Source organism: Pseudomonas fluorescens (assembly GCF_902497625.1).
GTDB lineage: Bacteria > Pseudomonadota > Gammaproteobacteria > Pseudomonadales > Pseudomonadaceae > Aquipseudomonas > Aquipseudomonas fluorescens_BQ.
In genome coordinates this window covers 35,113-80,817 of the sequence record NZ_CABVGX010000028.1, presented here as the reverse complement: position 1 = coordinate 80,817, position 45,705 = coordinate 35,113, and the positions used below count along the sequence as shown (strand labels likewise).

The window sequence follows — 45,705 nt, the reverse complement described above, 5'->3', positions numbered from 1 at the left end:
CTGCGTCCAGCGAGTCAGCGGACTGTCCGCCCCGGAGAACTGCTTCTCGAAACTGGCCAGTGTGCCGCCGATCAGGCCGAGCACACCTTGTTCCGGTGTCGGTTGAGCTTGCGCTGTGGCGTCACGCAGTTTTTTCAGGTCGGTCAGTAACTGGGTGCGTTGCTGATCGTTCTCCAGCGATTTGATCACTTCGTCCAGAGATTGCCCCAGGGGTTGCTCGGCTTGCGGTTGGGTCTTGGCGCCGCCGTTGAGCAGGCCGGGCAAACCGACCGCTTGGGCAGGCGCTATTGGTAGCAGCGTCAGCAGGCAGAGAAAGAGAAAATACGGGAGGGCGGGAAAACGAGCGAACACTGGACGGTCAACCTCGGGGTAAGCGGATCGAACGAGTGTACGAGCCCGTCAAAATCAATGCGAGCCGGGCGGCGATTATTCGTTGAGTTTGGCGAGGATCTTGAACACCACGGTGCCGAGGATGGTGAGCATGCCGATCCACATCGCGAAGATCCCGGCGTTCTTGTCGCGGAAGTTGTAACCGATCGCCAGCAGGATCATCCCGGTGAGGATCGGGATCAGCATGGCGTTGAAGGATTGCGGCGAGATCATGGGCGACTGCCTTGTCGGAGGGGGTGTTGGAAGTCTAGGTGGGTTTTGCCGGGCTTGGGTGATACGGGTTGAAAATGCGTCAAGAGTGAAGCGCAATATCCGTGGCAGGAAGCTCCTGTGGTGAAGGGGCTTTTTGTGGTGAGGGGGCTTCAGTGGTGAGGGGGCTTCAGTGGCCAGTAGGCTTCCGTGGTGAGTGGGCTTCCGTGGTGAGTCGGCTTTTGTGGTGAGGGGGCTTGCCCCCGTTGGGCTGCGCAGCAGCCCCAAAATAACCGTGAAGCTTCAGGCAGTTCGCATTTACTCGCTTGGCGACTGCTGCGCAGCCCAACGGGGGCAAGCCCCCTCACCACAGAAGCCCTCTGACCAAAGGACCCACACCACACAAACCCACAAACCCACAAACCCACAAACCACACAAACCCACAGACCACACAATCCACCGAGCACAGAAGCCCCCTGAGCACAGAAGCCCTGTGACTAAAAAAGCCCCCTCACCACACAAACCCACTAACTACAAAAGCCCTCTGACTACACACAAGCCCCCACCACAGATGTTTTTATCCACCTACAAATCAGCGGCTGTTTCAGGGAAGTTCCTGGCAGGCGTAAAACGCGCTCAGCACTTTGACCAGGTGCGCAAGGTCGTGGCTGCCGCAGAGTTCGCGGATCGAGTGCATGGCGAATGTCGGCAGGCCGATATCCACCGTGCGTACTCCCAGGTGGCTGGCGGTGATCGGGCCGATGGTCGAGCCGCAACCCATGTCGCTGCGCACCACGAAGCTTTGTACCGGGACTTCTTCGGCCATGCACAGGTGGCGGAAGAAGCCGGCGGTTTCGCTGTTGGTGGCGTAGCGCTGGTTGCTGTTGACCTTGATTACCGGGCCGGCGTTGAGTTTCGGGCCGTGGTTGGCGTCGTGCTTGTCGGCATAGTTGGGGTGCACGCCGTGGGCGTTGTCGGCCGAAACCAGCAGAGATTTCTGAATGGTCCGTACGAATTCGTCACCTTCGGGCAGCAGGCGCCGCAGGGTTTGTTCCAGCATCGGCCCGTCTGCGCCGCATGCCGAGCAGGAGCCAACTTCTTCGTGGTCATTGCAGACCAGCACGCAGGTTTCCTCGGTGTCTGCGGTGAGCAAGGCTTGCAGGCCGGCGTAGCACGACAGCAGGTTGTCCAGACGCGCGCCGGCAATGAAGTCGCCATTGAGCCCAATCACCGCCGCGCTTTGCGTGTCGTAGAAACTCAACTCGTAATCGAGCACTACGTCGGCGTTCAGGCCATGCTCCAGCGTGAGCTGATTGGTGAGCACGGCGCGGAAGTCCACGCGCTCGTCACCGGCAAATTGCGCGAGGATCGGTGGCAACTCAGTCTGGGCGTTAATCGCCCAGCCCATGTTGGCTTCGCGGTTGAGGTGAATGGCCAGGTTGGGGATGGTCGCAATCGGCGCCTTGAAGTCGATCAGCTGGCTCTCGACCTTGCCGTCGCGGCGGAAGGTCACGCGACCGGCCAGGGACAGGTCACGGTCGAACCACGGAGCCAACAGCGCACCGCCATAAACTTCAACTCCCAGTTGCCAGAAGCCCTGACGTTGCAATTCTGGCTGGGGTTTGACTCGCAGGCAAGGGCTGTCGGTGTGCGCGCCCACCAGGCGAATGCCGCCGTGAAGTGGCGAGTGGCGGCCCATTTTGATGGCGACGATGGAAGAGTCGTTGCGGGTGACGTAGTAACGGCCGTTGGCCTCGGTGGTCCAGGGCTCGCGTTCGTCGAGCCGCTGATAACCCGCCGCTTCCAGACGCTGGACGAGGCTGGCGGTGGCATGAAACGGGGTAGGGGAGGCCCGGAGAAAATCAATCAGGCCTTGGTTCAACTCTTCGCGCATAAGTAGCTCCAGACAGCAATGGCGCCAGTTTAACGTATTGGTCAGAGAATTGGCGGGTGGCCTGCTGGAGCGGATGTCGTCGGGAATGAATCTGCCGGAGACCCACTGTGGGAGCGGGCTTGCTTGCGAGAGCGGTTTATCAGTCAGCATCGACGGGGGCTGACACAACGCCTTCGCGAGCAAGCCCGCTCCCACAGGTTGTGCAGGGTGTTTAGAACGGTGCAGGGCACTCGAAGCGCAGGCGCTCGCCGGTCTGCGGATGCGTGAAGCTCAGCATGCTCGCGTGCAGACATAAACGCGGCCAGGCTGCCAGCGCCTGTTCGTGGGCATAGAGCCCGTCGCCCAGCAATGGATGACCGATGGACAGCATGTGCACGCGCAGTTGATGGGAGCGGCCCGTGATCGGCGTCAGCTCGACACGGCACCAGTCTGCGCAACGCTCCAGAACACGCCAGAACGTCAGGGCGTTCTTGCCAAATTCATGATCCACCACGTGACGAGGTTTGGTCGGCGGATCGTAGCGCAAGGGCAGATCAATGCTGCCACTGTCCAGTTCCGGCTGCCCCCAGCACAGTGCGGTGTAGGCCTTTTCTGTTTCCCTGTCATGAAATTGCCGAGACAGTTCCCGGTGAGTGTCCGGATCACGGGCCAGCAGAATGATGCCGGACGTCTCCCAGTCGAGGCGATGGACAATTCGCGCTTCCGGGTAGCCGTTTTCCTGCAGGCGGGTAATCAGACAGTCCTTGTTGTCCTCGGCGCGGCCGGGGACGGAAAGCAGCAAAGTCGGTTTGTTCACCACCAGAACGGCGGCGTCCTGATGGATGATGCTGATGTTGGACAGCGGCATTAAACAGCCTCGTTACAAACGCCAACGGCGGCGCAGGGCACACCGATATCCATGTAGGAGCTGCCGCAGGCTGCGATCTTTTGACGTTGCTTATAAAAACAAGATCAAAAGATTGCAGCCTGCGGCAGCTCCTACACAGGAGGTGCGAACCTGAGCCGCCGTGGCTCCCATCGGATCGATCAGCGATCCGGCAGGGTGATATTGAGTTCCAGAATCGAGCAGCTGCCCTGGTTTTCCAGAGCGACGTGCACGTCATCGGACCCGATGTTGACGTACTTGCGGATCACTTCAACCAGTTCCTTCTGCAAGGCTGGCAAGTAGTCCGGCGTACTGCGTTGGCCGCGTTCATGCGCCACGATGATCTGTAGACGCTCTTTCGCTACCGAGGCGGTACTTGGCTTCTTGTTAGCACGAAAGAAGTCAAAAATATTCATTACCGGCCTCCAAACAGACGCTCAAAGAAACCTTTCTTGGTGACATCGAGGAATCGATGCTCCACGGTTTTGCCCAACAGACGATCAACTGCATCGCTGTACGCCTGGCCGGCGTCACTCTGGTCGTCGAGAATCACCGGCACGCCCGAGTTGGAAGCCTTGAGCACGGCTTGCGACTCTGGAATCACGCCCAGCAGGGTCACGGCGAGGATTTCTTTTACGTCTTCAACGCCGAGCATCTCGCCATCGCTGACGCGTTGCGGGTTGTAGCGGGTCAGCAGCAGGTGTTCCTTGATCGGGTCTTCGCCGTTCTCGGCGCGGCGCGATTTGCTGGCCAGCAGGCCGAGCATGCGATCCGAGTCACGTACCGAGGACACTTCCGGGTTGGTCACGACGATCGCTTCATCAGCGAAATACATGGCCAGGTGAGCACCTTTCTCGATGCCGGCCGGGGAGTCGCAGACCACGAATTCAAAGTCTTCCTTGAGTGCCATCAGCACTTTTTCCACGCCTTCGACGGTCAACGCGTCTTTGTCGCGGGTCTGGCTGGCGGCCAGTACGTAGAGGTTTTCCAAACGCTTGTCTTTGATCAGCGCCTGTTGCAGGTTGGCTTCGCCATTGACCACGTTGACGAAGTCATACACCACGCGACGCTCGCAACCCATGATCAGGTCGAGGTTACGCAAACCGACGTCAAAGTCGACGATGACTGTTTTGTGACCACGCAGTGCGAGGCCGGTGCCGATAGCAGCGCTGGTGGTGGTCTTACCCACACCACCCTTGCCGGATGTAACCACGAGAATCTTGGCCAAGGTGTTTCACCCCTAAGGAAAAAGGACATTTAGCCCCTGAAAAACATCTCTATAAAAAACTGATGCAGTCGGACAGCCTTGGCTGGAATCCGGTCTTGAACGGCGCTTACCTCGGGTAAACACTGCTGATGGCCTTTTTCCTACTTCGTTTGAGCCGTTTTCGCTACGTTTTAGAGATGCTTGGAAAATGCGGCAGTATCCGTTAAAGACGAATGATGTTCAACACATCGCCCGACAGGCTGACCTGCACGCCCGCACCCCATAAAGGGTCGCGTCGCAAGTCCTCCGAAACCTTGTAGTGGCCTGCGATGGAGACCAGTTCAGCGCTCATTTGCTGACAGAAAATCCTGGCCTTCTTGTCGCCTTTGACGCCGGCCAGTACACGACCGCGCATCGGGCCGTATACATGGATGTTGCCATCGGCGAGAAGTTCCGCACCTGGACTGACCGACGAAATGATCACCAGATCGCTGCCCTGGGCATAAATTTGCTGGCCGCCGCGTACAGGGGAGGTGATGACTCTGGTTGGTTTGATCATCGGCTCAGGGGGCTTTTCCGGTTTTTTCGCCACCGCGCCTTCCAGCGGATCGAGCGCGCGTTCGCGGGCGCCCGACGGCGGCAGTACGGGCAAATCGACGGCGATGGCGGCAGCGATGTCCTCGATACGACTGGCGCGGATTGCCAGCGTGCGCAAGCCATGCTGGCGGCAGACGCGCATCAGCCCGGGCAGATCGACGGCGCCTTCGCTGGCAGGAAGCTTGTCCAGTGCCAGGACCAGCGGCGCGTTGCTGAAGAAACCCGGTGCCTGAGCGACCTTGGCGGCGAGTTGCCGATCGAGGCTGGCAAGGTTGTTCCGGGCCAGTTCAAGCACCGTAATGGCCAGCATGCTGCCCTTCAACTGGAACACGGGATCCTGGTCTTGCAGTTCGGTTTGGCTCATGGTCGGCATACAACGGCTTGTCACTAAAAGTGCCGAGACTTATAACGAGAACGCACGCGAGCCGCAACCCGGTTCGAACGATGTAGAATGCGCGGCCATCGTCTTTCCGGAACCCTTAATGGATCGCCCGCGTTTTCGAAAATCCTTTCTGATGCCACGTTTCTGGCCATTGTGGTGCGGCTTGGGGCTGTTATGGCTGATCGTTCAGTTGCCGTATCCGGCGTTGCTGTTTATCGGACGTGCGCTCGGCGCCGTGATGTATCGCGCAGCGGGCGACCGACGGCGCATCGCCAAGCGCAATCTGGAGCTGTGTTTTCCCGAAAAATCCGCAGCCGAGCGCAAGCGCCTGCTCAAGGAAAACTTCGCCTCCACCGGCATTGCGTTTTTTGAAATGGCCATGAGCTGGTGGTGGTCGCCTGAGCGTCTGGCAAAACTGGCCCATGTCGAAGGGCTCGAGCATCTGCAAAAGGCCCAACGCGAAGGCAAAGGCGTGATTCTAATGGCGGTGCATTTCACCACGCTGGAAATCGGCGCGGCGTTGCTCGGCCAGCAGCACACCATCGACGGGATGTACCGCGAGCATAAAAACCCGCTGTTCGACTACATCCAGCGCAGCGGCCGCGAGCGGCACAACCTCGACTCGCTGGCGGTGGAGCGTGAAGACGTGCGCGGCATGCTCAAACTGCTGCGTTCCGGGCGGGCGATCTGGTATGCACCGGATCAGGATTACGGTGCCAAGCAAAGCATCTTCGTCCCGCTGTTCGGCATTCAGGCGGCCACTGTCACGGCCACCAGCAAGTTTGCGCGGCTCGGCAAGGCGCTGGTGGTGCCGTTCACCCAGGAGCGGCTGGCGGACGGCAGCGGTTATCGGCTGACAATTCATCCGCCGCTGGAAGGTTTCCCCGGCGAAACCGAAGAGGCCGATTGCCTGCGGATCAATCAGTGGGTCGAAGGCGTGTTGCGTGAATGCCCGGAGCAGTACCTGTGGGCGCATCGGCGCTTTAAAAGCCGTCCGCCGGGCGAACCGAAGCTGTACGCCAAACGCGGTTGAATCTTCGTTCCCCTGTGGGAGCGAGCCTGCTCGCGAAAAACCTGAGAGCGCTGTGGGGTGTCAGGCTGCCAGCTCTATCGTTGACGACCTTCGTCGGAACGCCGCCCGGATCAGACTCGCTCCCACAAGGGAGGCGGTTGGCAATGAAATCCCATCAAGCACCAAGGAGCGTTGTGCATGATTCCAGGTGAACCGGTCACAGGTTTGATTCTCTCTGGCGGCGGGGCTCGGGCGGCCTATCAGGTGGGTGTGCTCGCGGCCATTGCGGAATTGTTGCCGGAGGGGGCCAACAATCCGTTCCCGGTGATCGTCGGCACTTCGGCCGGGGCGATCAACGCGGTCAGCCTGGCCAGTGGCGCACTGGATTTTCGCGCCGCGATCGAACGGCTGACCGCTTTCTGGCAAGGCTTTCGCAGTCATCTGGTGCTGCGCAGCGATTGGCCCGGTGTGGTCCATCAGGCCAGTCGTTTTGTCAGCCGCAGCTTGCTGGGTATCGGGCCGCAAGTCCCGGTCGCCCTGCTCAACAGCTCGCCGCTGCGCGGGTTGCTCGAAGAAAAGCTCAACCTCGACGGCGTCAGCGAGGCCATCGCGCAGAAGCAGTTGCAGGCGGTGGCGGTGACGGCATTTGGCTATGAATCCGGTCAGGCGGTGACGTTCTATCAGGGTGGCGGTACCATTGACGCCTGGTTGCGCCATCGCCGTATCGGCGTTCCTACGCAACTGACAGTCGATCACTTGCTCGCCAGCTCGGCCATTCCGCTTTTGTTCGAGCCCGTTAAAATCGGCGAAGAATATTTCGGCGACGGCGCGGTTCGGCAATCGGCGCCTATCAGCCCGGCGCTGCATCTGGGCGCCAGCCGTGTGCTGGTGGTAGGTGTCAGTGGCAATCCGCGCGGCCTCGATCCGCAGCAGCCACTGCAACGCGCTTACACCGGTCAGCAGCCCTCGCTGGCGCAGATCGGCGCGCATATGCTCAACAGCACGTTCATTGACAGCCTTGAGAGTGACATTGAGTTGCTGCAGCGCCTGAATCAGTTCAGTCATCTACTACCCGACGGCACGCCCACCCGAGCGCTGGGTGTGGCGCCGGTTGAAGTGCTGGTGATTTCGCCGAGTCAGCCCATTGATGAGATTGCAGCGCGGCATCGGCAGGAATTGCCGGCGGCGTTACGCCTGTTTCTGCGCGGTCCGGGGGCGACCAAGACGAGCGGGGCGGGGGTATTGAGTTATTTGCTGTTCGAGGCGGGTTATTGCAGTGAATTGATCGATCTGGGGCGGCGTGATGCGCTGGCCAAGCGCGAGGAGTTGCGGCGGTTTTTGGGGATATCATAAAAGCGAAAGATCGCAGCCTTCGGCAGCTCCTACAGGTGTAGGCGTTCTGGTGTAGGAGCTGGCGAAGCCTGCGATCTTTTGATTTAAATCAGAAGTGAACCTTCACCAAAAAGCTCGTCACGTTCTGATTGGTCTTGAATGCACGGCTGTCTTCAATCCCGTACTTGTCCGACCAATAGTCGTACTCCACACCCACATACAACTGCTTCTCGCCGAAATTCAGCGCTTTGCCCAGGTCGTATTTAACCTGCGGGTTGAAGTGCAGGTTGGCGTGGTAGTCGCCTTTGGAATTGGAGTCGTTATCCACGACCCAGTCCATGAAACCATCGATCAGGATGGTCGAGTCGCCGACCGGAATGCTGTAAGCCCAAACCGGAGTGATTTGCCAGACGTTGTCACCTGCACGCGAACCGTCGGTGTGGCGCTGGTAGAAGTTCACCTGGAAGTAATCGAAGCCGGGTATCGCCAGGTCGAAACCAGGACCGATCAGGTAGGACTCGGTGTCACCTTCACCAAACTCGTAAGTCATCGCCAGCAGCACGTCAGTGACCGGGCCGAATGCGATCTTCTGATCGAGGACCTTGCCCAGGGAGATGCGTGGACTGAACTCGCCGTAGTAGGTGTTCGGGCCCACGTTGAAATCATCTTCGCCGTTGTAAAAGATCTTGTCGACGAAGAGGAAGTTGTCCCCGTATTTCCAGCCATCGGCGTGTTCGAAAGTCACGGTTTGCTGAATGCGCGGGTTGACCTGGAAGTCTTTGCCATACAGGTAGGTCAGACTGTTGTCCTGCCATTGCAGCAAGTCAGCTGCCATGGCCTGGCCCGCGGCCAGCAACGATCCGGCCAGCATCAGGCTAGTGCACGTACGTTTCATTCAATTGCTCCCAAAAAGTAGGTGTTTCACGTTATTTTTTAAGATCGGCGCTCTGGTGTGGCGCCTTTTGCTCAAGCGGTAAAAATCGTCCAATCGGTCAGCTTCAGTGCTGTTGGCAAGCACTGCACCAAGGCTTTCAAAACGCAAAAAAACTCCCGCTCGACGGCTCGCGAGCAATCGATTGAGAGGTGTGTCGGCGTGCCTTGGAACCGTCCAGAGCCGGGATAAGTTGGCTTTCTGGTCAGGAATTAAATCCGGGCTTTTTTTTAAAGCGGATTCGGGCGGCGGCGGAGAATACTGACTCCTTGGCCAGGTCTCAAGTGCTCCGCAACGGCACACCGACGACAGGTCTGGGGCACGGTTGCGGATCATTTAGAAATGCACCTTCAGCAGCAGGCTGGCGGTGTTTTGATTGGTGTCCAGATTTGAACTGTTGTCGATGCCGTACTTGTTTTTCCAGTAACTGTATTCGGCCCCGACATAAACCTGTTTCTGACCCCAGCCCACGGCCTTGCCGAGATCGTATTTGATCTGTGGATTGATGTGCAGGTTGGCGTGATAAGTGCCGCGACTGTTCTGATCGTTGTCGACGACCCAATCCAGATAACCGTCGATCAACAAGTCCGACTTGCCCAGAGGAATGCTGTAAGACCAGGCGGGGGTAATTTGCCAGACGCCATCGCCGGGGCGTGGGCCGTCGGTCTGGCGGCGGTAGAAGTTAAGGGTGAAATAGTTGAAGCCCGGTATGGCGAGGTCAAAACCGGGGCCGATCAGATAGGCCTCGCTGTCGCCTTCGCCGTACTCGTAAGTCATGGCCAACAGCACATCCTTGATTGGGCCGTATTCGAAGCGACGGTCGAAGATCTTGCCAAACGAAAGGCGCGGGCTGAATTCGCCATAGAAGGCGCTGGGCCCTTTGTTACGATCTTCCGCGCCGTTGTAGAAGATCTTGTCGACAAACAGAAAGTTATCGCCGTACTTCCATTTGTCAGCGTGCTCGAAGGTAACCGTCTGCTGGATTGACGGATTTATCGCGAAATTCTTGCCATACAAGTAGCTCAGGCTGTTGCTTTGCCATAACAGCAAATCACCGGCCATGGCCTGGCTGGCGACAACCAGGCCAGCGCCCAACAGCAGGTTCTTTTGAGTCCGAATCATCTGTTGCTCCCTCTTGTTTTTATTGTTTGAGGCACAGGCAGCCACCGACCCTGTGGGAGCGGGCTTGCTCGCGAAAGCGGTGTGTCAGTCAACGTGGATGTTGAAGCTGATGGCCTCTTCGCGAGCAAGCCCGCTCCCACAGGGGGAGGCGGTGTTTTGTGTTAATGCGGGTGAGCGTGGCAGTCGTTGATGGCGGCGCGTTCCTTGCCGCCGAAGATGTTGAACAGCACGTTTAAAGCCAGTGCGCTCAACGTCGCCATTGCAATGCCGCTGTGAGTGATCGGGCTCATCCAAAGCGGCAGGTGCGCGAAAAATTCCGGACGCACCACCGGGATCAGTCCCATGCCGATGCTCACCGCCACCAGCAACTGGTTACGGCGGTCACCGATATCGGCTTCCTGCAGAATCTTGATCCCGGTCGCAGCGACCATGCCGAACATGGCGATGGCGGCGCCGCCCAGTACGGCCGGTGGAATCGAGGCGACCAGGAACGCTGCTTTGGGCAACAGGCTCAACACAATCAACAACCCGCCAGCTACGATGGTCACCGAGCGGCAGCGCACGCCGGTCATTTGCACCAGGCCGATGTTCTGCGCGAACGAAGAGTGCGTGAAGGTGTTGAAGAAACCGGCAAAGAACGAGGCGCCGGCATCGCACAACAAGCCCCGACGCAGCATGCGCGGGCAAACTTCCTGACCGGTGATCTTGCCCAGCGCGAGAAACATGCCGGTGGACTCGACGAAGATGATGACCACCACCAGGCACATGGACAGAATCGGTGCCAGTTCAAACTTGGGCATACCGAAATGCAACGGGGTCACGAATTGCAGCCATGGCGCTTGAGCCATGCCGCTGAGGTCGACCATGCCAATCACGCCGCAGATCATGTAGCCCAGGCACATGCCGATCAGCACGGAAATGTTGACCCACAAACCGCGCATGAAGCGGTGCACCAGCAGAATCGTCGCCAGCACGACAGCGGCGATGGTCAGGTAGATCGGCGAGCCGAATTGCTCTGCGTCGGCACCGCCGCCAGCCCAGTTCACGGCAACGGGGAAGAGCGATAAACCGATCGAGGTGATGACCGTGCCGGTCACCAGGGGCGGGAAAAAGCGTACAACTTTGGACATGAACGGCGCGATGAGCATGCCGAAGAACCCGGCGGCAATGGTCGCGCCGAAGATCCCTTGCAGACCGATGCCGGGCATGCCGGCCATAGCCACCATGCTGCCGACGGCGGCAAAACTGGCGCCCATCATCACCGGCATGCGAATGCCCATCGGGCCGATGCCCAGCGACTGGACGATGGTGGCGATGCCGGCGACCAGCAGGTCGGCGTTGATCAGGAAGGCGATTTCTTCACGACTCAGGCCAGCGGCCTGTCCGATGATCAGCGGCACCGCGATGGCACCGCCGTACATCAGCAGAACATGCTGCAAACCGACCAGGATCAGTTGCAAAAGGGGCAAACGCTGAATGGCGGGTGCGTCGGGGATGCGCGCTTCGGGTAGCTCGGACATGCAACACCTCGGATCTTTTTTATTCTTGTGATTTACAGCTGCAGTGCTGCTGGCAGCTGTTTTTTGAATCAGGTGGACCGCAGCGCGGCCATTCGCGAGCAGGCTCGCTCCCACATTGGCAATGCAAAACCTGTGGGAGCGAGCCTGCTCGCGAAGATTTCAGCGGTTAGTTGGTCTGAGCCCCCTGCACGATCCACGCGCCGATCAGGTCGCGCTCCTGCTGGGTCATCTGCGTGATGTTGCCCAGCGGCATGATCTGGCTGGCAACAGCCTGAGCCTGAATGCGCGGGGCGTTCTGGCGGATCTGTTCCGGCGTGTCGAACATCACACCGCCCGGGGCCGCACTGAACAGCGGACTGGTCGGTTTGGCCGAATGGCAGACTGTGCAGCGTTCCTGGATCACGTTATGCACCTTGTCGAAGCCGGGGCCAGCATTGGATGCCTGAGCCGGTGCGGCCGTTTCGGGCGCAGTTGCCGGAGCCGCTTCAGCCGGTTTCTTGCCACCACCAAGGGCCGTTTCCGGCAACGGTTGATACTCGATCGCGCCCGGTGCCTTCGCAACTTCCGGCGCAGTCGACATCGGCTTCGGACCCGACACATAGGCCAGGCAAATCATGCCTACCGCTGCCACTGGCAGGGTCCAGGCGTATTTGTGGCTGTCGTGACGGGTGTTGAAGTAATGGCGCACCAACACCGCCAGCACCGCGATCCCGGCCAGGATCAGCCAGTTGTACTGGCTGCCGTAAGTGCTCGGGAAGTGGTTGCTGATCATGATGAACAGCACCGGCATGGTGAAGTAGTTGTTGTGCCGTGAACGCAGCAGACCTTTGGCCGGCAGTGCCGGATCGGGCGTGCGGTTCTCGGCAATTGCAGCGACCAGTGCGCGTTGCGCCGGCATGATGATGCGGAACACGTTGCCGACCATGATGGTGCCGATGATCGCGCCGACGTGCAGGTACGCACCACGACCGCTGAACACTTTGCTGAAGCCGTAAGCCGCTGCAATGATCAGCACGAACAGGATCAGGCCGAGCAGGGCCGGGCGTTTGCCAAGGGCCGAGTCGCACAGGAAGGAGTAAACGAACCAACCCACGAACAACGAAGCAATGCCCAGCGCGACCCCTTCAGGACCGGTCAGGCTGCTGCCGGGTGCCAGCAGGTACAGCGTTGGATTGGAGTAGAACACCACGCAGAGCAGCGCGACGCCCGACATCCAGGTGAAGTAGGCTTCCCATTTGAACCAGTGCAGGTTATCCGGCATGGATGGGGGAGCCAGCTTGTATTTTTCCAGGTGGTAGATACCGCCGCCATGGATCGCCCATAAATCACCGGCCAGACCACTTTTCGGGTTGACCCGATTGAGGTTGTTTTCCAGCCAGACGAAATAGAACGACGCACCGATCCAGGCCACGCCAGTAATCATGTGAACCCAGCGCACGCTCAGGTTCAGCCATTCCAACAGATGTGCTTCCACAGTCTTTACCTCTCGCCTGTCACTCTGTCGTCGAGTGATCAGACCTTCTCTTATTGGTGGGGGGCGAGGATCAAACGCTCATCCTCTTTGAAAAAATGCTCATCGCAGTTATTGCTTGTGCCACTGCGATCAACCACCAGGAAGTCATCCCGCTTTTCGATCGTCAGCACCGGGTGGTGCCAGACGCCGCGATGGTAATTAATGCCCTGCCTGCCGTTACTCACGAAGGCGCGGACCAAGCCTGATACAGGTTCATCGCCAAGTGGCGCGACCACGATCAGAAAGGGGTTGCCGAGCAGCGGAATGAAAGCCTGGCTGCCCAGCGGATGACGCTCCAGCATGCAGACGGTCAACGGCATGTCCTGCGCGTCGGCGCGGAAAATACTGATGATCGCGTTATCTTCTGGCGTGGCGGTTTGCACCGTCGCCAGTTTATGAAAGCGCATGGTCGAACCGTTGTTGATCATGAAGTGATCGCTGCCGTCGGTTTCGATCACGTCACCGAAAGGGGCGAAGGCTTCTTTGGTCAGCGGTTCAATCTGTAATGTGCGCATGCTGTTCTTCTTATCTTCAAATGTATGTTCGATTCACTGCGTTCCCTGTAGGAGCTGGCGAAGCCTGCGATCTTTTGAGTTTGCTTCTTAAGAACAAAAGATCGCCGCCTGCGGCAGCTCCTACAGGCTCAGCATTACTTCGCGACCTTGCCCAAAACGCGCAGGCGGCTCACACCGCCGTCCGGGAACACGTTCAGGCGGATGTGGGTGATCGGGCCCAAGGCCTTGATCTGCTCGGCGAAGGTGTGCTCGGCGTGCATTTCCAGCTTTTGCGCCGGCAACAATTCACGCCAGAACAGCGACTGGGTTTCGATCTGGCTGTCGGTACCGCCCTTCACGAACGCGCCCTGGATTGAGCAGGTGTCCGGGTAGTTGCCCTTGAAGTGCAGGGTATCGACGACGATCTTCTCGATCTCGCCCGGATGACCCAGCGCAACAATCACCCAGTCATTGCCTGGGGTGCGACGACGTGCGGTTTCCCAGCCGTCGCCCATGTTGATGCCACGGCCCGGGTTGAGGATATTGCTCATGCGGCCGAAGTGTTCGTCGGAGCAGGCGAGGGCGCGGCCACCGTTGAGGGCTGCAGCCAGGTCAACCTGCTCGTTGTCGCCGACAGCGGACCAGTCGCGGAACGGAATGCCGTACACACGCAGGCGAGCCACGCCGCCATCCGGATAGATGTTGAAGCGCAAGTGGCTGAACGCCTGGTCGTTGTTGATTTCATGGTAGTGATGATTGTTGCCTTGCAGCTCGACGGCTGACAGGACTTCAGTCCACTGAGTCTTTTCGTCCGGTTCGCCCGATGCCAGGAAGCAGGCTTCCAGCGAAGCGGACGGCGGGAAGTTGCCGGTGAAGAATGAAGTGTCGATGTCCACGCCTTTGATCGAGCCGGGTACGCCCAGACGGATCACGGCGCTGTCGTAACCTTCGAAACGCTTGCGGCGCGACTCCCAGCCGTCCATCCACTTGCCGTTGTCATCGAACACGCCCTCCTTCCACACGGCCGGGGTCGGCTGAAACAGACGGTTGGCGTCTGCGAACCAGTCATCGGTGACCGAGATGATTTTGGTGCCCAGACGGGCGTCGGCCAGGTTGACGAACTTCTCGAAAGGTACGGCGTAAGCTTTCATTCTTCTTGTCTGCCTTTAATAAGTTGGCTTGGGATGCTTGCAAGGCGCTGGGCGACGAATGCGTTCAGTGTCGCCCCGGCCAGGCTCGCTATAGGGTCAGTAATCGGAACAGGGCGATCTTGTTGATCTCCGCCAGCGCGCATTTGAATTCGGTGTCGACCGAATTGTGAATGCGCGTTTCGAACGCCGCGAGGATCTGATGCCGGTTGCTGCCTTTTACCGCCATGATGAAGGGAAACTTGAACTTGGCTTTGTAGGCGTCGTTCAGCTCGGTGAAGCGAGAAAACTCTTCGGCCGTGCATTGGTGAATACCGGCGCCAGCCTGTTCATTGGTGCTGGCCTCGGTCAACTGGCCCTGGACGGCAGCTTTGCCGGCCAGGTCCGGGTGAGCATTGATCAAAGCCAGCTGACTGGCGTGATCGGCGCTCAACAGGATGTCGCTCATGCGCTGGTGCAGGGTTTCGATATCGTCTATCGAAGCGTCCTGGCCCAGATCGAAAGCCTTTTCGGCTACCCATGGCGAATGTTCGTAAATGTCGGCGAAGGCGTTGACGAAGGCGTCGCGGCTCAGGGTCGATGGTTTCAGCGTTTGAAAGTGGCTCATTGCGCGGCCCCTTGATGCGGGTGGGTTTCATGCCAGTGGCGAGCGATGTCGACGCGACGGCTGAACCACACCTGTTCATGACTTTTAGCGTATTCGATAAAGCGTTTCAGCGAAGCCAGACGCGCCGGGCGGCCGATCAGGCGGCAGTGCAGACCGATCGAGAGCATCTTCGGCGCTTCAGCGCCCTCGGCGTACAACACGTCGAACGCGTCTTTGAGGTATTCGAAAAAGTCGTCGCCCTTGTTGAAACCCTGAACCTGGGTGAAGCGCATGTCGTTGGTGTCCAGCGTATAAGGGATCACCAGGTGCGGCTTGCCGGTCGGGTTGTTGGGTTCCCAGTAGGGCAGGTCGTCGTCGTAGGTGTCGCAGTCGTAGAGGAAACCGCCTTCTTCCATCACCAGGCGACGGGTATTCGGCCCGGTGCGGCCGGTGTACCAGCCCAGCGGGCGCTCGCCAGTGATTTCGGTAAGGATGCGGATCGCTTCGAGCATGTGCTCGCGTTCCTGCGCCTCGTCCATGTACTGGTAGTCGATCCAGCGGTAACCGTGACTGCAGATCTCGTGGCCGGCCTCGACCATCGCACGGATCACATCCGGGTGCCGCTGGGCGGCCATGGCGACGGCGAAAATAGTCAGTGGAATGTCGAATTCCTTGAACAGTTTCAAAATCCGCCAGACGCCGGCACGGCTGCCATACTCGTAAAGCGATTCCATGCTCATGTTGCGCTCGCCTTGCAGCGGCTGCGCGGAGACCATTTCCGAAAGAAACGCCTCGGATTCTTTATCGCCGTGGAGGATATTGCGTTCGCCGCCTTCTTCGTAATTCAGCACGAATGACAGGGCGATCCGGGCATTGCCAGGCCAGTGGGGGTGAGGAGGGTTACTGCCGTAACCGATCAGGTCGCGTGGATAGTCAGCGCTCACTGCAGTCTTCCTTCTTGTTCGTGTTGACAGGTTGTGTGGCGGCCAGGGAACAGCGAGCAGGCTGGCGTCACAGCGATGGACTGATTGTATACAACTTTATATCCACTTTGTAAGCCTGATTTTTCGCATTTTTGCTGGAAGGTCTGCCTTCCTTGATGTTGCAAGAAATCTGCCTGATGGGTCAGCTCGTGGATTAAAGGTTGTTTAAATGCATGGATGGGGGCGGTTTTGCGTACGAGCCGGAGAGCGACGCGGACAAAGAGAAAAATGTCGTTTTTATTGTGTACAATTTTCTGTAAAAGTGTCTTAATCAGTCGCTCGCCGCAGCTTTTCGTGGTCCGAATTGGTGCGGTCTCCTTTCATCTGACTTCGGGAGGCGCGAGGTCTGACTGCTGAATGCAGGCAGGCGCGCAGAATCAATGGGACGTTTGACAACACACGTTTTGGACGCTGCACACGGTTGCCCGGGCAGCTCGATCAAGGTCGAGTTGTACCGCGTTGAAGGTTCGCAGCTGGAATTGGTCGCCACTGCCACAACCAACAGCGATGGCCGTGTCGATGCACCACTGCTGCAAGGCGATGACTACCGCAGCGGGGTTTATCAGGTTCAGTTTCATGCGGGCGATTACTACCGCGCCCGTGGTGTCCAGTTGCCGGAACCTGCCTTTCTGGATGTGGTGGTACTGCGTTTTGGTATCTCTGCGGAACAGGATCATTATCATGTTCCATTGCTGATTTCGCCGTACAGCTATTCCACGTACCGCGGCAGCTGATCCCCCAAGCAGCTGCCTCAACCTGGAAGCGACTGCGCATATAGCTTCTTTGGTCTTTTGCCCGCTCACACTGCGGGCTTTTTTTTGCCTCGAGAGACAGGGGGCATATGCCAGCGCCTTCGCGAGCAGGCTCGCTCCCACAAGCGTCTGCCTGCCAATGTGGGAGCGAGCCTGCTCGCGATGCTTTTAGCGGCTCAGAAGCGACGCCGCACCCGCCCCACTGAACAACCCCGCGCTCACCCGGTTAAACCAGCTCTGCCCCTTGCCGCTGCGCAGATACCGCGCCGCACCGTGCGCGCCGAGCCCGTAAGCCAACTTGCAGAGCAGGTCGAGCACGGTCCAAGTGGCAATCATCACCAGCAACTGCGGCAGGAACGGTTGTTCGGCACTGAGGAACTGCGGCAGAAACGCGGCGAAGAACAGGATGTCTTTCGGGTTGCTCGCACCCAGCACAAAGGCGCGGCCAAACAGTGCGCGGAAACGTGGGACCGGCGCCGCTTCCGGCACTTCGGCACCGACCGAGGGTTGCCTCGATTGCTGCCAGCTTTGCCAGGCGAGGTAAAACAGGTACAGCGCGCCAACGATTTTCAGCGCGCTGAACAGCTGCTCCGACGCCAGCAGCAAGGCGCCCAGGCCCAGCGCCGATGCGCTGAGCAGGCAGATCGAAGCAATCACGCCACCCAGAAACGCCGGGTAAGAGCGACGCAAGCCGTAATTCAAACTGTTGCTGATCATCAGCAGAGACAGTGGCCCCGGGATCAGGATCACTACCAGCGCAGCGCCGCTGAACAGCAGCCAGGTTTCCAGACTCATCACTTTCCTCCATTTGTGCAAAAGCCCCACCCGATGGGGTGAGGCTGATTTGGAACGCTTGCGGTGTAACGTTTACAAGTAAATAAACTTGGCGATGAAGATTGCGCAAAGCACCCACAAGCTGACGGAAATTTCCTTGTGCTTGCCAGTGAAGGCCTTCAGCACCACATAAGTGATGAAGCCTAGCGCAATGCCATCAGCCACCGAGAACGTCAGTGGCATCATGATCGCGGTGACGATCGCCGGAATGCTGTCGGTCGCTTCGTCCCATTCAATGTGCGCCATGCCGCCCATCATCAGCATCGCTACGTAAATCAACGCCCCGGCGGTGGCGTACGCCGGGATCATGCCGGCCAGCGGTGCAAAAAACATCGCGGCAATGAACAGCACGCCCACGGTCACGGCGGTAAGACCAGTGCGACCACCCGCAGCCACGCCCGCAGCACTTTCCACATAGCTGGTCACCGGCGGCACACCGACTACCGCACCAAATACGCTGGAAGCGCTGTCGGCTTTCAGGGCTCGGGAAAGATTTTCGATCTTGCCGTCGGCGTTGACCAGGCCCGCACGTTGCGCAACGCCCATCAGTGTACCGGCTGTGTCAAACATGTGTACAAAAAGAAAGGCCAGAACCACGCTGATCATGCTGATATTGAACACACCCGCCACATCCATGGCCATCCACGTCGGCGCGAGGCTTGGCGGCGCGGACATGATGCCCCCATAGGTAACCAGGCCCAGACCCCATCCCGCCAATGTCACGGTGATGATGCTGATCAGAATCGCACCGAATACCCGGTGGTAGCTGAGCACCGCGATCATCAGGAAGCAGATGGCGGCGAGCAGCGGGCCTGGTTCACGCAGCGAACCCAACTTGATCAGGGTTGCCGGGCTATCCACCACGATGCCCGCCGTTTTCAAGCCGATCAGCCCGAGGAACAGACCGACGCCAGCGCCCATGGCATAACGCAAACTCACCGGAATGCTGTTGAGCAGCCATTCACGGATGCGCGAAAAGGTCAGGAACATGAACAACACACCGGACACGAACACCGCGCCGAGGGCGGTTTCCCAGTTGTAGCCCATGGTGCCCACCACGGTGTAGGTAAAGAAGGCGTTCAGGCCCATGCCAGGCGCGAGGCCGACTGGCCAGTTGGCGTACAACCCCATCAACAGACAGCCCAATGCGGCGGCGATACAGGTGGCGACGAACGCCGCACCGTGATCGATACCGGCGTCGGCCATGATGTTGGGGTTGACGAAGATGATGTAAGCCATCGTGATGAAGGTTGTCAGACCGGCGATCAGCTCGGTCTTCACCGTGGTGCCATGCAAGCTGAGTTTGAAGATGCGCTCCAGCCAGCCATTACGGATTGGCGGCGTGAGTTCCAGCGTCGGGGCTTCGGATTTGCGGCTTTCCACAGCGAGGTACTCCTCAAGAGTTTTATTGTTATTTCCAGGACCGGACCCATGAGGGTGGCAGCGATCCTTTGAGGCACTTGCGAATTTGTTGACCGGATAGTCAAGAACTCGCTCGAAGTGGATTATGCTTTTGTATACAAAAAATGCAAATAATGTTTTTGAGTTTGTCGGCGGAAAGAATCGCATTTGGGCTATATCGGCGGCCGCGCCGGCTCCGCCGTGTTCGTACTGGCGAAAAAAAACCGGCGGATGGGGCCGGTTTTTTAGCAGGAAAGGGTTGGTCTGTGCGGGCCTCATCGCCAGCAGGCTGGCTCCCACAGTGAGTTGTAGCGGTCACCTAACCTGTAAGAGCCAGCCTGCTGGCGATAGGGCCACTAAACACGCCACACAATCCTCAAACTGCAGCGAACCGCTTGTCCAGATAATCAATGATCACCTTGGATTCATACATCCATGTGGTTTGCCCGTTTTCTTCAATGCGCAGGCACGGCACTTTGATCTTGCCACCTTGGTCCAGCAGGGTCTGACGATCCTGTTCGTTGTTTTTCGCGTCGCGCAGCGCCACCGGGACGTTCAGGCGGCGCAGGGTGCGGCGGGTCTTCACGCAAAACGGGCAGGCGTGAAACTGATACAGCGTCAGGCCCTTGGCCGCTGAATTGACTTGAGCCTGAACCTCGGCCGGCCGCTGTTTCTGGCCGGGGCGGGTGATGAAATCAACGAAGATAACCAGTTGGCCAAGGCCGACACGAAGCGCTTTTACGAACACGGTTTAAGCCTCTCAGGGGCAAACGAAGGCGCGCAGCTTACCTGATTTTTTGCGGACGAAAAAAAACCGGCGATGAATGCCGGTTCTCTTCGTCGAGCAGATTACTTGATCAGGCTGAGAAATTCGCTGCGAGTGGCGGCATTCTCGCGGAACTCGCCGAGCATCACCGAGGTAATCATCGATGAATTCTGCTTTTCGACACCGCGCATCATCATGCACATGTGCTTGGCTTCAATCACCACTGCAACGCCCAGTGCGCCGGTGACTTCCAGGACGGCATCGGCAATCTGACGGCTGAGGTTTTCCTGAATCTGCAGGCGGCGGGCGTACATATCGACGATCCGCGCAACCTTTGACAGGCCCAATACCTTGCCGCTGGGGATGTAAGCGACATGCGCCTTGCCGATAAACGGCAGCAAGTGGTGTTCGCACAACGAGTACAACTCGATGTCTTTCACCAGCACCATTTCGCTGTTGTCGGAGCTGAACAAGGCACCGTTGGTGACCTCTTCGAGCGTCTGTTCATAACCGCGGCAAAGGTACTGCATGGCTTTGGCGGCACGCTTGGGCGTGTCGAGCAGGCCCTCGCGGGAAACGTCCTCGCCCAATTGGCCGAGAATCGCGGTGTAATTCTGTTCCAGGGACATGAAACTACCTGTGGGGATTTTCGCAAAGGGCAAGGGTACGGTGGCGGACACGGCGCTGCAAGCTTGATCCGACAGCTTTACTCGTCGCGACCTTCCATCATGTTGCGTTTGAGCATCACGTAAACGGCGCCGGCACCACCGTGGCGAGGCTGGCATGAAGTGAAGCCGAGTACCTGTGAATGCTGGCGCAACCAGGTGTTGACGTGGCTTTTGATCATCGGGCGCTTACCGTCAAGCCGCACCGCTTTTCCGTGGGTAACCCGCACGCAGCGGATTTCGAATCTGGTTGCTTCGGCCAGGAACGCCCAGAGGGTTTCGCGAGCTTTTTCCACTGTCATGCCGTGCAGGTCGAGGCTGCCTTCAAACGGGATCTGGCCGATCTTGAGCTTGCGCATCTGGCTTTCCTGAACGCCATCGCGTGCCCACATCAGCTCGTCTTCCGGGCCGACGTCGATGACGAACTGATCCGAGAGGCCATCGACAGTGGTGGCATCGGTGCGCACAGTGGCGGCTTGACGCAGCTTGGCGATCTGCGCGCGGTCAGCTTTGGGTTTACCGGTTTCAGCGCGATCGTGCTTGATCGGCTTGACGCCTTGGATCGCGCTTTTGAACAGGGAAAAATCGTCGTCTTGCATGTCAGCCTCCGCGAAGGGCGGCCAGTTTACCCAACTCGACAGCTATACGGCGCGAGAAAACGTCCGGCACCGCTTCAATCGTGTTTTTTCATCAGGTGCGGCGACATGTTCAGCGCTCGCGACTGGCGCGCACGGCGTCGGCAGCGACGCCACAGCCATACACCGATGTAGAGCAGCAACAGTCCAACCGCCAGAATGATCGACGAGCCCAGTGGGCTGGCGTTCAGTTCGCCGAGAGCGGGTGGGCGGCCCAGCAGGCTGGCGGCACCGGCCATGGCCAGTAACACACCGCACGTTGCCAGCAGCGCAGCGAAGGCTGCGCCGAAGCGCAAACGCCAGTTGCTTGGGCCTTTAGGCCGCAGGCGGCGTGCGTCAAATCCATCGGATAACTTCATTCCGACCTTCCTTAATGGGTATCGGCCCTTCGACCGGGAGTTGACCGGGATGTTCCTGAGGCTAAGACAATTACGGCGCGCGAGAACCTTTTACAGATGAGCGGCGGCGTCGACCGCTCATCACTCGGCCATCAGGTCAGATCAACTCGCGGGTGAGGGCGAGCGTGGCGAAGTTGTCTGCCATGATCGCCATCTCAGTCTGTTGAACGTGATCGGCGCTCAGCACGCCATCCTTGTAGGGCAAATCGCGCGTGGCGCAGGCATCTTCGACGAGGGTGCAACGGAAGCCCAGATTCTTCGCGGCGCGCACGGTGGTGCTGACGCTGGAGTGGCTCATGAACCCGCAGACAATCAAGTCCAGCGAGCCCAGATTTTGCAGGCGCTCCAGCAGCTCGGTGCCGTGAAACGCGCTCGGCAGCAGTTTGCCGATGATGGTTTCATCGGCCTCGGGCTCCAGGCCCGGAATAAATTCGCCGCGCTCGCCTTGCGGATCAAACAGGCCACCGACGGTGCCAAGGTGACGCACATGCACGATAGGTCGCCCGGCAGCTCGGGCCGCCGTCACCAATTGCTTGATGTTTGCAACGGCAGCATCCATGCCGGTCAGGGCCAGCGGGCCACTGAGGTATTCCTTCTGCGCATCGATGATGACGAGGGTCGCATGACCCAGGTTGGCCGCTGCATAACCGCGGCCGCTGAGTTGAAACATCGTTTTTGGAACGGGCATTCTGGGGCTCCTTGGTGTGGGGCTTTTGCGACATTGTCCTCTGGCTGAGCGCTTCTGTGAATCGCTACCATCGCAGACGCCGTCGTTATTGGCCCGCAGCGTTGTCAATATCCCCATTTTGTTCAATGGCGAAAGCAAAATAGGGATAAGTCCTACATCTGTACGTTTGTTTTCCTGCGTCGTCGCGGGGTGTTTTGGCTGTTAGAATCGCCAGTCGTTTTTTCTGGAGTTTGCCCCCGTGATCACTTCCCGACTTCGTACCCTGCGTGACCATATTCGTTGGGCCGTCAGCCGCTTCCATGGGGAGGATCTGTTTTTCGGCCATGGGACCGACAATGCCTGGGACGAAGCCCGTCAACTGGTGCTGGGGGCTTTGCATCTGCCTTGGGAAATGGCCGACAGCTACCTCGACTGCAATCTGGAAGACGATGAACTGGTGCGTTTGCAGCGCATTCTCAAGCGGCGGATCGAAGAACGCATTCCAACCGCCTACCTGTTGGGCGAGGCCTGGTTCTGCGGGATGTCGTTCATCGTTGATGAGCGTGTGCTGATTCCGCGTTCGCCGATTGGTGAGCTGATCGAAAAACGGTTCGCACCGTGGCTGGGGACCGAGCCTGCACGCATCCTTGACCTTTGCACCGGTTCCGGCTGCATCGGTATCGCCTGTGCTTACGAATTCCAGCAGGCCGAAGTGGTACTGGCCGATCTGTCTTTCGAGGCGCTGGAAGTGGCCAACAAGAACATCGAGCGCCACGGCGTTGATGAGCGTGTGTACACAGTTCAGGGCGATGGATTTGGCGGACTGCCGGGCCAGCGTTTCGACCTGATCGTGTCGAACCCGCCGTATGTCGATGCGGAAGATTTCGCCGACATGCCGGACGAATACCAGCACGAGCCGGAGCTGGCCCTGGCTTGTGGCGACGACGGCTTGAACCTGGTTCGGCGCATGCTCGCGGAGGCGGCGGATCATCTCGCCGAGAAAGGTTTGCTGATCGTCGAAGTCGGCAACAGCCAGGTTCACGTCGAGGCGCTTTACCCGGAAGTCGATTTCGCCTGGCTCGACTTCGAACGCGGCGGGCACGGCGTGTTCATGTTGACCGCCCAGCAGTGCCACGAACATCAGGCGCTGTTTGCTTCACGCGTTTAACCCGCTCAGTCACCGGCCAAGGTTTCTGTGGCGAGGGGGCCTGCCCCCGTTGGGCTCCATCAGGCCCCATCATTCCCATCAGGCCCTGTCTGATCTACCGAGTGCTGGGATTAAACCTGCTGCGCAGCCTCACGGGGCGGTGCGACGTGTCGCCGAGCCCCCTCGCCACAGTGTTTGGGTTACCGCTGCGTCGCAATCCAGATCAACAGCCCCGCCTGAAACACCGCGAACGCCACCAGGCAGGTAATGGTGAAGCGCAATCCGGCGTCTTCGCGCTTGTACTTGCTGACTTTCTCTTCGTGTTTCTTCAGCTTCACTTCCTGCTCTGCCAGATTCTGCTCGGCCTGCTGAAGCATCTGCGCCGCCTCAAGAATTGTGACGTGCTGCACCTTCTCGGCATTCCACTCGGCGACCAAGTCGGCGACTTTCACTTCCTTGACGCTGCCCTTCAAATGCTGGGCGTCTGCGTACACCACCTCGAAACCGTGCGCTGTGAGAAAGCGGTCGCGGCGCAAGCGCGTGTCTTCGTTGAGGGCATCCTTGTTGTTCAGGTCGGCACCGTCGACGGTGTAGGCCGGCCAGCGCTTTTTCGCCCAGGTGATCGCCTGCGCCGCCAGATAGCGGCCGACGCCGCGGTTCATCGGCTCGACCTGCAAACCCGTGGCAGGCCCGAAATGCACGCGATGGGTGACATGGTCGACCCACACATCCAGGATGTTCTGTTCTTTGCGCACGCGCTGGCCGGGCAGCGCAATGCTCATGCGCAGCAGGCTGAGCTCCTTGCTGTTGCGCTCGGCATAGCCGAATTCAACAAAGCGCAACGGACGTCCGCCGGTGTTGCGGTCAGTCTGCAACGGGGCCAGACGGAGCAACTTGTGCTGCTCGACCTGGACGTCTGCCCACGGCTGCACGATCGCTGGAGGTGCATCCTTTTCAGCGGTGGTCTCGGGTGAAGTAGGGGTATCAGTCATAACGGCGAGGTCCTGTCCAAGCTCGGCTTGCCGCCAGTGGTAATGCTGGCGACACCGGCTTATCGGCCGTTTCTGGCCGGACTGGAGAGCAAACGGCGGTTATCGGGAGCGAAGTCCGTCAATAAAACCAAGGATGCGCGAGCCGAGTTCAGCGGCAAGGGGCAATTGTGGATCCTTGTAGGAGGCCAATTGCCGCTTGACGTCGTTGGGCACAATGCGCATCACGTGGTTCATGCCCTCGATCAGCGCCAGTTCCGCGTCCGGTTTGGCCGCTTTCAGCAGTCGCGCATCTTCGACGCCGACCTGAATGTCGTTACTGCCCTGAATGATCAGCGCAGGCATTTTCAGTTTGGCAAACGCCGCCGCCGGATCCTGGCGGAACAACGAAATCAGATACGGCTGCACGCTCGGGCGGAAAATCACCTCCAGCTGCGGCGGCACATTGCTGTCGGTTTTGCCGGCCTTGAGGCTATCGAGCAGCTCATTGCTGCGCAGCATCAATGGCGGTGGCAGTCGATTGCTTAACTGTTGGCGCAAAACCTGATCGATCGGCCGCGCGCTGCCGGACATGGAAATCACCGCAGCGGTGTCCACGCTCGGTGCTGCCAGCGTGGCAATCAATGCGCCCTCGCTGTGGCCGAGCAATATCAACTGGCCGAAACGCGGGTCAGCCTTGAGCTTGCGGCCCCAGGCTTCGGCGTCGGCAACATAGGCTTCGACCGACAGGTTGCGTTCATCCGGGGTCGCCGCGAGGCTCGCCGCTACGCCGCGCTTGTCGTAGCGCACGCTGGCGATGTTGTGTTTGGCCAGCACCCAGGCCAGTCGCTTGAGGCTATCGTTGCGTCCACCTTCGGGGTTGTTTCCGTCACGGTCTGTAGGACCGGAGCCAGAAATGATCAGGACAACCGGCACCGGCGTATCTGACTTGGGCAGCAACAGCGAGCCGAAAAGCTCACCGCTGCCGGTGTCCAGATTGATCGGGCGTTGCAGGACGGTGGCCTGGACGTAGCCGGTAAACAGGGAAAGGCTCAAGGCAAGAACTCGCAGCATCATCACGCCATCATTCACAAAGGTGCCGGTTGGACTCACGAGGCACCCATAAGGTTCGAGGATGAACTACTTGGGTTGCCTGCGTATACTGGCGCGCATCAAGTATTCAGGTTCATTTCACGGAGCGTCCTGCATGTCCGGCAATACCTACGGCAAGCTGTTCACTGTCACCACCGCAGGCGAAAGCCATGGTCCGGCGTTGGTCGCCATTGTCGACGGCTGCCCGCCGGGCCTGGAGATTTCCCTGGAGGATCTGCAGCGCGACCTCGATCGTCGCAAGCCAGGCACCAGCCGCCATACCACCCAGCGTCAGGAAGCCGATGAAGTCGAAATCCTCTCGGGCGTGTTCGAGGGACGCACCACCGGTTGCGCGATCGGCCTGCTGATTCGCAACACTGATCAGAAATCCAAGGATTACTCGGCAATCAAGGACCTGTTCCGCCCGGCCCACGCCGACTACACCTACCACCACAAATACGGCGAACGCGATTACCGCGGCGGCGGTCGCAGCTCGGCGCGGGAAACTGCGATGCGCGTGGCGGCGGGGGCCATTGCGAAAAAATACCTGGCAACCCAGGGCATCGTCATTCGCGGCTACATGAGCCAGTTGGGCCCGATCGAAATCCCGTTCAAGAGCTGGGATACGGTGGAAGATAACGCCTTCTTCTGCGCTGATCCGGACAAGGTGCCGGAGCTGGAAGCCTATATGGACCAGTTGCGTCGCGACCAGGATTCCGTCGGGGCGAAGATCACGGTCGTCGCTGAAGGCGTGATGCCGGGTCTAGGCGAGCCGATTTTCGACCGCCTCGACGCCGAACTGGCGCATGCGCTGATGAGCATCAACGCCGTCAAAGGCGTGGAGATCGGCGCCGGTTTCGCCAGCGTCGCCCAGCGCGGCACCGAGCACCGCGATGAAATGACTCCGCAAGGCTTCCTCAGCAATAATGCCGGCGGCATTCTCGGCGGTATTTCGTCCGGTCAGCCGATCGTTGCGCATCTGGCGTTGAAGCCGACGTCGAGCATCACCACACCGGGCCGTTCCATCGACGTCCATGGCAATCCGGTGGACGTCATCACCAAAGGTCGCCACGACCCCTGCGTTGGCATCCGCGCCACGCCAATTGCAGAAGCCATGATGGCCATCGTGCTGATGGATCACCTGCTGCGTCATCGCGGTCAGAATGCCGATGTGCAAGTGAGCACGCCGGTGCTGGGTCAGCTTTAATGGCTGATCTCACAGCCGTTGCGGTCTGACCCACGTGACGGCGCTCCCGTACTGGCGGCTGTCCAGTTTCTATTTTTTCTACTTCGCCTTGCTTGGTTCGACGGCGCCTTTTCTGGGGCTGTATTTCGACCATCTGGGTTTTTCCGCAGCACGCATTGGCGAATTGGTGGCGATCCCTATGCTGATGCGGTGCGTGGCCCCGAACATCTGGGGCTGGCTTGGCGATTACACCGGCCGGCGTCTGGCCATCGTCCGTTTCGGCGCGGTATGCACCTTGCTCACGTTCTGTTTGATCTTCGTCAGCCAGAGCTACGCCTGGCTGGCGATGGTCATGGCCTTGCATGCCTTCTTCTGGCACGCGGTTTTGCCGCAGTTTGAAGTCATCACCCTGGCGCACTTGAAAGGCCAGACCCAGCGCTACAGCCAGATACGGTTGTGGGGCTCGATCGGTTTCATCATCACTGTGGTTGCGCTTGGCCGGCTGTTCGAATGGCTCAGCCTCGACATTTACCCGGCGGCGCTGGTGCTGATCATGGCCGGGATCGTGATCAGCAGCCTGTGGGTGCCGAACGCGCAGCCGATTCAGGGCGAGCGCCTCTCGGCAGGCGGTTTTCTTCAGCAATTACGCGGTCCGGGCGTGCTGGCTTTTTATGCTTGCGTGGCGCTGATGCAGGTCAGTCACGGCCCGTATTACACTTTTCTCACCTTGCACCTGGAGCAACTCGGTTACAGCCGCGGGTTGATCGGTATGCTCTGGGCGGTCGGTGTAGTCGCCGAAGTATTGATGTTTCTGGCGATGAGCAGGATTCTTGCGCGTTTCTCGGTGCGCCGGGTGCTGCTGGCGAGTTTTCTGCTGGCGGCGTTGCGCTGGTTGTTGCTCGGCTCGTTCGCCGAATTCATCTGGGTGCTGCTGTTTGCCCAGGTCCTGCATGCTGCGACGTTCGGCAGCTTTCACGCAGCTGCCATCCAGTTCGTGCAACGTAGCTTTGGCCCGCGTCAGCAGGGGCAGGGCCAGGCGTTGTATGCCGCACTCGCCGGTACCGGTGGCGCGCTCGGCGCGTTGTATTCCGGCTACAGCTGGAACACCCTCGGCGCCAATTTCACGTTCAGTATTGCCAGCTTCGCAGCCCTCGCCGCTGCGATTATCATCGCCACACGTATGCAAGAGGACAGGCCATGAGCCTTACCCGTGAACACCTCGCCCAGGAAATCATCGACGCCGGGCGCTTTCTGTATGGCCGAGGCTGGTCACCGGCCACCAGCAGCAATTATTCGGCGCGTCTGTCGCCAAGCGAGGCGTTGCTGACGGTGTCCGGCAAGCACAAGGGGCAGTTGGGCTCCGATGATGTTCTGGCCACCGACATGGCCGGCAACAGTCTTGAGCCTGGCAAGAAACCCTCCGCCGAAACCCTGCTGCACACGCAGTTGTACCGTTGGCGCGCAGGGATCGGCGCGGTGTTGCATACCCATTCGGTGAATGCCACGGTGCTGTCCCGTCTGACGCCCGAAGATTTCATCGAGTTCGAAGACTACGAACTGCAGAAAGCCTTCTGCGGCATCTCCACCCACGAGTCGCGGGTGCGCGTGCCGATTTTCGACAATGATCAGGACATTGCACGCCTCGCCGCCAAGGTGCAGCCTTGGCTCGACGCTCATCCCGATTGCGTGGGCTACCTGATCCGCGGTCACGGCCTCTATACCTGGGGCGCGAGGATGAGCGATGCGTTGCGGCAGATCGAGGCCTTTGAGTTTCTGTTCGAGTGCGAGTTGAAAACCCGTTCGCTTACTAACCATAAAGCTTGAACCGTGAAGCCTGAACCTTTGAGGAGTTGCCCTGATGAGCAGCCTGTCCGTTTACCACGTCAGCAGCCCCGAACTGCCCAACAAGGTGCTGACCCATTTCGATGACATCGCCTCGACCCTGGCCGAGCAGGGCGTGCGTTTTGATCGCTGGCAAGCGGCGGCGAAAATTCAGCCGGGCGCCAGCCAGGAAGAAGTGATCGCCGCGTATCAGCAGCAGATCGATAAATTGATGACCGAACGTGGCTACGTCACTGTCGACGTCATCAGCCTGAACAGCGATCACCCGCAAAAAGCCGAACTGCGCGCCAAGTTCCTCGAAGAACACCGCCATGGCGAAGACGAAGTAAGATTTTTCGTCGCCGGTCGTGGGCTGTTCACCCTGCACATCGATGATTATGTGTACGCGGTGCTTTGCGAAAAGAACGACCTGATTTCGGTGCCGGCCGGGACGCCACACTGGTTCGACATGGGCGAGCACCCGCATTTCATCGCGATCCGCCTGTTCAACAATCCAGACGGCTGGGTCGCCAATTTCACCGGCGAAGACATCGCCGGCCGCTTCCCGCGTCTTGAGGACTGAACCCATGCCGATCAAAGCAATTCTGACCGACATCGAAGGCACCACCAGTGCAGTGAGTTTTGTCTTCGACGTACTGTTCCCTTATGCCGCCAGTCATCTACCGGCGTTCGTTCGCCAGCATGCCCACCGCGCCGATGTGGCCGAACAACTGGGCGCAGTGCGCCGCGACAGTAATGAACCGGACGCTGATGTCGAGCGGGTACTGGAGATCCTGCTGGGATGGATCGCCGAAGACCGCAAGGCCACTGCGCTGAAAGCATTGCAAGGCATAGTTTGGGAGCAGGGTTATCAGGCCGGTGAATTGAAAGGCCATGTTTACCCGGATGCGGTCGCAGCGCTGAAACGTTGGCATAACGAGGGGTATGCGCTATTTGTCTATTCCTCAGGTTCGATTCAGGCGCAAAAGCTGATTTTTGGGTGCTCGGAGGCGGGGGATTTGTCGTCGCTGTTCAGCGGGTATTTCGACACTAACTCCGGACCCAAGCGCGAAGCGCAGTCGTACGTACGCATCACTGAGGTGATTGGCCTGGACGCTTCGCAGATTCTGTTTTTGTCGGATATCGTCGAAGAGCTGGAGGCTGCGCGACTGGCTGGAATGGCGACCTGCGGTCTGGCCCGTGAAGGCGGGGAACTGGCCGGCCATGTGACCGTGGAGAGTTTCGCGCGGATCGATCCGTCCATGTTCTAATCGCTGAAGCCAAAAACCTGTGGGAGCGAGCCTGCTCGCGATGCGCAATTTGATCCGACAACTCAGCTGACTGACCCACCGCCACCGCGAGCAAGCGTGCTCTTACAAAAGCACGTTCGGCGTCTGCAGAAACAACTCAGGCCGTGAAGCGGAAGCTATCACGGCCTGTCTGTTTGCGGCTCTTAATGTTCAGAGCGAGGTCTTTACAGCGAGTGATACGTCGGCAAAGCGAAGCGTTGCTGGCTTTGCAGCATAGAAATTTGCGGCAGTTCGCTCGCCTGTTCGGCCAGATCGCGGCGGATCGCACTGATCACCCACGACAGTTGATCGCCCGCGTGCAGTTGCTGGTACGAAATCGAGCGTTTGAACACGCGGCCTTCGGTGCTGCGCAGCGTCAGCAGAATGCCGCCGTCAGGACGAGGCTGGGTATTCACTTCGAAGTTGGAGAAGAGGGACGAAAATTTTTCTTGAATCAGGCTCATGTCTTTCAGCTCCGTTTAACGTGATTGGCAAGCATGTAGAGGTAGTTGCAGCCTTTGTGCCAGTAACGCAGCTTTGAAAATCTTCTTTAAAATCAGAATCTTAAAATTTTCGTGAGATTTCACCTTCGTGCAATCTGCATGAATGGCCATCGTGCATCCTGCATTTTGAGAGATCTGCACCGATCTCACGGAACCAAATCTGCAACAGACACTCCCGCCCTTGCGTGGATACAAAACATTGCAAAATCCGCGTGTACAGCTTTCAAAGCCCTGACGTATTTTCGGGATCACGCCAAACGCCACCCGACAATAAAAAGATCCAACGGGAGCAACCATGAGTCGCACGTCAGACTTCATTACCTGGAGCATGATGCTCCGCAAGCTGCCTGCCATCGCCAAAGCCCTTCCGCGCGTGGTGAAGGGCATGAAAGCCGCCAATGTCACGGACCCGACCCAAGCGTGTGGACTGGCCTGGAGCTTTGAACAAGCCACCTTGCGCAATCCCGAAGGTCCGGCCTTATTGCAAGACGACAGGGCGCTGACCTACTCGCAAGTCAATCAGTGGGCCAATCGGATCGCTCATCATCTGATCGCGCAAGGTATTCGAAAGGGTGATGTGGTGGCGGTGTTCATCGAAAACCGCCCCGAACTGCTGGTGACAATTCTCGCGGTGGCCAAGACCGGTGCAATCAGCGCCTTGCTCAATACATCGCAAACCCGCGAACCGCTGGTGCACAGCCTGAACCTGGTGGCGCCGGCGGCGATCATTGTTGGCGAAGAATTGCGGGGGGCGTTTTCCAGCGTCCGCGAAAGAGTGGCGATCGAGCCGGCGCGTACCTGGTTCGTCGCTGATCAGGCCACTGACCTTCAGCCCGGCATTGCGCCCGATGGCTTCGTGAACCTGATCAGCGCGTCCGTCGATTGTTCTTCGGAAAATCCGCACAGCAGTGCACAGGTTTTTTTCGACGATCCGTGTTTCTACATTTACACCTCGGGTACGACCGGATTGCCCAAGGCAGGAGTGTTCAAGCAAGGCCGCTGGATGCGCAGCTCGGCGAGCTTCGGCATGATCGCGCTGGATATGCAGCCTGGCGACGTCGTCTATTGCACCTTGCCGCTGTACCACGCCACAGGGCTCTGCGTGTGCTGGGGCTCGGCGATCAGCGGCGCTTCGGGGTTTGCCATCCGGCGCAAATTCAGCGCCAGTCAGTTCTGGAACGACGTACGCCAGTACCGCGCCACCACCCTTGGTTACGTCGGTGAACTGTGTCGCTACCTCGTCGATCAACCGCCCGGCAGCCATGACCGCGAACATGGCGTAACCAAGATGATTGGCAATGGCTTGCGCCCCGGAGCGTGGGATGCCTTCAAGACCCGTTTCGGCGTGCAGCACATCTGCGAGCTGTACGCCGCCAGTGACGGCAATATCGGTTTTACCAACGTGCTCAACTTCGAAAACACCGTCGGGTTTTCCCTGATGGCCTGGGAACTGGCGGCGTACGATCACGACAGTGGCGCGCCAATCCGTCAGGCTGATGGTTTCATGCGCAAAGTGGCCAAAGGCGAGCAAGGGTTGTTGCTGGCGCGGATCGATGACAAAGCACCGCTGGACGGTTACACCGATCCGCAGAAAACCGAAAAAGTCGTGCTGCACGATGTGTTCGCCAGAGGCGATCGCTACTTCAACACCGGTGACTTGCTGCGCAACATCGGTTTCGGTCATGCGCAGTTTGTTGATCGCCTCGGGGATACCTTCCGCTGGAAAGGCGAAAACGTCTCGACCACCGAGGTCGAAAACATCCTCCTGCAGCATCCGCATATCTCCGAGGCCGTGGCCTACGGCGTGGAGATCTGCAATACCAATGGTCGTGCAGGGATGGCGGCCATTACGCCTGCCGAATCATTGGCGACTCTGGATTTCACCGAGTTGCTGGCTTTCGTCCGTGAACAGTTACCGGCGTATGCCGTGCCGTTGTTCCTGCGGGTGAAAGTGAAAATGGAAACCACCGGAACGTTCAAGTATCAGAAAACGCGGCTCAAGGATGAAGCGTTCGACCCGGACAAGACCGGCGACGATCCGGTCTATGCCTGGCTGCCGGGAACCGACACCTATGTGCAAGTGACCAAGCCATTGGCGGCGCAGATCAGCGATGGTCAATACCGCTATTGATTGTCGCTATCGCGATCCGTCAGAAAAAAGAAGTGACAGTCCCGGGAGCCCTCGGGACACTGTCGGTCTTGCGAATAATTGAAAAAGTGGAGCCCACGATGTCTGAACAAAGCCGCCAGATGACCCCCGAAGAAGCCGCTGAGTTTGCCGAACAGGTATTCAACAAGGCGCGTGAGGGCGATGCGGCCATGATGGCTGCGCTGCTTAGCAAAGGTCTGCCGCCGAACCTGCGCAATCACAAGGGCGACACCTTGTTGATGCTGGCCGCGTACCACGGCCACGTCGACACCGTGAAAGTGCTGCTGGAACACAAGGCCGACCCGGAAATCCGCAACGACAACGGCCAGACTCCGATTGCCGGCGCCGCGTTCAAGGGCGACCTGGCAACGGTCACGGCATTGGTTGAAGGTGGCGCCCAGGTGCAAGGCTCGTCTTTCGACGGTCGCACCCCGCTGATGATGGCGGCGATGTTTAACCGCGTTGCCATCGTCGATTACCTGATCAGCAAGGGTGCCGATCCTCAAGCCAAGGACGCCAATGGCGCATCCGCACTGGACGCGGCCAAAACCATGGGCGCAGTCGACACCACCGCGCAGCTGGAAAAACTGCTGGCCTGACCCAAGTCCTGTAGCAGCTGCCGAGCCTGCGAGGCTGCGTCCCGGCGGCGCAGCCGTCGTAAAGGCGGCCAACCGGGTCCTGTAGCAGCTGTCGAGCCTGCGAGGCTGCGTCCGGCGGCGCAGCCGTCGTAAATGCGGCCAACCGAGTCCGTCAGGCAAACCGCGTATTCAGGTTTGACGACGGCTGCGCCGCCGGACGCAGCCTCGCAGGCTCGGCAGCTGCTACACCTAAGTACAGACTGCGACGCGCCGACTCTTGATCCGGCTGACGCCACCATAATCGCCCGCAAATCCCCAAGCTCCGCACCCCTGTAGCAGCTGCCGAGCCTGCGAGGCTGCGTCCGGCGGCGAAGCCGTCGTAAATGCGGCCAACCGGGTCAGTCAGGCAAACCGCGTATTCAGGTTTGACGACGGCTGCGCCGCCGGACGCAGCCTCGCAGGCTCGGCAGCTGCTACAGATTCAGTACACCCAGACCTCGACGCGCCGATTCCTGATCCGGCCTTCATCCGCGCTATTTGTCGCCACCGGCATCTCGGCGCCGAAGCCGCGGATCTCGCGAAATACCACGCCGTTTTTCACCAGCTCCCGACGGACCGCCATCGCCCGCAATTTCGACAGCAGATCTGCGCGCGCCGGATCGCTTTTGGCGTCGCCGAAGCCTACCAATGTCACCTGCCGATCGGTTTTGCCGTGCTGCTTCAGATAGTCGAACACCCGCGACAAATCCTGGCGCGCCTTGTTGTCCAGCGTTGCACTGCCTTCCTCGAAGCGGAAATTCACCGTCAAACGCTGCGCATGACGGCTGAGCGCCTGATAGGCCTCGGGCATCAACGCGTTAGGGGTGACGCTCATGGCCTGCACGGTCTGCGCGATGAAACCGTTGGCGGCAACGATGGCCTGGCCCTCGCTGCTTTGGGCGAAGGCCACCAGCGCCTGAGCCCAGGGGTTGTCACCATGCGGTGGAAGATAGAGGAACAGGCGCCGTGACAGCGGATAATCTTCTGTGGCGATCAGGCTGCTGTGCGGCAACATCGCCTGGGAGCGACCGTCAGTAATCGCCAGGGCTTTGGCCTGGCGCACATAAGGCAGGCCAATGAAGCCGATGCCTTGCGGGTCGTCACTGACCGTGTCGGATAAGTGCTCGCTGGATTCGAACCGTCTCGCGGCATTACTCAGGGGTTTCCCATGGCGACTGAGGACAATTTCCTTGAACGTGTCGAACGTGCCTGACTGGTCATCGCGCGCGTACAGGTGGATCGTTCCGCCGCTGCCGCCGACGTCCTCCCAGGTTTTCGCTTCGCCACTGAAGATGCGCGCCAGTTGCTCGGTGTCCAGTTGGGTCAGCGGGTTTTGCGGATGGAGGATGATTGCCAGGCCATCAATGGCGATGACTTGCTCGGCGCCCGCAGATTTCAGATCTCCGAGGGATTGCAGCGCAGTGATCTCGGCGTCCTTGATGGGGCGAGATGAGGCAGCAAGGTCGGCAGTGGTATTTTTCAGCGCGGTGAAACCGGTGCTGGAACCGTGGGCGGCGATCTGCACCACTGCACGCTGACCCGCCGCGGTTTCACCCACCACGCTCAGTTCATTGGCCTGGTCAGACACCTCGCGATGCACCTTGAGCAGACCCTGCTCGCGCATCAGGCCTTCGACAAGCGCTGGACCGAGCGCTGCGCCAATGGTGTTGGAGCCCTGAATGCGCAGGACGACGCCGGGATGGACGATCGGCAAATCTGCGGCCGGCGCCGAGAGCGGCAGGACTGCGCAGAGTAGCCACAGGAAAAACACGCGCAGGGTCATGCCGGCACCTTATCAAGCCAGGAAGTGCGCGGAGATTAAGTCCGTAAGATGTCGCAAAGATGACAGATCGAAAGATCGTCCACGATCGGACGATCTTTCGTAGGGTCAGCTCAACTCAAGCCAGATCGGCGCATGGTCCGAAGGTTTCTCCATGGCGCGTAGCTCGTAGTCGACGCCGGCATCTTTTACCCGTGGCAACAGGCCGTGGGAGGCCATGATTACATCGATGCGCAACCCGCGCTTGGGCTCATCTTCGAAGCCGCGGCTGCGGTAATCGAACCAGCTGAAACGGTCGGCGACCTCCGGATTCAAATGACGGAAGCTGTCGACCAGGCCCCAGTTTTTCAAGCGCGCCATCCACTCGCGCTCTTCCGGAAGGAAACTGCATTTGCCGGTTTTCAGCCAGCGCTTCATGTTGTCCGCGCCAATACCGATGTCGCAGTCTTCCGGGGAAATGTTGACGTCGCCCATCACCACAACAGCTTGATCGTTGGTGAACTGGCCCTCCAGCAGTTGCTGCAGGTCGCCGTAGAATTTTTGCTTGGCCGGGAATTTGGTCGGGTGATCGCGGCTTTCGCCCTGTGGGAAATAGCCGTTCATGATGGTCACCGGTGCCCCATTGGCATCGGCGAAAGTGCCCCAGATGAAGCGGCGCTGGGCGTCTTCGTCATCCGTGGTGAAACCTTTGTGCAACGCCAGCGGTTTCTCGCGCGACAGCAGCGCAACGCCGTAGTGGCCTTTCTGGCCGTGGAAATTCACGTGATAACCGAGCGCCTGAACCTCCGCCAGCGGGAACTGGTCGTCGTGGACCTTGGTTTCCTGCAAGCCGATGACATCGGGTTGATGTTTATCAATCAGCGCCGCCAGCTGATGCGGGCGAGCACGCAGCCCGTTGATGTTGAAGGAGACGATCTTCATGGTCGGCAGTCCTTGGAAAAAGGGCGATGCTAGCCGACCTGTGGGAATCGGGCCAGTGCAGTCGATGAAGATCCATCGGTGGTCTATACCTGTGGGGAACTGTCACAGCCCGCAAAGGCTCGTACAACAAGAGCGCGGTCATTTGAGCTGCGCCAGGGGAGATCTACCGTTATGCCCGAAACCTCGACTGCCATCGCTGATATCCACATGCTCGACAGCGGCTACTCCCGCGAAGCCCGCTCCCTGCTTTACCAGGCCTACCGCCATGAACCGACCTTCGCGTTTCTGTTTGAAGCCGAACGCCCCGGTTACGAGCAGCGGGTCCGCGCAACCGTGCGTGAACTGGTCAAACAACACTTCCTGCAGGATTTGCCAGCCATCGGCCTGCTGGTCAACGACCGTTTGATCGGCATCGCCCTGATCGCGCCACCACAACGTCGTCTCGGCGTTACCGAAAGTTGGGCGTGGCGCTTGCGCATGGTGCTCAGCACCGGTTTTCGCTGCACGCGGCGTTACCTGGAATACCACGAGGCGGTGATGGCTTGCGTGCCGTCCGACTCGGTGCACCTGCTGCCGTTGCTGGGGATTCATCCGCAATTTCAGGGCCAGCATTTCGGCGAGCAACTTTTGCAAGCGGTGCATAACTGGTGCGCGGTGGATGAACATTCCCAAGGTGTGGTGCTCGACACAGGGAATCCTCGTTATCTGGAGTTCTACAAGCGTCAGGGCTATGAGGAAATCGGCGAGGTGGCTGTCGGCCCCGTCCGCGAACATGTGTTTTTTCACGCGAACCCCGTAGTGCTGCAGGCCGCCAGCTCTTAGGGATTTTGAGCCTTTCCTTACATGTCGATCTCTATCACGCGCTCAAGCTCGTGATAGCATCCGCCTATGAAGTTTCCACGAAGAATTACCAGCGGCGTGCTGATGCTGATCACCAGCTGCGCGGCGCTGGCGCAAAGCGAATTGGATGTACGGATCAAACCGTCCAACGATGAGCTCAAGGCCAATATAGAGGGCTATATCGGCAGTCTCGGCGATCGCGACGAAGAGGCCTTGCTGCGCTTCAGTCGTGGCGCTGAAGAACAGGCGCGCAAAGCCGCCCAGGCCCTGGGTTATTATCAGCCGCAAATCGACAGCAGCGTGACCGGTGGTAAAATCCCGCACCTGATCCTGAATATCGCCCCCGGCGAGCCGGTGCACCTGCGCAATGTCACCTTGCGCGTCGATGGCCCGGCGGCCAGCCTCAAATCCTTTCGTTTACCCAAAAGTGCTGCGCTGAAAACCGGCGCCGTACTCAACCATGGCCAATACGAAGACGCCAAGCGGCTGATCCAGAATCAAGCCTCGCGCTACGGTTTTTTCAGCGGACGTTTCACCCGCCAGAAACTGGCCGTCGACCCGCGCGCCGGTGTGGCCGACATCGAGTTGGTCTACGACAGCGGTCCGCGTTATACCCTCGGCAACGTCAGCTTCGAAGGCGACACGCCGTTTGATGAAGACTTGCTGCAACGCATGGTGCCGTTCAAGAGCGGTGCGCCCTATGACTCAGAACTGATTGCCGAACTCAGTCAGGCGCTGCAGTCGAGCGGCTATTTCGAAGGCGTGCGTGTGGATGCGGCACCCACCGCTTCAAAGCAGAATGTGATTCCGGTCGACGTCAAACTCGAAACCCGCAAGCCACGCACCCTGGGCCTGGGTGTCGGCTATTCGACCGACGTCGGCCCACGGGTCAAAGCCAACTGGACGCGCCACTGGGTCAACCCGCAGGGCCACAGCTACGGCTGGGAAACCGAGATCTCCGCGCCACGGCAGAACGTCGGCCTGTTTTACGACATCCCGCTGGACCCGCCGTTGACCGACAAGCTGCGCTTCGCCGGCGGTTATCAGAGCGAAGAAATCGCCGACAAGGACAGCCTCAGCAAACTGCTGACGCTTGGCCCGGAATGGCACAGCAAATTGCCCAGCGGCTGGCAGCGCGTGGTGTCGCTGAAATGGCAGCGCGAAGAATATCGGCTCGGTGATGATTCCGGTTTGAGCACGTTGCTGATGCCTGGCGTCAGTTATTCCTACCTGAAAAGCGACAACCGCATCGACCCGCATAACGGCTACCGTCTGCAATTCGAAACCAAAGTGGCCAAGGAAGGGCTGGGCTCCGACACCAACCTGTTATACGGAACCGCGCTGGTCAAAGGCCTGACAACGGTGTTCGACAAACACCGTCTGCTCGGTCGGGTGCAGGTCGGCGGCAGTGCCACCAACGGCTACAAATCAGTGCCGCCGTCGCTGCGTTTCTTCGCCGGTGGCGATCAGAGCGTGCGTGGCTATGACTACCAGAGCCTGTCGCCGGAGAACTCTGACGGCGACCGCATCGGTGGTCGCTACATGATTGCAGGCAGCGTCGAATATCAGTATTCGGTGGCCGAGAAGTGGCGAGTCGCGACGTTCGTCGACCAGGGCAATTCATTCAATTCGCTCGACCTGCCGGACCTCAAGACTGGCGTTGGTGTGGGCGTGCGCTGGGTCTCACCGGTGGGGCCGATTCGCCTTGACCTGGCCCATGCGCTGGACGATGAAGGCGGCATTCGGTTGCACTTTTCCATGGGGCCTGAGCTGTGACGCGTGGTTTGAAGATAACGCTGCTGGCGATTTTTACGCTGCTGATGCTGATCATCCTGACGCTGGCGACGGTGCTGGGCTCCGCGACCGGCAGTCGCTGGGCGCTGGGTTGGGTGCCGGGTTTGAGCGTTGACAATTTTCAGGGCCGGCTCGGCGGGCAGTGGAGCGCCGACCACTTGGTCTGGCAGCAGGACACCAGCCGCGTCGAACTGAGCAAAACGATTTTCGCCTGGTCACCGGCGTGCCTGCTGCGCATGACCTTGTGCATCGAGCAACTGAAAGCCGATCAGATCAGCCTGCAATTGCCGCCGGGACCGGAAGACGAAAGCAGCGGGCCGATCACCTTGCCGGACTTGAAGTTGCCCTTGACGCTGGAACTGGGCGACGTGCAGATCGGCAGCCTGATATTTAACGGCAGCGAAGAACTGAGAGGGCTGCAACTGGCGGCGCACTGGACCGAACAAGGTCTGCAGATCGATTCGGTGCGATTGCAGCGCGATGAGCTGAGTCTTGATTTGTCCGGCTTGCTGCAACCGTCGGGCGACTGGCCTCTGAAAGCCGAGGGCAAACTGACCCTGCCGGCACCGCAACCATGGTCGCTGAATTTGAAAGTGGACGGCAACCTGCTGAAAACCCTCAATCTCAGCGCCGACAGCAGCGGTTACCTGGATGGGAAACTCACCGGCGAGTTACAGCCCCTGGTGGAAAACCTGCCGGCCAAGGTACGCATCACCGCCAGCGGCTTCAAACCGGTTGCCGATTTGCCCGACACCTTGCAACTCAATAATGTGGAACTCACCGGCGAGGGTGACCTGAAAAAGGGTTACCAGTTGAATGGCGCCGCCACGCTGCCAGCGGAAAAAGGCCCGATCGCGTTGTTGCTGCAAGGCAAAGTCGACGCCAGCGGCGCGCAAATTGCGGGCCTTGACCTGAGCGCCAACGACAAACAAAACCTCAAGCTCAGCGGCGCTGTCGACTGGAGCAAAGGCCTCAGCGCCACGGCAAAAATCGACTGGCTGGACTTCCCGTGGCACAGCCTTTATCCGCTGATTGACGAGCCGGCGGTGGCGCTGCGCAGTTTCAACGGCGAAGTGTCTTACACCGACGGCAACTACCTCGGCAACTTCAAGGCGGCGCTGGATGGTCCGGCTGGAGCGTTCAGCCTGACCAGCCCGTTTGCCGGCGACCTGACGAAAATCCATTTGCAACAATTGCAATTGGTGGCCGGGCAGGGCAAAGCCGACGGGCACCTGAACCTGCAATTTGCCGACGGCATTGCCTGGGACACCGCGCTCGATTTGTCGGCAATCGACCCGGCTTATTGGGTGGCCGAATTGCCCGGCACCCTGGCTGGGCCGCTGCGCAGCACAGGCGAGCTGAAGGACGAAAAACTCAGCCTGAATGCGGACCTGGATTTGAAGGGCAAACTGCGCGGACAGCCGGCGGTGATCCAGGCCAAGGCCGATGGCGGCGGTGAGCAGTGGACGCTCAGCGCCTTGCAGATTCGTCTGGGCGACAACAGCATCACGGGCAAGGGCAGCCTGCAACAGAAGCTGGCCGGGCAGATCGACATCAAGTTGTCGCGCCTGGCCCAGCTCTGGCCGCAATTGCGCGGTCAGCTCAATGGCCGCGTCGATGTCGCCGGTACGCTCAAGGCGCCGCAAGGCAAGCTCGCCCTGCAAGGCACGCAACTGGCCTTCGAAGACAACAGTCTGCAACGCCTCAACCTCGACGCGACACTCGACAGCGCGCAGCGGGCGAATATCGATCTCAAGGGCAGCGCCATTCAGGCTGGTGAAACCTCGCTGGGCACCCTGACCGCCAGCGCTCAGGGCGATATCAAGAAACAGAAGCTGAGCCTGGATTTGCTGGGGCCGAAGCTGAAGTTGGCGCTCGGCCTCGACGGCGTGCTGGATCAAGGTAACTGGCGTGGTCGCCTTGCCAGTGGCGCTGTTCAGGCTGGAGGTCAGGACTGGAAACTTAAAAGTCCGGCAAAGCTTGAACGCCTGGCCGACGGTCAAATCAACCTCGGCGCGCATTGCTGGCTATCCGGTGCCGCCAGCCTGTGTGGCCAGGACCAGCGCCTGATGCCGGAACCGAAACTGCGTTATCAGCTCAAGCAGTTCCCGATTGAAAGCCTGGCGCAATGGATGCCCAAGGATCTCGCCTGGCGGGGCCGGCTGAATGCCGACCTGCAACTCGATCTGCCGGCCAGCGGCCCGAACGGCCAGATCAGCGTTGACGCCAGCGGCGGTATGCTTCGCATGCGCGACAAAGGGCAGTGGCTGGATTTTCCGTACCAGACGCTGAAACTCACCAGCAAACTGACGCCGAAACGTATCGACACCGACCTCAATTTTGTCGGTGGCAAACTCGGTGAACTGATGGTTCAGGCGCAGATCAATCCAATGCCGGCCGACAAGCCGCTGAGCGGTTCCTTCCGTCTCAGCGGTCTGGATTTGTCAGTGGTGCGGCCGTTTGTACCGATGGTGGAAACGCTGAACGGTCACTTGAACGGTAGCGGCACGTTGTCCGGCGGGCTGATGGCGCCGCTGGTCAACGGCAATCTGCTGCTCAGCGACGGCGAAGTGTCCGGCCCGGAATTGCCGATGGAACTGCGGGACTTGCAGGTGAAAGCGCTGATTGCCGGTGAAACCGTACAGCTCAATGGTGGCTGGAAAAGTGGCAAGACCGGTCAGGGCAGCCTGACCGGCGATATCGCCTGGGGTCAGGCGTTGCTGGTGGACCTGGCGCTCAAGGGCACACAGTTGCCGGTCACCGTTGAACCCTACGCCAAGCTTGAAGTGGCACCGGACCTGAAGATTTCGCTGAAGGACGACAAGCTGGCGATTGCCGGCACGGTCCTGGTGCCGCGCGGCGAGATCACGGTGCGCGAGTTGCCGCCGTCAACGGTCAAGGTATCCGACGATACGGTCATCATTGGTGCGCAGACCGAGGAGGGCAAACCGCCGATGGCCATGGCGATGGACGTTGACGTAGTGGTAGGCGACGACAAACTCAGCTTCAGCGGATTCGGCCTGACCGCCAACCTGAAAGGGCGCGTACACATCGGCGACAACATGGACACGCGCGGCGAGCTGTGGCTCAACGATGGCCGTTATCGCGCCTATGGGCAGCGCTTGACGGTGCGGCGTGCGCGACTGCTGTTTGCCGGACCGCTGGATCAACCCTACCTGGACATCGAAGCGATTCGCCAGACCGACGATGTCATTGCCGGTATCCGCCTGAGCGGCAGCGCCGAACAGCCGACCACGCAGATTTTCTCCGAGCCGGCGATGAGCCAGGAACAGGCGTTGTCGTACCTGGTGCTGGGCCGACCGCTGAGCACCACCGGAGAAGACAACAACATGCTCGCCCAGGCAGCCTTGGGGTTAGGGCTGATGGGCAGTTCGGGGGTGACCAGCAGCATGGCGAAGAACCTTGGCATTCAAGACTTCCAGCTCGACACCGAGGGCAGTGGCGACGCCACCAGCGTGGTGGCCAGCGGCAACATCACCGATAAACTCAGCCTGCGTTACGGCGTCGGCGTATTCGAACCGGCCAACACCATTGCCTTGCGCTACAAGTTAAGCAAGAAGGTCTACCTCGAAGCAGCGGGCGGCGTCGCGAGTTCGCTGGATATCTTCTACAAGCGCGATTTTTAGCCCCCTCAAGATCAAAGGATCGCAGCCTTCGGCAGCTCCTACAGAATCGTGTTCAACGCGATCCTGTGGGAGCTGCCGCAGGCTGCGATCTTATGATCGTGTCCGACCACTTATCAGTAAAATACAAAGCAAGCTAACTATTGCGTTGACATTCGCTGCCTAGGCAGTAACATCTCGTCATACATTCTCTGCCTAGGCAGCTAATCGGTGACCGGATGAAGCACTTCACGCCCGACGAATTCAAAAACTGCCACCTCGGCCTGTTGCTCGGGCGGGCCGCGTTGCTCAAGGACCGGATCCTCGACACGCACATGGAACCGCATGGCATCACCGCTGCGCAGTTCAAAGTGTTGATCATCATGGCGCAGATGGGGGTCGATACGCCGGCCGAGTTGTGCCGGCATTTGTCGATCGACAGCGGATCGATGACGCGCATGCTTGATCGTCTGGAACAGAAAGGCTTCCTCGCCCGCCAACGTTCTGCCGCCGATCGCCGCCAGGTGCAACTGGTGCTTACTGAGCAAGGTCAGCAACTGACCGACCGTCTGCCCGAGATTGGCGCCGATGCGATGAATGAACTGGCTGGTGCCATCAGCGCCGAAGAACTGAAAACCCTCGAAAACATTCTGCAGAAAATCCTGGTAGCAGCGGGTGATTCGATCACCCTGTTGCGGGTAGGCAAACCATGAACAGTAAACTCTTGCGCAGCGGCTTCAGTCTGGTGCTGTTGGCCATGACCCTGGCCGGTTGCGCCAGTTACAGCGGCTTGAACACCGAAGGCGTCAGCCTCGACGCGAAAAACCTCAAGGCCGGCCAATCGCTCAGCGGTGTCACCCTGTCCCCAGCCGCCTGGCCGAAAAGCGACTGGTGGCAAAGCCTCGGCGACCCGCAGCTCGACGGCCTGATCCGTGAAGCCTTGCAGGACAGTCCCGACATGCAGATCGCCGACGCCCGTGCCCATCAGGCCAGCGCCGCCGCTTACGCGGCCAACGCCGAACGCATGCCGACGGTGGATGCCAGCGCGGGCGTCAGCCGTTCGCGTCTGGCCCGTGATCAGGACCCAAGGGGGCAGGGCGGGGCGTATTCGACCTTGCGCAACCTCGGCGCCAGTTTCAATTACAACTTCGATCTCTGGGGCGGTCAGAGAGCTGCCTGGGAAGCGGCGTTGGGCGAGGCCCGTGCCGCCGAAGTCGACCAGCAGGCCGCGCAGTTGACCCTGTCCGCCGACGTCGCCCGCGCTTACAGCGATCTCGGCCAGGCGCACATTGTTCACGACCTCGCCAGCGAAGACCTGAAACGGACCCGGCAAATGCTGGAACTGAGCCAGCGTCGCTTGAGCGCCGGGATCGACAGCGATTACCAGTTCCAGCAGACCGAAAGCCTTGCCGCCACGTCCGAAGCCAGCCTGATCGACGCCGAGAAACGCCTGCAGACGGCGAAAATCGCCTTGGCGGTGCTACTTGGCAAAGGGCCGGATCGCGGCAACGAGATTGCCCGCCCGAAAGTCCTGCAGGCCAGCGCGGTAGCGCTGCCGTCGGTGCTGCCGGCCGAACTGCTCGGGCGCCGACCGGACCTCGTCGCTGCGCGGTGGCGGGTCGAAGCTGCGAGCAGGAATATCGATGCCGGCAAAACCCGCTTCTATCCCAACCTCAACCTGAGCGCGGCGGCCGGGGTCGAGTCGTTGCTGGGCGATGCGATGTTTGGTTCGGCCAGCCGTTTCTTCAATGTCGGGCCGACGATCTCACTGCCGATTTTCGACGGCGGCCGCTTGCGCGCCGACCTCGATTCTCGCGACGCCGACTACGATCTCGCGGTGGCGCAGTACAACAAAAGCCTGGTGCGTGCCCTCGGGGACGTCAGTGACACGATCAACCAGTTGCGCGACATCGCCCGGCAGATCGGTGCGCAACAGCACGCCACCGACATTGCCCGGGATTCCTACAACACCGTGGTCCAGCGTTATGGCTCCGGCATCGGCAATTACCTCGACGTGTTGAGCATCGAACAGCAATTGCTTCAGGCCCAGCGCCAATTGGCCAACCTGAATGCCGAACAGATCGACCTGTCGATTCAGCTGATGCAGGCGTTGGGGGGTGGGTTTCAGGGCGAAACCCTGACCGCCGCCGACGTTAATCCGCCACGCAGCACAACACTTCCAAGGTAATGGTCATGGCCACTGCAGAAAACCCACAAGCTCCTGGCAACAACCCAGACACCAGCAACCCGCGCAAACGCAAGATCATGCTGATCGTGCTGGCCGTCGTCGTGGTGCTCGCCGGCCTCGGCGTCTGGGCCTATCACGAACTCTACGGGCGCTGGAACGAAAGTACCGACGACGCCTACGTCAACGGCAACGTGGTGGAAATCACTCCGCTGGTAACCGGCACTGTGGTCAGCATTGGCGCGGATGACGGCGATCTGGTGCACGAAGGTCAGGTGTTGATCAACTTCGACCCGAATGATGCCCAGGTCGGGCTGCAAAGTGCCCAGGCCAACCTGGCCCGCACCGTGCGGCAAGTGCGCGGTTTGTACAGCAACGTCGACGGCATGAAAGCCCAGGTCAACGCGCAACAGGCGGAAGTGCAAAAAGCCCAGGACAATTACAACCGGCGCAAGAGTCTTGCCGCCGGCGGGGCGATTTCACAGGAAGAACTGTCCCACGCTCGCGATGACCTGGCCTCGGCGCAAAACGCCCTGGCCAACGCTCGCCAGCAGCTCAACACCAGCAGTGCGCTGGTCGATGACACGGTCGTGTCGTCGCATCCCGACGTGATGGCGGCCGCCGCGCAGTTGCGCCAGGCGTATTTGACCAACGCTCGCAGCACCTTGATCGCGCCGGTCACCGGTTATGTTGCCAAACGCACCGTGCAACTCGGTCAACGGGTGCAGCCGGGTACCGCGCTGATGGCGGTGATTCCGCTGGATCAGTTGTGGATCGACGCCAATTTCAAGGAAACCCAGCTGCGGGACATGCGCATCGGTCAACCGGTCGACATTGAGGCCGACCTGTACGGCAGCGACGTAAAATACAGCGGCACCATCGACAGCCTCGGGGCCGGCACCGGCAGCGCGTTTGCCCTGTTGCCCGCGCAGAACGCCACCGGCAACTGGATCAAGATCGTGCAGCGGGTGCCGGTGCGGATTCACATCAACGCCGAGCAACTGGCCAAACACCCGTTGCGCGTTGGCTTGTCGACTCAGGTCGACGTCGACCTCCACGACCAGAGCGGCCCGGTGCTGGCGCAACAGCCGCCGCAAAAGGCTTCGTTCAGCACCACGGTGTATGACCGTCAATTGGCCGAGGCCGACGAGATGATCACCCGGCTGATCCACGACAACAGCGCGACGATCAGCAAGACCGCACGCCGCTGACACCGACCTGTGGAAAGCGAGCTCAAGTGGTGAGCCTGTTGGGTGATCTCGAGTGTGAATTTATGTGGGGGGGCCGTGGTGAAGGGGCTGTGTTGAGGGAGCTGTGGCAAGAGTACTTCTGTGGTGATGGGGGCTTTTGTGGCAAGGGTGCATCTGTGGTGATGGGGCTTTTGTGGCAAGGGTGCATCTGTGGTGATGGGGCTTTTGTGGCAAGGGTGCATCTGTGGTGATGGGGCTTTTGTGGCAAGGGTGCATCTGTGGTGATGGGGCTTTTGTGGCAAGGGTGCATCTGTGG

The 45,705-nt window shown here is 59.6% G+C and carries 44 protein-coding genes and 1 pseudogene; 17 read left to right on the top strand and 28 right to left on the bottom strand.

Annotated elements, in window-relative coordinates; genetic code table 11:
* The 7 genes and pseudogenes from F8N12_RS17785 to minC all read right to left on the bottom strand — a co-directional run.
* A pseudogene (locus F8N12_RS17785) lies at positions 1–351 on the bottom strand (mechanosensitive ion channel family protein); the annotation flags it as partial.
* Between the two features lie 75 nt (positions 352–426).
* Complete coding sequence (locus tag F8N12_RS27660) at positions 427–603, bottom strand: hypothetical protein (RefSeq protein WP_191623179.1); 177 nt, start codon at positions 601–603, stop codon at positions 427–429.
* Positions 604–1,184: 581 nt separating this feature from the next.
* The gene (locus tag F8N12_RS17780; RefSeq protein ID WP_150581628.1) at positions 1,185–2,474 is read right to left on the bottom strand and encodes a M18 family aminopeptidase; all 1,290 of its coding nucleotides are present in this window, start codon (positions 2,472–2,474) and stop codon (positions 1,185–1,187) included.
* Positions 2,475–2,685: 211 nt separating this feature from the next.
* Positions 2,686–3,321 carry an RluA family pseudouridine synthase gene (locus F8N12_RS17775; protein WP_150581627.1) on the bottom strand — a complete coding sequence of 212 codons (636 nt, stop codon included), beginning with the start codon at positions 3,319–3,321 and terminating at the stop codon, positions 2,686–2,688.
* A 179-nt stretch (positions 3,322–3,500) separates the two neighbouring features.
* The gene (gene minE / locus F8N12_RS17770) at positions 3,501–3,755 is read right to left on the bottom strand and encodes a cell division topological specificity factor MinE (RefSeq protein ID WP_007944431.1); all 255 of its coding nucleotides are present in this window, start codon (positions 3,753–3,755) and stop codon (positions 3,501–3,503) included.
* Positions 3,755–4,567 (bottom strand): septum site-determining protein MinD, encoded by an 813-nt coding sequence (minD, locus tag F8N12_RS17765; protein WP_028624193.1) that lies wholly within the window; start codon positions 4,565–4,567, stop codon positions 3,755–3,757. The genes minE and minD overlap by 1 nt, the downstream gene beginning before the upstream one ends.
* 202 nt (positions 4,568–4,769) lie before the next feature.
* Positions 4,770–5,507 (bottom strand): septum site-determining protein MinC, encoded by a 738-nt coding sequence (gene minC / locus F8N12_RS17760; protein WP_150581626.1) that lies wholly within the window; start codon positions 5,505–5,507, stop codon positions 4,770–4,772.
* Positions 5,508–5,625: 118 nt separating this feature from the next.
* On the opposite strand from minC, the gene F8N12_RS17755 reads away from it, so the two are divergent.
* Both F8N12_RS17755 and F8N12_RS17745 read left to right on the top strand, forming a co-directional pair.
* Positions 5,626–6,558, top strand: coding sequence for a lipid A biosynthesis lauroyl acyltransferase (locus F8N12_RS17755; RefSeq protein ID WP_150581625.1), 933 nt, complete (start codon positions 5,626–5,628; stop codon positions 6,556–6,558).
* Positions 6,559–6,735: 177 nt separating this feature from the next.
* A complete protein-coding gene (locus tag F8N12_RS17745; RefSeq protein WP_150581624.1) occupies positions 6,736–7,890 on the top strand; it encodes a patatin-like phospholipase family protein in 1,155 nt (384 codons plus the stop codon).
* Positions 7,891–7,978: 88 nt separating this feature from the next.
* On the opposite strand, the gene F8N12_RS17740 is transcribed toward F8N12_RS17745, so the two are convergent.
* The 9 genes from F8N12_RS17740 to puuE all read right to left on the bottom strand — a co-directional run bounded on the left by F8N12_RS17740 (position 7,979) and on the right by puuE (position 16,127).
* A complete protein-coding gene (locus tag F8N12_RS17740) occupies positions 7,979–8,764 on the bottom strand; it encodes an outer membrane protein OmpK (RefSeq protein ID WP_150581623.1) in 786 nt (261 codons plus the stop codon).
* Complete coding sequence (locus F8N12_RS17735) at positions 8,765–9,136, bottom strand: hypothetical protein (RefSeq protein ID WP_150581622.1); 372 nt, start codon at positions 9,134–9,136, stop codon at positions 8,765–8,767.
* Entirely contained in the window at positions 9,137–9,922 is a 786-nt protein-coding gene (locus F8N12_RS17730) for an outer membrane protein OmpK (protein WP_150581621.1), read from the bottom strand. It lies immediately after the preceding gene.
* A 161-nt stretch (positions 9,923–10,083) separates the two neighbouring features.
* On the bottom strand, positions 10,084–11,442 hold the full coding sequence (locus F8N12_RS17720) for a nucleobase:cation symporter-2 family protein (protein ID WP_150581620.1): 1,359 nt from the start codon (positions 11,440–11,442) through the stop codon (positions 10,084–10,086).
* 166 nt (positions 11,443–11,608) lie between these two features.
* Complete coding sequence (locus tag F8N12_RS17715) at positions 11,609–12,916, bottom strand: urate hydroxylase PuuD (RefSeq protein WP_150581619.1); 1,308 nt, start codon at positions 12,914–12,916, stop codon at positions 11,609–11,611.
* Between the two features lie 50 nt (positions 12,917–12,966).
* Complete coding sequence (locus F8N12_RS17710) at positions 12,967–13,470, bottom strand: ureidoglycolate lyase (RefSeq protein ID WP_150581618.1); 504 nt, start codon at positions 13,468–13,470, stop codon at positions 12,967–12,969.
* Positions 13,471–13,604: 134 nt separating this feature from the next.
* Positions 13,605–14,600, bottom strand: a complete 996-nt coding sequence (alc, locus tag F8N12_RS17705) for an allantoicase (RefSeq protein ID WP_150581617.1) — start codon at positions 14,598–14,600, stop codon at positions 13,605–13,607.
* A gap of 88 nt (positions 14,601–14,688) precedes the next feature.
* Positions 14,689–15,204, bottom strand: a complete 516-nt coding sequence (uraD, locus tag F8N12_RS17700) for a 2-oxo-4-hydroxy-4-carboxy-5-ureidoimidazoline decarboxylase (protein ID WP_150581616.1) — start codon at positions 15,202–15,204, stop codon at positions 14,689–14,691.
* Positions 15,201–16,127, bottom strand: a complete 927-nt coding sequence (gene puuE / locus F8N12_RS17695) for an allantoinase PuuE (RefSeq protein ID WP_150581615.1) — start codon at positions 16,125–16,127, stop codon at positions 15,201–15,203. Before puuE ends, uraD begins: the two co-directional genes overlap by 4 nt.
* 419 nt (positions 16,128–16,546) lie before the next feature.
* On the opposite strand from puuE, the gene uraH reads away from it, so the two are divergent.
* Positions 16,547–16,900 carry a hydroxyisourate hydrolase gene (gene uraH, locus F8N12_RS17690; RefSeq protein WP_150581614.1) on the top strand — a complete coding sequence of 118 codons (354 nt, stop codon included), beginning with the start codon at positions 16,547–16,549 and terminating at the stop codon, positions 16,898–16,900.
* Positions 16,901–17,086: 186 nt separating this feature from the next.
* Here uraH and F8N12_RS17685 read toward each other — a convergent pair whose 3' ends face one another.
* From F8N12_RS17685 to F8N12_RS17655, 7 genes are all read right to left on the bottom strand, one after another.
* A complete protein-coding gene (locus F8N12_RS17685) occupies positions 17,087–17,713 on the bottom strand; it encodes a LysE family translocator (protein ID WP_150581613.1) in 627 nt (208 codons plus the stop codon).
* Between the two features lie 72 nt (positions 17,714–17,785).
* Positions 17,786–19,135 (bottom strand): NCS2 family permease, encoded by a 1,350-nt coding sequence (locus tag F8N12_RS17680; protein WP_150581612.1) that lies wholly within the window; start codon positions 19,133–19,135, stop codon positions 17,786–17,788.
* A gap of 394 nt (positions 19,136–19,529) precedes the next feature.
* A complete protein-coding gene (locus tag F8N12_RS17675; protein ID WP_150581611.1) occupies positions 19,530–19,901 on the bottom strand; it encodes a glutathione S-transferase N-terminal domain-containing protein in 372 nt (123 codons plus the stop codon).
* A gap of 101 nt (positions 19,902–20,002) precedes the next feature.
* Positions 20,003–20,548 (bottom strand): GTP cyclohydrolase I FolE, encoded by a 546-nt coding sequence (gene folE, locus F8N12_RS17670; RefSeq protein WP_014719282.1) that lies wholly within the window; start codon positions 20,546–20,548, stop codon positions 20,003–20,005.
* A 77-nt stretch (positions 20,549–20,625) separates the two neighbouring features.
* A complete protein-coding gene (locus F8N12_RS17665) occupies positions 20,626–21,183 on the bottom strand; it encodes a Smr/MutS family protein (protein WP_150581610.1) in 558 nt (185 codons plus the stop codon).
* Between the two features lie 74 nt (positions 21,184–21,257).
* Complete coding sequence (locus tag F8N12_RS17660) at positions 21,258–21,578, bottom strand: hypothetical protein (RefSeq protein ID WP_150581609.1); 321 nt, start codon at positions 21,576–21,578, stop codon at positions 21,258–21,260.
* A 136-nt stretch (positions 21,579–21,714) separates the two neighbouring features.
* Positions 21,715–22,305 carry a cysteine hydrolase family protein gene (locus F8N12_RS17655; RefSeq protein WP_150581608.1) on the bottom strand — a complete coding sequence of 197 codons (591 nt, stop codon included), beginning with the start codon at positions 22,303–22,305 and terminating at the stop codon, positions 21,715–21,717.
* 238 nt (positions 22,306–22,543) lie between these two features.
* On the opposite strand from F8N12_RS17655, the gene prmB reads away from it, so the two are divergent.
* On the top strand, positions 22,544–23,452 hold the full coding sequence (gene prmB, locus F8N12_RS17650) for a 50S ribosomal protein L3 N(5)-glutamine methyltransferase (protein WP_150581607.1): 909 nt from the start codon (positions 22,544–22,546) through the stop codon (positions 23,450–23,452).
* 179 nt (positions 23,453–23,631) lie between these two features.
* Here prmB and F8N12_RS17645 read toward each other — a convergent pair whose 3' ends face one another.
* Entirely contained in the window at positions 23,632–24,423 is a 792-nt protein-coding gene (locus F8N12_RS17645) for a hypothetical protein (protein WP_150581606.1), read from the bottom strand.
* Positions 24,424–24,522: 99 nt separating this feature from the next.
* Positions 24,523–25,476 carry an alpha/beta hydrolase gene (locus F8N12_RS17640; protein ID WP_150581629.1) on the bottom strand — a complete coding sequence of 318 codons (954 nt, stop codon included), beginning with the start codon at positions 25,474–25,476 and terminating at the stop codon, positions 24,523–24,525.
* Positions 25,477–25,606: 130 nt separating this feature from the next.
* Between F8N12_RS17640 and aroC the strand changes: the two genes are divergently transcribed.
* The 5 genes from aroC to mtnC are packed head-to-tail and all read left to right on the top strand — an operon-like array spanning position 25,607 to position 29,769.
* Positions 25,607–26,698: a chorismate synthase gene (gene aroC / locus F8N12_RS17635; protein WP_150581605.1), complete on the top strand. Its 1,092-nt coding sequence runs from the start codon at positions 25,607–25,609 to the stop codon at positions 26,696–26,698.
* A 34-nt stretch (positions 26,699–26,732) separates the two neighbouring features.
* Positions 26,733–27,878: an MFS transporter gene (locus F8N12_RS17630; protein WP_150581604.1), complete on the top strand. Its 1,146-nt coding sequence runs from the start codon at positions 26,733–26,735 to the stop codon at positions 27,876–27,878.
* Positions 27,875–28,501: a methylthioribulose 1-phosphate dehydratase gene (locus F8N12_RS17625; protein ID WP_150581603.1), complete on the top strand. Its 627-nt coding sequence runs from the start codon at positions 27,875–27,877 to the stop codon at positions 28,499–28,501. Before F8N12_RS17630 ends, F8N12_RS17625 begins: the two co-directional genes overlap by 4 nt.
* A gap of 34 nt (positions 28,502–28,535) precedes the next feature.
* Positions 28,536–29,081, top strand: coding sequence for a 1,2-dihydroxy-3-keto-5-methylthiopentene dioxygenase (locus F8N12_RS17620; protein WP_150581602.1), 546 nt, complete (start codon positions 28,536–28,538; stop codon positions 29,079–29,081).
* Between the two features lie 4 nt (positions 29,082–29,085).
* Positions 29,086–29,769, top strand: coding sequence for an acireductone synthase (gene mtnC / locus F8N12_RS17615; protein ID WP_150581601.1), 684 nt, complete (start codon positions 29,086–29,088; stop codon positions 29,767–29,769).
* A gap of 203 nt (positions 29,770–29,972) precedes the next feature.
* Here the strand turns inward: mtnC and F8N12_RS17610 are convergent, their stop codons facing one another.
* The gene (locus F8N12_RS17610; RefSeq protein WP_150581600.1) at positions 29,973–30,251 is read right to left on the bottom strand and encodes a DUF3509 domain-containing protein; all 279 of its coding nucleotides are present in this window, start codon (positions 30,249–30,251) and stop codon (positions 29,973–29,975) included.
* A gap of 334 nt (positions 30,252–30,585) precedes the next feature.
* Between F8N12_RS17610 and F8N12_RS17605 the strand changes: the two genes are divergently transcribed.
* Entirely contained in the window at positions 30,586–32,421 is a 1,836-nt protein-coding gene (locus F8N12_RS17605; protein WP_150581599.1) for a long-chain-acyl-CoA synthetase, read from the top strand.
* 98 nt (positions 32,422–32,519) lie between these two features.
* Positions 32,520–33,038: an ankyrin repeat domain-containing protein gene (locus F8N12_RS17600; protein ID WP_150581598.1), complete on the top strand. Its 519-nt coding sequence runs from the start codon at positions 32,520–32,522 to the stop codon at positions 33,036–33,038.
* Positions 33,039–33,498: 460 nt separating this feature from the next.
* On the opposite strand, the gene F8N12_RS17595 is transcribed toward F8N12_RS17600, so the two are convergent.
* On the bottom strand, positions 33,499–34,839 hold the full coding sequence (locus tag F8N12_RS17595) for a substrate-binding domain-containing protein (RefSeq protein WP_150581597.1): 1,341 nt from the start codon (positions 34,837–34,839) through the stop codon (positions 33,499–33,501).
* 105 nt (positions 34,840–34,944) lie between these two features.
* Positions 34,945–35,757: an exodeoxyribonuclease III gene (xthA, locus tag F8N12_RS17590; RefSeq protein ID WP_150581596.1), complete on the bottom strand. Its 813-nt coding sequence runs from the start codon at positions 35,755–35,757 to the stop codon at positions 34,945–34,947.
* A gap of 171 nt (positions 35,758–35,928) precedes the next feature.
* Between xthA and F8N12_RS17585 the strand changes: the two genes are divergently transcribed.
* The 6 genes from F8N12_RS17585 to F8N12_RS17560 all read left to right on the top strand — a co-directional run bounded on the left by F8N12_RS17585 (position 35,929) and on the right by F8N12_RS17560 (position 45,410).
* Positions 35,929–36,579, top strand: coding sequence for a GNAT family N-acetyltransferase (locus F8N12_RS17585; RefSeq protein ID WP_150581595.1), 651 nt, complete (start codon positions 35,929–35,931; stop codon positions 36,577–36,579).
* Between the two features lie 66 nt (positions 36,580–36,645).
* Complete coding sequence (locus F8N12_RS17580; RefSeq protein WP_150581594.1) at positions 36,646–38,373, top strand: autotransporter assembly complex protein TamA; 1,728 nt, start codon at positions 36,646–36,648, stop codon at positions 38,371–38,373.
* Positions 38,370–42,038, top strand: coding sequence for a translocation/assembly module TamB domain-containing protein (locus F8N12_RS17575; protein WP_150581593.1), 3,669 nt, complete (start codon positions 38,370–38,372; stop codon positions 42,036–42,038). The genes F8N12_RS17580 and F8N12_RS17575 overlap by 4 nt, the downstream gene beginning before the upstream one ends.
* 215 nt (positions 42,039–42,253) lie before the next feature.
* Positions 42,254–42,727, top strand: a complete 474-nt coding sequence (locus tag F8N12_RS17570) for a MarR family winged helix-turn-helix transcriptional regulator (RefSeq protein WP_150581592.1) — start codon at positions 42,254–42,256, stop codon at positions 42,725–42,727.
* Positions 42,724–44,202, top strand: a complete 1,479-nt coding sequence (locus F8N12_RS17565; RefSeq protein ID WP_150581591.1) for an efflux transporter outer membrane subunit — start codon at positions 42,724–42,726, stop codon at positions 44,200–44,202. Before F8N12_RS17570 ends, F8N12_RS17565 begins: the two co-directional genes overlap by 4 nt.
* Before the next feature lie 5 nt (positions 44,203–44,207).
* Complete coding sequence (locus F8N12_RS17560; protein WP_150581590.1) at positions 44,208–45,410, top strand: efflux RND transporter periplasmic adaptor subunit; 1,203 nt, start codon at positions 44,208–44,210, stop codon at positions 45,408–45,410.
* The last annotated feature ends 295 nt before the right edge of the window (positions 45,411–45,705 follow it).

What these genes read in the sequence shown, in the direction of transcription:
- F8N12_RS17580 (WP_150581594.1), top strand. Translation starts at nt 36,646, where the DNA reads ATGAAGTTTCCACGAAGAATTACCAGCGGCGTGCTGATGCTGATCACC.
- xthA (WP_150581596.1), bottom strand. Translation starts at nt 35,757, where the DNA reads ATGAAGATCGTCTCCTTCAACATCAACGGGCTGCGTGCTCGCCCGCAT.
- F8N12_RS17780 (WP_150581628.1), bottom strand. Translation starts at nt 2,474, where the DNA reads ATGCGCGAAGAGTTGAACCAAGGCCTGATTGATTTTCTCCGGGCCTCC.
- F8N12_RS17620 (WP_150581602.1), top strand. Translation starts at nt 28,536, where the DNA reads ATGAGCAGCCTGTCCGTTTACCACGTCAGCAGCCCCGAACTGCCCAAC.
- aroC (WP_150581605.1), top strand. Translation starts at nt 25,607, where the DNA reads ATGTCCGGCAATACCTACGGCAAGCTGTTCACTGTCACCACCGCAGGC.
- F8N12_RS17645 (WP_150581606.1), bottom strand. Translation starts at nt 24,423, where the DNA reads ATGACTGATACCCCTACTTCACCCGAGACCACCGCTGAAAAGGATGCA.
- F8N12_RS17685 (WP_150581613.1), bottom strand. Translation starts at nt 17,713, where the DNA reads ATGAGTCTGGAAACCTGGCTGCTGTTCAGCGGCGCTGCGCTGGTAGTG.
- F8N12_RS17585 (WP_150581595.1), top strand. Translation starts at nt 35,929, where the DNA reads ATGCCCGAAACCTCGACTGCCATCGCTGATATCCACATGCTCGACAGC.
- F8N12_RS17665 (WP_150581610.1), bottom strand. Translation starts at nt 21,183, where the DNA reads ATGCAAGACGACGATTTTTCCCTGTTCAAAAGCGCGATCCAAGGCGTC.
- F8N12_RS17740 (WP_150581623.1), bottom strand. Translation starts at nt 8,764, where the DNA reads ATGAAACGTACGTGCACTAGCCTGATGCTGGCCGGATCGTTGCTGGCC.
- F8N12_RS17655 (WP_150581608.1), bottom strand. Translation starts at nt 22,305, where the DNA reads ATGCCCGTTCCAAAAACGATGTTTCAACTCAGCGGCCGCGGTTATGCA.
- mtnC (WP_150581601.1), top strand. Translation starts at nt 29,086, where the DNA reads ATGCCGATCAAAGCAATTCTGACCGACATCGAAGGCACCACCAGTGCA.
- F8N12_RS27660 (WP_191623179.1), bottom strand. Translation starts at nt 603, where the DNA reads ATGATCTCGCCGCAATCCTTCAACGCCATGCTGATCCCGATCCTCACC.
- F8N12_RS17660 (WP_150581609.1), bottom strand. Translation starts at nt 21,578, where the DNA reads ATGAAGTTATCCGATGGATTTGACGCACGCCGCCTGCGGCCTAAAGGC.
- folE (WP_014719282.1), bottom strand. Translation starts at nt 20,548, where the DNA reads ATGTCCCTGGAACAGAATTACACCGCGATTCTCGGCCAATTGGGCGAG.
- F8N12_RS17730 (WP_150581621.1), bottom strand. Translation starts at nt 9,922, where the DNA reads ATGATTCGGACTCAAAAGAACCTGCTGTTGGGCGCTGGCCTGGTTGTC.
- F8N12_RS17775 (WP_150581627.1), bottom strand. Translation starts at nt 3,321, where the DNA reads ATGCCGCTGTCCAACATCAGCATCATCCATCAGGACGCCGCCGTTCTG.
- F8N12_RS17605 (WP_150581599.1), top strand. Translation starts at nt 30,586, where the DNA reads ATGAGTCGCACGTCAGACTTCATTACCTGGAGCATGATGCTCCGCAAG.
- F8N12_RS17755 (WP_150581625.1), top strand. Translation starts at nt 5,626, where the DNA reads ATGGATCGCCCGCGTTTTCGAAAATCCTTTCTGATGCCACGTTTCTGG.
- F8N12_RS17710 (WP_150581618.1), bottom strand. Translation starts at nt 13,470, where the DNA reads ATGCGCACATTACAGATTGAACCGCTGACCAAAGAAGCCTTCGCCCCT.
- uraH (WP_150581614.1), top strand. Translation starts at nt 16,547, where the DNA reads ATGGGACGTTTGACAACACACGTTTTGGACGCTGCACACGGTTGCCCG.
- alc (WP_150581617.1), bottom strand. Translation starts at nt 14,600, where the DNA reads ATGAAAGCTTACGCCGTACCTTTCGAGAAGTTCGTCAACCTGGCCGAC.
- minC (WP_150581626.1), bottom strand. Translation starts at nt 5,507, where the DNA reads ATGAGCCAAACCGAACTGCAAGACCAGGATCCCGTGTTCCAGTTGAAG.
- minE (WP_007944431.1), bottom strand. Translation starts at nt 3,755, where the DNA reads ATGAATATTTTTGACTTCTTTCGTGCTAACAAGAAGCCAAGTACCGCC.
- F8N12_RS17565 (WP_150581591.1), top strand. Translation starts at nt 42,724, where the DNA reads ATGAACAGTAAACTCTTGCGCAGCGGCTTCAGTCTGGTGCTGTTGGCC.
- F8N12_RS17735 (WP_150581622.1), bottom strand. Translation starts at nt 9,136, where the DNA reads ATGATCCGCAACCGTGCCCCAGACCTGTCGTCGGTGTGCCGTTGCGGA.
- F8N12_RS17560 (WP_150581590.1), top strand. Translation starts at nt 44,208, where the DNA reads ATGGCCACTGCAGAAAACCCACAAGCTCCTGGCAACAACCCAGACACC.
- F8N12_RS17745 (WP_150581624.1), top strand. Translation starts at nt 6,736, where the DNA reads ATGATTCCAGGTGAACCGGTCACAGGTTTGATTCTCTCTGGCGGCGGG.
- F8N12_RS17625 (WP_150581603.1), top strand. Translation starts at nt 27,875, where the DNA reads ATGAGCCTTACCCGTGAACACCTCGCCCAGGAAATCATCGACGCCGGG.
- uraD (WP_150581616.1), bottom strand. Translation starts at nt 15,204, where the DNA reads ATGAGCCACTTTCAAACGCTGAAACCATCGACCCTGAGCCGCGACGCC.
- F8N12_RS17595 (WP_150581597.1), bottom strand. Translation starts at nt 34,839, where the DNA reads ATGACCCTGCGCGTGTTTTTCCTGTGGCTACTCTGCGCAGTCCTGCCG.
- F8N12_RS17640 (WP_150581629.1), bottom strand. Translation starts at nt 25,476, where the DNA reads ATGATGCTGCGAGTTCTTGCCTTGAGCCTTTCCCTGTTTACCGGCTAC.
- F8N12_RS17610 (WP_150581600.1), bottom strand. Translation starts at nt 30,251, where the DNA reads ATGAGCCTGATTCAAGAAAAATTTTCGTCCCTCTTCTCCAACTTCGAA.
- F8N12_RS17600 (WP_150581598.1), top strand. Translation starts at nt 32,520, where the DNA reads ATGTCTGAACAAAGCCGCCAGATGACCCCCGAAGAAGCCGCTGAGTTT.
- F8N12_RS17720 (WP_150581620.1), bottom strand. Translation starts at nt 11,442, where the DNA reads ATGTCCGAGCTACCCGAAGCGCGCATCCCCGACGCACCCGCCATTCAG.
- F8N12_RS17570 (WP_150581592.1), top strand. Translation starts at nt 42,254, where the DNA reads ATGAAGCACTTCACGCCCGACGAATTCAAAAACTGCCACCTCGGCCTG.